Source organism: Anaerocolumna xylanovorans DSM 12503, from assembly GCF_900143645.1.
GTDB classification, from domain to species: Bacteria; Bacillota; Clostridia; order Lachnospirales; family Lachnospiraceae; genus Anaerocolumna; species Anaerocolumna xylanovorans.
Map to the genome: position 1 here is coordinate 250,656 of NZ_FRFD01000007.1, position 57,671 is coordinate 308,326.

Consider the following 57,671-nt stretch of genomic DNA (forward strand, 5'->3'; position numbering starts at 1 on the left):
CCTGGCTGCGGCGGTCTTGGCCCCGGTCCTGGTCCTGGCTGCGGTGGTCTTGGCCCCGGTCCCGGTCCTGGCTGCGGCGGTCTTGGCCCCGGCCCTGGTCCTGGCTGCGGTGGTCTTGGCCCCGGTCCCGGTCCTGGCTGTGGTGGTCTTGGCCCCGGTCCTGGTCCCGGCTGCGGTGGCCTTGGCCCCGGTCCTGGTCCTTGATTTGGGTTACGTCTGGGGTCATAGTTAGGTGGGAATACAATTTCTTCACCGGATACAACATTCTCAAACTCTACAGTTTTATCATCTTCAGAACCCTGTTTATGGAAGAAGTTATAATCATCCAATTTAGAGTCTCCTTGCACATTCTTTCTTACACTTATCATATGATAAAAATTATAAAATGTTAAAATATATATCGGTAAATACAGCTGTCCCGGAACTTAGTTCAATGAAACCGGATTTCTTAAGTATCTCTGTGCTTTCGTAATCCACCAGTAATCATCTGCCGGCGGCGAACCTACAGCATCTGTGCTGGCTCCTACTCCTGCACCGAACAGGATACAGGTAATACCTGCTGCCTTTGCCTCCTCAATATGAGAACCATAAGTAATGGTACCGTTGCTTACCTTAATCTTAGGATCATTGGATGCATTGGATGAAAAATAGTCCACCCTGGCCTGTGAACCCGGTTTAAAGGTATCTCCAAAGAAATAGTCAGGTGCTGAATCCTCATAATATCCAACTGCATTGGAAAGCTCTTTAAACAGCCCTCCGGTGTAAGGATTTGCTTCCTGGGATGTATTCAAATGTCCTACAGGGAGCTGCCACAGCGTAACCGGTAAGGCCGTTGTACTGTGTAATACTCCCGCATAGAAAATATAATTATTCCAAAGGTCTGCATTCCATAACCATCTGGAGCCTGCCGGATTAGTAACCGCACCAGATTCATATGCTCCATCCAATCCGTACTTGTCAATGGAAATAAAGTCTGCGCCATAGGATGTGATACCGGCTTCCATATAATACAGTGCGGTCTCTTTTGCTGCATTCTGAATAAAAGCTCTGCCGGCAGTATAGCCTAAGATTTCCGTTGCATGCATAAGTCCCTGTCCCGGTACATCCTTGGAATATCCCCATGTGTTAAACTGCCATCCAAATATAGCCTTAGGAGATGTCTTATTGATAATATAATTGATGGATTGTACCAATCCTGTTACGGTATTCGGGAAATCAGGATCAACACCCTTTTTCAAAATACCGGAAGTATAAGCTGCTTCCACTCCTGCTGCCGCAATGCTAGAAGGAGTCTTTCCTGACTGCTGCATCATATAACCAAGAAAATCCGGTTCCAGGACAATACCAAAGGTCTCATCATATTGGTTGCAAATATCAAGGAAGAATTTCAGATCCTCATAGTAAGCTTTCATATAAGCAGTATCATTTATGTGTTTAATATCAACATTATAATCTTCTGCGGAATCCGGGATATTGTAATATACAAAGTATGGAATCATTCCCAGCTTCAAGCTTTCGGTAATGTAAGTTTTAGCTCTGGCCCCATCTTCGGTGGTCCAGCTTCTCCATCCATTTACCGGTCCGCCATTGATATAGATATATCTGATATCACAGCGTTTATTTGTATCATCGGTATCCGTATCTTTCCAGAAGTTCAAATCATTGGCAGTGTCCTCGGAAACCTGCCCGATTGAAACATAATTTGGCAAACCAGGAAGGGATCCATCAGCATTTTTCACCCTGATTCCAATATAACGTTCTTCCTTCGTTGTTGTTTCTACTATTTTTAATCCGGTTCTGCCTGCTCCGACTGCTTCAATTTTCAACTTATTTCCATCTGTGATGGAAGCCTTTGCAACAGAAGTATTACTTGATATTACTGTATACCCGGGAGCCTGTGCATCAACATGCAGCAGGTTAAAGGTATATGTGCCCTGTGCTACTGTATACTGATTCTTGGCACCATCATCATCAATTGTGCCGATTACAATCTTACTGCTGTCAGCAGAACCCACTTTCAGGCTGATTGCGTCGCTGTTTGTACTTCCATAAGAATTAGCCAGCTCTATATAGTAATAGTATGTACCCGGAACGGTTCTTCCTGTAATCGGTATTACAAAAGTTTGTACGCTCGGAGAATTATCCGTTAATGCTCCGGCAGATACCTGCTTGTAAGAGCCTCCGGCACCTATTTTTTCATACAGTTTGTAACTGGTTCCGTTATTGCCATACCACATATTGACTGTGATATCATATGTACCATCCGTATCATTACCCCATTGGTTATGCTGCAATGTTGGTTTGCCCGGAACACCGGTCGCTTTTCCGCCAGGCACCGGTGTTGCTGTTGGTGTCGGTGTTATTGTTGCTGTCGGTGTTGGTGTCACTGTTGGTGTTACCGGTGGTGTTATTGTCGGTGTTACCGGTGGTGTTATTGTCGGTGTTACCGGCGGCGTTATTGTCGGTGTTACCGATGGCGTTATTGTTGGTGTTGTTGTAGGTGTTACTGTTGGTATCACAGTCGGTGTTACTGTTGTTGTCGGTACCGGCGTTATTGTCGGTGTAGCAGTCGATTGTGTCACCTGCAGGCTGATAATGGAGCTCTTGGATTTTCCGTAAGAATTAGCCAGCTCCGCGTAGTAATAGTAAGTCCCGATAGCCTTGTTCTTAAAGTTTACTACAAAGGACTGGGCATTCGGTGAATTATCGCTCATATTTCCCTGTGCCGCTACGCTAAAATTGCTCTGTGAATTATACCCCTCATACAATATAAAGCTTGTACCATTGTTACCATACCACATATTACCTGTGATATCATAGTCCCCATCCGGATCCCCAGGCCATTGATTGTGGGACAAGGTAACTTGTGCCGGTATTCCTGCCGCCTCTACCGTAGCAACGGTTGGTACGTTTGGAACTCCCAGCAAAATGAGTGCCGCAACTAGTATTGCAGTAATCATTTTTTGAAATTTTCCATTTCTTTTCATTAATACCTCCTTCTGCATTTAAAATGCCTACATAATTTACTAAAAATAGATTTTTATTCTATTTTTTACTATTTTACACTATATTACTAAGAATTTCTATACATTTTTTCTATTTTTATCTTACATATTACGAGTTTTTTTAGTAAATTTACTAAACTAAAGAAAGAAATTTTTTTCAAAAATAGATTTCAAAATAAAAAAGCCTGTAAAATAGTAACAACACTAAATTACAGACCTTTATGTACTAACGCTCAGCAAATATGTTCTTGAATTTGCCGGACAACCATTTCAAGTGCAGTGTCTGAAGGATTAGAACCATTAAGAATCAAATCCGCCTTCCATTTACTGGGTTCCACATACTCCTCATGACGATAACGCACTAAATCCAGATAAACTTTAGAAACTTCTTCAAAATTCAATCCCCAACTCATGTTTCGCCTCAACCTGCGAACAATTCTTTCATCTGCCTGACAATCAACAAACAGTTTTAAATTCAATAATTTATATAACTCTTTTTTCCAGAGAGTCAGCAAACCTTCTACCAAAACCACTTGATATTTCTCTTCTGTTATCGCCGCTTCCACATCTTCCTGCATTCTTAATAAATCCATAGTATCCGGATGATTATCATCAAGATATAAAATTCCTGTCACAGGTGCCTCACTAACCGGCCTGTTTTCCGGTTCTTTAAAATAGTCATCCATATGAAATACTCTAATCAGGCTTCCTTCTAACTTCTTTTCCAATTGACTGCAAAATGTAGATTTCCCGCTGGCACTGCCTCCTGCAATTCCTACCACATATGTTTTTTTCATATTAACCCCTTTTGTAAATATCAAATCTTTGTCATTTTCTCTGTCCATTATATGATATCATTAAACCACTGTAAAATCACCCTCCTTTTCTTTTTTAAATATCTATGTCCTTTTTACTTTTACCTTCTGAATCCCACAAATACTTTAGGTTTTTTTACACACCCGACTAAATTCTTAAGCAATAAAAAAGGATATGCCACCAAGCATATCCTCTCTGTTTAAATTCTATTATTTCTTACCAGAAACTAAAAATCGTGCAAACCTTGCTGCCACTCTTTGATTAGTTTCCCATTTATTTTTTATATGCAATTGCATCTATCTGAATATGAAGTCCATCCGGCCCGCCTATATGTGCAAAATCGGTCTGAATTGTTTTTCTTGCTGGATACTTTCCATTAAAACGTTGTTTGAATACTTCCTCCATAATCGGAATATTCCAAGCATCTCTTAGCAAAACATCAATCTTAACAACAGCATCTAAAGTTAAGTCTATTTGCTTCAGGCGATTTTCCATATCATCAATCGCCCCATTAACCTGTGCTTCAAAGAGTTGTCCCACATTACCTACACAGAAGTTTAAAAAAACAAAATCCCCTGCCTCTACCATTTCTGACCAAGCACAATCTTGATTAATATTGTATCTTTTAATTTCACTCATAACTTCCCTCCCTTATCTACTATTTGAATTAGTTGCTGAATTTTTGATGTGCCAATTCAATTTACTCTTTTACAAAATTGAGAACTATCTCTACTTTGCTTAATACATACTTTGTACTTCTTAAATCAATTTATTAATTTGCAGAAAGTTGATTATCAATATTCTCCTTGGTAAAATCATACCAAATTGCATCTTTTTTGTTCTCTTGATTTTCCATAAAAGCCTGATATTCACTCTCTGTAACAGCCTGGCCATCTATAAAATAGGAGTCCCCAGGCAAATTTGGTTCGCAATATGCTATATTGTCATATTCACAGTTATTTAATGTGAAACGCAATTTTGCGTATCCATTGTCATCCGCACCATTTGACCAATTAAAGGTGCCATCACTTTTTAGAGAATACAAACCTCTGTAACTAAAATTATAGCCATAAACTGTGCCGTCGCTATAATGTAATACTTCAACATAATCGGGATACGGATAGTCATTGGTTAAGCAATACTGTATAACTATTTCAGGTACTTCATCTCCATCCATATCCAAGACGGTAAAATTCAAAAATTTATAGGTTTCTAACCCACCCTTGAGAAGCTGATCCAAATATATTGTTTTTGTTCCACTTTCTGCGTAAGATGTGGTAATAAATTCAGTTTTATTTTGCAATACATCCTTGTAAGCTGAAAATGGATTTTGAGGGGATGGAGTACCATTTAATCTCTCGCGCACATAATTTAATTCTTCTTTTGCACTTTGCCCATGATATTTCTGATCAATCTCCGACATCAGTTCTCTTTGATAGTCAAAAGTATTGTTTCCCTGTGAAAGATAAACTCTTGAGGCTATAAAAGAACGTTCACTATTTGAATATTGAATTAAAATGACAACATCCTCTTTACCATCATTATTACAATCACCTGTAGCATAATCTACGATTTTATCAAAAGGTACCGTAACATGATTATCTTCAAAATCTGATTCCAGTTCGGTTTTTCCATTAGAATCAGTCCAATAAAATTTTATGTCTTGGGCTGCAAGAGTGGGCTTTTCCCAGCTTAATCCTGACCTGGTAATTGGATTTGCCATCAGTCCCGCACAGATACCGACAACCACAATCAAGGCAACAATAACTGCCCAAAACCCAGGCTTTTTATAGTTCAGAATATTTTTTATTCTACTTTTGGTATCCCCTTCACCAAAAGCAAGGGGTGTGCCACCAACAGTCCGCCTGCCGGTAGCAAGTGCGAGTAGCGATGATGAATACTCTTTTTTAACAGTGTTTCCAAGTTGCTTTATGACAGCTTCGTCACAGGTCATTTCCATATCTCTGCCACTTATAAAGAAAGCCACCCATACAAGCGGATTGAACCAGTACAGGCACAATACAAAAAAAGACAAAAGCTTTACCACATGGTCAAAATGCTTTATATGTGTTTGCTCATGCAAAAGAATATATTGATTTTCTTCCGCAGATAAAGTATTCGGCAGATAAATTCTCGGGCGAAATATCCCCATCACAAAAGGAGTGTCCAATTGCTTTACAATATAAATATTATTATCTTCACAGACTGCATTTCTGAGTCTTTTTTTCAATTTCAATAAAGATACAATGTTATAGGATAGTAAAATAACAATGCCGGCAAGCCAAACAATTTCACCGAGAAAAGCCCATACTTGCAAGGAATTTACACTTGCATGAGGTGCTGCAGCAGGCAGTGATTGGTTTATAGCATTATTGATTACTGTGACACCGGTATCTATCTTAGGTGTGGGCGCATAAACAATATCCTGCGAAATAGGGTTCGCTTTTGTGGGCAAAATGCTGAAGATGCTCTCAAAAGAAAATGGGCAAATAAGCCGAAATAGAACCACGCTCCATAAGGAATAGGAAAAGACTTTCGGCGCTTTTTTCAGTAATATTCGGACAAACAATACAAATAAAATAACCACACTTGCATTAAAGCTCATATTGAGAATCTGTAAAAACAGTCTATCCAGCATTACTTCACCTCCTTATGTTCATTGATGAGCTGCTGTATTTCATTTATTTCTTTTTCACTCAACTTATTCCTGTGCGTAAAGGCAGCGATGAACTTAGGTAGTGACCCCGCAAAGGTTTCGTTCAGAAACTGTTCCCCCTGACTCGCTTGAAATTCATCTTTAGACATTAAGGATGTCACCAAGCCACCCTTATTTTGAAAAAGCTTACGTTCGCATAAACGTTTAAGCATAGTGTATGTGGTGGTGCGTTTCCAATTAAATGCTTCAGCGCATAATTGAGTTAGAATTCGGGAGCTGACCGGCTCATGCTCCCAGATTAGATCTGCAAATCGCTGTTCCATTTCACCCAATTTATATTGTTCCATATCCGCCCCTCCTGTCGTATGTTGTTAGACCAAAGTCAGTCTAACACGTTTAGACTAAAACGTCAATATAGTGCTTACCCCAAATCTTAACTAATTTTTAGCTCAAGCAAAATTATGTCCGTACCTTTTGGGATATGTGATCCAGATAAGCAAAGAATTGCCTGTCATATCTCCCTCTGCATAGAATTCACTTTCTAATCGTTTCTCCTGGTCACCGGACACAGGCTCCAGGGTTTCACAATATGTAACAAGCTGGTTCGTTTATGGCTGATTAAATTTTCCTTTTGGAAATCATATAATAATTTTATGGTATAGCTCAATTTAATGGATTCACCATATGTCTATAAGTAAGATGCAAACTTCGCCCCGAAAACCTGCGGTATTTTACGATACCGCAAAACGTAAGAAAACCGCCGGAAACACTGGGTTTTCGGCGGTTTAGCACTATTTAAAAATATGAAATTAATTTCCCATCTGCTTTGCAAGCTTCTTACGAAGAAGTTGCTGCTACTCTTTGATTAATTTCCCATCTGCTTTGCAACTTCTTCGGCAAAGTTTTCGGATTTCTTCTCGATACCTTCACCGGTTTCAAAGCGAACAAAGCTCTTAATAGCAATGGGAGCACCGATTTCTTTTGCTACTGTGTCAAGATACTTCTGAACGGTTAAATCTCCGTCTTTTACATAAACCTGATCTACAAGGCAGATTTCTTTTAATTCTTTGTTTAAACGGCCTTCAATCATCTTCTCAATGATATTTTCAGGCTTTCCGGTATTTTCATTCATTGCCTGAGCCTTTAAGATATCTTTCTCATGAGCAATGTATTCTTCAGGAATTTCAGTTCTCTGAACGTACTTAGGAGAAATTGCTGCAATCTGCATAGCAATATTCTTAGCTGCTTCTTTTGCAACATCGTTGCAAACAGTTGTTTCAACTTCAACTAATACACCGATTCTTCCGCCGCCATGGATATAAGATTCAACAAAACCATTCTCAGCAACTACTTTCTGGAATCTTCTGATGTTCATGTTTTCACCGATTACTGCTATCTGGCTGGATAATTCTTCTTTTACTGTCTTGGAAGTATCAAGAGCCCAATTTTCAGCTAAAAATGCATCAATATCAGCGCTGTTTGTTGTCATAGCCTGATTTACAACTGCATTAACAAAGCTCCTGAAAGTTTCGTTCTTTGCTACGAAGTCTGTTTCGCTGTTAACTTCTACGATAGCAGCTACTTTACCGTCTTCGCTTACTGTAGTATCACAAATACCTTCTGCCGCAATTCTTCCTGATTTTTTCTCAGCAGCAGCAAGTCCTTTTTCTCTTAAGAACTCAACTGCCTTATCCATATCTCCATCGGTTGCCGCAAGTGCTTTCTTACAATCCATCATGCCGGCTCCGGTCATATCTCTTAAATCTTTAACCATTGCTGCTGTAATAGCCATGTTTGTATTCCTCCGTTTTTTGATTATATTAACTCCAATGTTTTTTGCTTCACACTAATCCCCATGCATATCGCAGGCGAACCTGCGATACTGCCTGAATAGAAATTTAAAAAATATCTTTTATTTTTCAAACTAATTCTTATAGCATAAATCATCTGCTTGCAGATGATTTACTACCGCCCGGGATTAGAACATGAAAATACATCGTATTTTTCACATTATGCTTCTACAAATTCCGTTGAGCTTTTTTCGGCTGCTTCTACTGCTTCTGCTGTCTCATTAGAAGCTTCTTCCGTACTGTCAGTCATCTGAACACCCTGGTTTGCTTCGATAACGGCATCTGCCATTTTAGCAACGATTAACTTAACCGCTCTGATAGCATCATCATTACCAGGAATTACATAATCAAGTTCTTCGGGATCACAGTTTGTATCTGCAATACCGATTAAAGGAATACCTAATGCATGAGCTTCCTGTACGCAAATTCTTTCCTTCTTAGGATCTACTATAAAGATAGCATCAGGAATAGTCTTCATATTCTTAATTCCACCGAGGTTCTTCTCTAATTTTTCCCATTCTTTCTTTAATTCGATAACTTCTTTCTTGGGAAGAACTTCGAAAGTACCGTCCTGGGACATTGTTTCAATCTGCTTCAATCTTGTAATTCTGCTCTGGATGGTCTTGAAGTTTGTTAACATACCGCCTAACCATCTCTCATTTACAAAGAACATACTGCAGCGTTCTGCTTCGGACTTAACGGAATCCTGTGCCTGCTTCTTAGTTCCTACAAAAAGAATCTTTCCGCCATCAGCAACAATATTCTTGATTGCATAATAAGCTTCATCTACCTTTCCTACAGACTTCTGCAGGTCAATGATATAGATTCCGTTTCTTTCTGTGTAGATGTACTCTGCCATCTTAGGGTTCCATCTTCTTGTCTGGTGTCCGAAATGTACACCTGCTTCTAATAACTGCTTCATTGATATAACGCTCATAATTTACCTCCATGTGGTTGTTTTCTTCCGTATATCTCACTTTCCTGGCAGACCATTAGGCACCCGGCCAGAAATCAACATACGTGCAATTTAGCATTAGAATTATAACACAGCTTCTTCCATATGGCAAGCATAATTTTATCTGCTTATTCATACAGTTTTCATAAAGATTCTTCCAATCTTCATAATAAAGCAAACTATAGGGTTCTAATCCTTTTGATTGTCTTCTTCTTTCTTCTCATTTGCTGTATTCACTTTCGAAGCAGGAAACTTCTTTTTGTCTTTTCTATAGAATTTTCTTACAAAGATCCATGCGGACAGACCAATTACAACTCCCCAGAATAGAATGTAGGGCAGATTTACAACAAACCAGACTGCAAGCTCCACAAAACCGTCTCTCATAGTAAGAAGTGAATTCATAAGGCCCGTCTTCATTCTGCTTCCGGTTCCTTTGCTTTCCACTTGTGTGATTCTTTCTACCTCGCTGACATACAAGGTTATTGTAGCGTAATCTATCAGATTATCATAAGTCCGAAGGGCCGATGCGTTCTGTTCCAGTTCATACCTTACATCACTTAGTCTGTCTTCTAAGGAGATAATAGCATCAATATTATCAGACTTTTCTAAAAGGGCCAAAAGTCTTTCCTGCTCTATTTGTAAAGTCTTAACCTTGCTCTCAGTATCGACATATTCCAATGTAACATCTTTACTGTTTTCTTCCTGATGAATAAGAGTCATGCTGTCTCCCATCATCTTAACAAAGCCATCGGTCTTGTCTATGGGTATACGAAGAGTATATTGTGCACTTCTGCTGCTATTATTTGTTGTACGGTTTCCATTTATTGATGAGCTTTCAACATAACCTCCGGCCTTTTGCATTTCTTCCGTAATGACCTTTAAAGCTCCGTCAAATTCCACCGTTTCCAGCTCCAGGCTGATTCTTCTGATTCTCTTTCTGCCGGAGTCCGCACTGTTTGCAGAGGTATTAGAAGATGTTTCTCCCCCTAATGTTCCTGAGTCCTTTAATTCCTCCGCAGCTGCCGGGCCCTCTGACGTTGTTTCCGCTGTATAGCCATAACTATCTCCGCTGCCTGTATCAGCCTTTTGTTCACTCCTGCTTTCAGATGTAAATTTCATCTCTTCCTTACCGGAACTGCAGGCTGTAAGTATTAGTACTACTGCCATTAAAAATGAATATAAAATCCGTCTTTTTTTCATAAATACCTCCTTTAATTATGCAGAAACTCTCATCACTGAAACTTTTACTTTCCCCATATATTCATTATAAATGAATTGTAACACTTTTACAACAAAGGAAGGGTGCATTAAGGAAATTGTAAGAAAACCAGGAAATACAAACTTATAACACACAAAAGAGAATCAACAGCAAAACTTGCTGCCGATTCTCCCTTCTCTTTTTTGACCCTCAAAAATATTTTTTGTTTCCCCACAAATTACTTTTCTTTAAATCCAGATATTCATTATAGGCACGCTCTAATATCTGCTTCTCGTTGGAGAATTTCAACATGTGGTACGCTTCATGAAATTTGTAATATCCGGAATCCATAAAATATTCTTCTCTTTGCGGTTTGCTGTAATAGCTATCAGACATCATTAAATACCAATGAACATCCTTTATTACTGTATTCTGTGGTGTACTGAATGTATACTGGCTTTTTCCAATATATTTGATTATAGAAGCATCCGTCCCTGTTTCTTCTTTTACCTCACGTATGGCTGTCTCCTTAAATTCTTCTCCTTCCTCCACAGTTCCTTTCGGTAGAACCCAACCTTCATATTTGTTTTTATAGTTCTTATACAGTAGTAAAATCTTTCCTCTGAAAATAACTACACCGCCACAGCTCGTTGCTTCAATCATCGCAATTCCTCCTGTATTATGGTGTGTCAAATAACTGTTTTCAGTATACATCATTTTACATAATTGTTCAACTGATATTTATGCAATACTAACAAATATCTGTACCAGAAAGACAAAATCCCCATGATTTTCTACCGTTATGGCAGATATTTTTCTATTTATTTCCAAAATAAGTCTTAAATATTTTATTTGCAATGGGAACTGCATAATCACTTCCTGTACCGACACTTTCTACAATAATACTTACTGCTATATCCGGGTTCTCAGCCGGTGCAAAACCCACAAACCAGGCATGAGCCGGTTTTCCCTCCATAAACTCCGCTGATCCGGTTTTTCCTGCTACGGTATAGCGGTCATTTTTAAGGGAACCCGCAGTTCCGTTTTCCACTGTCTCCGTCATAAAGGAGGTTAAGATTTCCGCTTCTTTTGGAGTCATTACAGTCCTATACATTGCCGGAAAGTATTTTTTGACCGCTTCCCCGCTCTGGCTTTCTATATGGTCTACAACATAAGGCTTCATCATAATGCCGCCGTTTGCAACAGCAGATATAATCAAAGCATTATGAAGAGGGGTAATCTGAGTCTGTCCCTGCCCGATTACCGTCTGTGGAATCTGGTCAATAGGCGATTTGCCATTTAATACAAAGCTGCTCTTATTATACAACATGTCAACAGGAATACTTTGATTGAACAGGAAGGTATCACAGAGTTTACGAAAAGCATTCATATTCAGGGTAGTTCCGATGTTGGCAAAAGAAGAGTTACAGGATTTTGCCAGGGATTCTTTTAAATCCACCTTTCCATGGGCTTTGTTATTGTAACAATTAATCGTAACGCTGTTAAATATGCCCTTACCTGTGCAGTTATATTCATATTTTTCATAATCCGGGTTTTCTCTGATATATTCAAGAGCCGTAAGAATCTTAAAGGTAGAACCCGGAGGATATAAGCCCTGTGCGGCACGGTTAACCAGAGGGGAGGTCTTTTCTTCCTCCTTCGAATCTTCCTTCGTAAGTTCATCCCATATCTCATTTATCTGATTGGGATCATAGTCAGGTTTTGATACCATGGCAAGTATTTTGCCGGAAGAAGGCTCCATCACAACGACTGCCCCTTTATGGCTTCCCAGTGCATCATAGGCTGCTTTTTGCAGTCTGGTATCCAGAGTGGTTACAACACTGTCTCCAATACTTTTTCCGCCTGAGAGCTCTTTTACAACCTTAGTGACCGCATTAATATGAGAAGTTAAAAGGTGGAAATTCTCTGAAGACTCCAATCCTGTCCTGCCTTTTGAAAATCTTCCTACTATATGGGCATAAATATTTCTAAAAGGATAATCCCTGGTCTCATTGCCATCCGAATCCACAAGGGTATGAGCAAGTACCTTGCCGTCGGCAGAGAGAATATCCCCCCTTATTATCTGTTCTGCCAATAAATCCTGCCTTTTGTTGTAAGGATTATTAATTACCTCCTCACTGTCTCTAAACATAAAATGCACATAAAAGCCTATCACCAGCAGAAAAAGTCCCGCAAACATATAGGCAATAAATATAACTTCCCTGTTGGTATTTCTTTTTGGCTTTTCTTTTGTATCTTTTTGTATTTGTTTTTCACGCCTCGCTATCAACGGGGATTTCTTTTTCCTTTTGCTTTTTTCTTCTCTTTCCATCTTCGTTCCTATCCTGACTCAGAACATAGAGCCCCTGAATCACACTAAACATAATAATGCTGCAAAGCACCGAACTTCCTCCATAGCTTACAAAGGGAAGGGTAACACCCGTTGAAGGAATCAGCTTGATAGCTCCTCCAAGGGAGAGAAACACCTGAAAGGCATACATAACGCCAAAGCCAAGCGCTATAAGCTTATAGAATTCCTTTTCAAAACGCATGGCAATATTAATCGTAAGTACAAAATAATTCAGACAAATTAATACCAGGCAGATGGCAAAAAAGCCGCCCAATTCTTCTGCTATGGCAGAAAATATAAAGTCACTGTCAGCCACCGGAATACTTGTAGGAAGACCTTTGGTAAGCCCCATACCAAACCAGCCGCCAGTCCCTATGGCAAAAAGTGACTGGGCTACCTGATAGCCTTCCTTGTCAATTAAAGTCCAGGGGTCCTTCCAGGCCTTTACTCTTACTCTTACATGAGAAAAGAACCGGTAAGCTAAAACAGAGGCCATAACGCTGGCAGCTACACCGGCAGCAAGATAAAGAGTCTTGGCCGTTGCTGTGTAGAGCATCATAAGATAGGTTATAAAGAAAATAAAGGCTCCGCCTAAATCCTTTTCTGCTACCAGTATCACTACATGAACTGCCGCAAGAGCCGATACGATTACGATATATTTAAAATCCTTCCTTCTGGAAAGAAGGGAAGCAAAGCAGAATACAAATAATATCTTGACGAATTCCGAAGGCTGAAAGGTGACACCTTTAATATTAACCCAGTTAGTAGCGCCGTAATTTTCAACTCCCCAGAAAAGCACTCCCAACAATATCAGAATTCCAAGTATTCCATATATCCAGCCCAAATGCCTTAAGTATTCAAGCTTTTCTATAATAATAGGAACCACCAGGCATAAAAGCAGGGCTGCCGTTGCAATGATTAACTGTTTAAAGGCTTTGTCATAATATGTTTTGGCAGACAGCCTGGCTATCATAATATATCCGGTAACCAGGAGAAATACCATATTATACAGAAATGGCTTTGAGAGATTGACATAAACCCACTGGTAGAATCCAAATATAATAAACAGCGAAACAATTTCCATCACATAAAGTATTATCAGCCAATTGCTTTTTAAATTGATAAACAAAATGGCATAGCTGATAAAATGAAAAACGAATATTAATAATTTCATATTGGTATATATTCCGCCCTGCCTTGCTTTATCCAAGATGCCAAGTACCCGGTAGGACAGGTATGTGTATATTGCTACCAGTATAATTATGACGTATTTTGACATTTCTGATAACAGGTTAACCACAAAAATCACCTTCTCTCTGCCTGTATTTATGCTTGAAATTATTCAATGCCTCTTTTAAAATGTCCTCTGGTAATGTCATTTTCCTTTTCCATAGCAGCTTCGCCAAACAAATAGGCATTCAAATATTTATCTAAGATATCTTTGGTTTCCCTTGCATCCTCTCCTGTAAAATCCAGCCTGACATATGCTGTATTTAAAGATTCCACCTCATTTACGCAGGACAAAAGGGAAAGAGGTTTGCTGTTGTAAATCACATTATAGCAATCCCTGCAATGCCTCATAACCGGAAAGGCATTTTGAAAACGGTCAAATAGAAAAGCATTTTCTGCTTCCTTAAGGCAGCAGGCTTCTTCGGATATTCCCGCAATGGGTTTCTTATCTCTTTTGCTGTCCGTCAGATATAGGCACTGGGCTGATATCATAACAGGCAGTCTTGTATAAACAGCCATATATTGATAAAGGCCCGAAACCTCCCTTAGTTCCTGATAATTTAACTCAAAAGGTGCCGTAATCCCGTCAAAACCCAATTCATTAAGATACTCTGCACCATGGCGGTTCATTGCGTAAAGGTAAGTATCCCCTATTAATCTCTTTTTGGTTTTTAATTTATTCGTAAGCAGTTCATACTCTTCCAGTGTTCTGATTAAATAGCCATTAATAGTATTATCTTCCAAGACAGATTTATTCTGTAAGAACAACTCATAGCCTTTTCTCCTAAGTACATGTGGAAGAGCCAAGACCGTCCGCTTTCCTCTTTTATTTATTTCTTCTGTATAATAAGTCAGTTTATTAAGGGCTGTCATATCACTTTCCAGAATAATTTCACTTACATGAGGGTTATCCCATACTGCCTCAAGCTGTTCTGTTCTCTGTACAAGAACAGATACTTCCAAATCCTTCTCTTCCTTCTTGCCGGAAAAGCCGGAAATCTTTTCTTGCATTCCTGCATTTCTGCGGTGCCCTTCGGTTATCGCCTGCACCAGAGCCTGTACACCTTCTCTTCTTAGCTCATTTAATTTTCCCACGGGAATAAAAAGCTCCCCCGTAAGCTCTATTGTCAATGCCTCAAAGTAAAGAGAAGTATCTCCCATCTTGTCTAACTGCTTATACAGATGCTCTTTGGTCAGGGGCTGGTTCTTTGCCATATCCGGGTTATCTCCAAATACCCTTACCTGCTTCTCATAACAGCTTAAAGTAAGGCATATTGGCTCATCCGGTTCAGCCTTAAAATGCCCCCTTACAGGTATTCTGCTCTTTTTCTCCAGATATTCTTCCCTTGTTTTGTCTAACAGCGAATTATTTCTGGTACGGTAAACCATACAGCCGGGCTTGATTTTTAACCCCCTTTTATAGTTGGCGGTTATTTTCTTCCCCTTATTTTCCCCTGTTTTTACCGTATATTCGTAAAGGGCTTCGTTCTCTTTCCTGACTTCCAAAACATCCTGGGCATTGATATCTTCTGTTAATTCTATTGTCATTTGGGAATCCGTACTCTTTATCACCTTTCCAACAAGTACGCCGCTGTGGTTCGGACGGTCTATAGACAGCATGGAAAAGCCATTCTGCACCTCATAATAGCCTCTTGAAAAGCCTCCTCTGTTATAGATATCGGAAAGATTCCTTAAATCTCCCTTTAATTCCTCTTCATGACTCTTTCTGTATTCCTCATAGCCTGCTTCTCCAAGCTCATAATATAAATCCGTATATTTTCGGTAAACAGAAGTTACTGCTGCGGTGTATTCCGGACTCTTCATCCTTCCTTCAATTTTAAAGGAATCTATCCCTGCCTGTATTAATTGGGGGAGTATTTCTAAGGTTTCCATATCCTTTGGACTTAAATAATAGCCTGTCCCTCTATTCTCTCCATCAATCTTAAGCTGATAAGGCATCCGGCAAGGCTGGGCACACCTGCCCCTGTTACCGCTTCTGCCTCCGATCATACTGCTTAGCAGGCATTTACCGGAATAGCAATAGCATAATGCTCCGTGGACAAAGGATTCAATCTCCAAGTCTGTTGATTTCCTGATTTCCTTAATTTCCGAAAGACTAAGTTCCCTTGCATTGACAATCCTTGTAACCCCCATATCCTTTAATACACCAGCACCTTCTCCCATGGTAATGGACATCTGGGTACTGGCATGAAGGGGAAGCTTGGGAAAATTCTCATGAAGGAAATGGAGTACCCCAAGGTCCTGGACAATGATTGCATCCACTCCCAGCTCATAATATCTCCTGCTATATTCAAACAGTTCCTTCTCAAGCTCTGTGTTCTTAAGCAGGGTATTTACCGTCATATATATTTTCTTTCCATGAAGATGAACGAAATCAATGGCCTCTTTCATGGTTTCCGGTGTAAAGTTATCCGCATATGCCCTTGCTCCGAATTTGACCCCGCCCACATAAACCGCATCACAGGATGCATTCACTGCTGCCTTTAAGCTTTGGGAAGAGCCTGCCGGAGCTAATATCTCAACTGCTTTCATGTAAACTCCCATCTGTCTTTTACTGTATTTATTCTCGAAATGAAAAAACAGGCTGGTGCAACTATGGGCTTAATCCCCTGATGATTGCAGCAGCCTTTTCATTAACCTTTTGTGTTCTTGTTACTTCCTAATTCTGTTTCAAGCCTTATAATCTTCTTCTGGTTCTCGTTAAGCTCTTCCTTTAAGGCAGCTATGGTCTTTTCTGCCTCGCTAAGCTTGGTGGTAAGGGATACCAGTTCATGCTTTAAATCAAATATTTCCTTGGCTTTTTCTTCATTTTCCTGTTCAATTTCACGAACCTGCTCCCGGACCTTAAAATAATCATCTGCTATATTAATCTCCATCAGAATACTTTTCATCTCGGAATCGAGCATTTTATAAAAATCCTGCTTCTTGAATTCACTATTTTTATTATTAATATAAGATGCCACTTTCTGAAGATACTCTTCGCTCTCATAGCCGCGCAGGGTATATTTTTTATTATTTATGATGACTTCAATGTTGTTCATCTTATTCATGGGTCTGCCTCATCCTATCTGAACCTGTCCGGTACAGCATACCTTCCTTGTATTTCCTGACTTTCCTTCTATTTGTTTTATTATAATATATCTGTGAATTTAAGGCAAGCCTTTCTTAGAGGTCAACCGGCTTTTCTGCCAGTCCGAAATGACGGTAGGCAATCCCTGATACCATACGGCCTCTGGGGGTACGAAGAATTAATCCGTTTTGCACAAGATAAGGCTCATAGACCTCTTCTATCGTGCCCGAATCTTCCCCTAATGTTGCTGCTACTGTTTCGATACCCACGGGACCTCCGTTAAACTTCTCAATCATGGAGAGGATAATCGCCCTGTCCATATTATCAAGACCAAGCTTGTCCACCTCCAGTAAATCCAGTGCAAAGTCTGCTACTTCCTTCGTAATATATCCGTCATATTTTACCTGGGCAAAATCCCTTACTCTCTTTAGAAGCCTATTAGCAAGTCTTGGCGTTCCCCTGGAACGTCTCGCTAACTCAAAGGCTCCTTCACTGTCAATATCCACCTTTAACACACCGGCAGAGCGGCATATGATTTCCTTTAACTCTTCGGTGGTGTAAAACTCCAGACGGTTAACAACGCCAAAGCGGTCTCTTAAGGGAGGTGTTAACATTCCTGCCCTGGTAGTAGCCCCCACCAAAGTGAATTTTGGCAGCTCCAGACGGATGGATTTGGCGGCAGCTCCCTTTCCGATAACAATGTCAATCGCAAAGTCCTCCATTGCCGGATATAAAAGCTCTTCCACCTGGCGGTTTAAGCGGTGGATTTCATCTACAAAGAGTACATCCCCTTCTTTTAAATTGCTAAGGATTGCCGCCATTTCTCCCGGCTTTTCGATAGCAGGGCCGGAGGTAACCTTCATATTTACCTCCATTTCATTGGCTATAATCCCCGCCAGCGTGGTTTTGCCGAGCCCCGGTGGGCCATAAAAGAGTACATGATCCAGGGATTCCCCTCTTTGCTTGGCAGCTTCAATATAGACCTTAAGATTTGCCTTTGCTTTTTCCTGTCCGATATAGCTGTCTAATAGCTGGGGTCTTAGTGAGTTCTCTATTCGTTTGTCTTCCTCAGTTAATTCCGTGGTTATAATACGTCTTTCCATTTACATCCATCCTTAAAAACTGATATTCTTTAAGGACAGCTTAAGCACATCCTCAACAGTCATATCTTCTTTTATTTCAACAGCACCTACGGTTTTTGCAGCTTCCGCCGCAGAATATCCAAGGGCCGTCAAAGCTTCAATAGCTTCTCTTCTCACTTCATACAGGATATTTCCTTCACCCCTCGGAGTAAGGCCTCCCTCTATATTCTTTGAAAGCCGCTCTTCAAAGGCATCACTTAATTTCAACTTATCCTTTAACTCTAATATCAGCTTGCCGGCTGTTTTTGTGCCAATTCCCGGCGCCTTGGCTATGGTCTTAACGTCCTCTGAAAGAACAGCAAACCGCAAGTCATCCGGCGTAATGGAAGAAAGAATTCCAAGTGCCCCCTTAGGCCCGATTCCATTAACGGTAATCAAAAGCTTGAAGATACTTAAGTCCTCTTTTGTCAAAAAGCCAAACAACCCGATATTATCTTCTCTTACATAAAGATAGGTGTAAACCGTTATAGTACTTCCGATTCGGGGAAGATTGCTTAAGCTGGAGAGAGGCATCTTGATGTCATAGCCCAGACCGCCCGTCTCCACTACAACTCCCTCTTCCGATACCAGAATAAGTTCCCCCTTAACATATGCTATCATTAACTACCCTTTCCCTTAAGCTCCTATATCATAGACAGAGCGGATTTTTATATTCTCCCTGGTGCCGGAAAGAATGTCCACACAGACCTCTTCCCCATTCACATCAAAGTAATTATCGGAGATCTTTAAATCTCCCGCTTCGTTTGAAATCTCCACGCTTCTTGCATAAGCTCTGGAATTAACAAAGATCTTATCACCTTCCACACGCAGGGAAAGTCCTGGCTCTTCGAATTCAAAATGCTTCGGAGCTGTAAACAGACAGCTTCCCTTTGATACCGCCTTGCCATCTGCAAGGAATTCATAGGCAAAATATATACCTAATTCATCATAACTGCTAAAGTCTAACTTATCCAGCCATACACTGGTAAGAGCAGGAACATTGACCTCCTCTTCCCCTTGCAAGAGAACTTCTGCCTTGGGATTACGCAGTGTCCAGTGTACTGTTCCAAAGATATCCTCCCTGGTCTCATTGGCAACATTAAGCCTTGCCGTTTTTACGATATCATGAGGTTCTTCGATGCAATGGGGCCTTTGTGTCATTTCCCCTTCTTCCTCGCAGGATATCATAACAGGGGCAAAAAAACGCTTCTCTGCATAGTGAAGTGCTTTCCATCGTCCATAATAATCAATGCTCGCCCATGAGGCAACCGGCCATATATCATTCAACTGCCATACGATGGCTCCCATGCATCTTCCTCTGTGCCTTCTCCAATGCTCCACACCATAGCGGATAGCATCTGCCTGAAGCAGCTGTGAGGTATATATCAAATGGTCAAAATCCTTTGGATAGAGATAATTATCTGAAATATAATTCAGTATCTTTCCATTGGCAGCCGCATTTCTCTGATGCATTTCCATTACTCTGGAGAAAATATTCCTGTCCTTCTTCTCTGTAAAACTCTCAATGGTCTTCAGACAGGGGAAGGATTGGAAACCAAACTCAGAGGCATAACGGAAGTGAAATTTCCGGTATTCCGAGAAAGGCTTATTGCCATGCCAAACATCCCAGTAATGGGTATCTCCTTTATCAGGATTCAAGGAATCCTCATAATTTCCGCCGGAAGAAGGAGAAGACGGCCAGTAAAAGGTTACAGGATCGTATTCCTTAAGGATATTTGGAATGATATATTCATATATCTTAATATAATCCATTACCTGCTTTGCCGTAGGCTTCCATACCTTATCCTGAACCTGTGCCTCCATTTCATTGTTTCCGCACCAGATTGCAAGGCATGCATGATGTCTGATACGGATAACATTCTCAATGGTTTCCTGCCTGATGTTAGCCTCAAATTCATCATTTAACTCATAGCTTGCACAGGCATACATAAAGTCAAGCCAAACCATAAGCCCCAGCTCATCACAGAGATCAAAGAAAAAGTCATCCGGATAATATCCGCCGCCCCATACTCTAATGGTATTAAAGTTGGCAGCAATACAATCCGTAAGCAGGACTTCTGTACGCTCTTTCGTAACCCTGCCAAGAATATTGTCCTCCGGGATATAGTCCGCTCCCATGGCAAAAACAGAAACACCGTTTACCACATGGCAGAAGCTTTCTCCCCACTCATCTTTTTCTCTCTTTATCGTAAGAGTGCGAAGCCCGATTCTTCTTTCCCAAACATCAAGCACTTCGCCTTTTTCATTTCTGACTTCGCCTTTTACGGTATATAATGGCTGTTCCCCATAACCGTTAGGCCACCAAAGCATCGGTTCTGTTATAAGAACCTTCCCTTCTTCTGTTTGTTCATATATCTTGCCTTTGGGATCTGTTACCTGAAATACCACTTCCGATAAGGTCTCTTCTCCAAATAATTCAAGGCTCCAGTCAATATCAAGAAGTACGCTGTCCTTTTCATGCTGCTGCCTTACATAGACCTCATCAAAACGGCATTCCTTAATCCCAAGCAGCTTTACATCCCTGAATATTCCGGCATCGGGAAGCCTTGGACCCCAGTCCCAGCCGAACATGCAATGAGCCTTTCGCAGATGGGGATAACCATCCATGCAGTCATAGCTTCCGCCGGTATAGCATTTTTCCTGTTCTTCCCTGATATATTTTGTAGGAGAGAACAGTACTACTCTTAATTCATTCTCTCCGGCTCTGGCAAGCTCTTTTATGTCAAACTCCCAAATCCGGTGCATATTGTATATTTTCCCAAGGAAAGTATCATTAAGATACACCTCTCCCAGAGTATCTACTCCGTCAAAATGAAGAAGAAGTCCGTCATTATCAAGCATATCCTGCTTCAGATGAAATACTGTCTGATAGGTAAAATCCTGCTCCATTAGCTTTAAGGCATCCAATTCATTATCCCTGTAATAGGGATCCGGCATTTTTCCAAGCTGAAGTAAAGTTTCATAAACAGAGCCCGGAACTTTGGCAGGCATAAATTCGCCTGTAATTCCATAAACATTTTCTCCATCTATTTTCATGGACCACATACCATTCAAACTGACTGTTTTCATACGTACCTCCCTTATTTACATCAAAGTAGAAAATAGGTTCAACACTCTTTGATAGACTTTTAAATACCATGGACGCTGTTTCCATTCCTCATAAGTGATTTCCTTGCTGATATCCATTGTACCAATAAGATCATTCTTGATTACATCTATGGTTTCCCTGTCGCACATCCATAAACCGCATTCATAATGCAGGAAAAAGCTCCTGTAATCCATATTAATAGTACCTACGATACCGCAGTCTTCATTAATAATGGTTTTGGCATGGATAAAGCCCGGTGTATACTCGTAAATTCTTACACCGCCGTCTAAGAGCTGTCCATAATTGTAATTAGTAAGCCTTTTCACATTCTTTTTATCCGGAATATTAGGCGTAATAATCCTTACATCAATACCGCTCTGGGCAGCTTCGATCAGAGCCAGCTTCATATCATCTTCAATTATCAGATACGGCGTTGTTATATACACATACTTTTTCGCATAATGAATTATTTGTTTATAAATACTTTCAATCGGATTATTTGGCCTGTTAGCCGGGCCGTCAGAAATTACATGGCAATATACCTCATTCTCTTCAAATACCTTTGTAGGACGGTAAGGGCTATAATCCATCCATTCCCCGCTCTTACAAATCTCCCACATCTGTAAAAAGGTCACTGTAAGTCCCCATACGGCATCTCCCTCTACCCGTACGGCATTATCCTTCCATTTGCCGAAGCGCTCAATCAGATTCACATATTCATCTGCAAGGTTCATACCCCCGGTATATCCGATATTGCCGTCGATTACAATGATTTTTTGATGACTGCGGTAATTCATATACAGCTTATCCGTATATTTGTGAATGGGATTAAATACGGCTGTCCTTATTCCTTCGGCTTCCAGATTCCTCCGGAAATTTTTAGAGGTACGAAGGGACGCGCCAAAGTCATCATACATAAACCGGATTTCCACTCCTTCACTTCTTTTCTGAAGAAGGAGCTTTCTCATCCTTTCCCACAAAACCCCTTCACCAACTATGAAGAAATTAATGAAGATAAAATGTTTTGCTTCCTCAATATCTTTAAAAATAGCTTCAAAAGTGTCTTCTCCCATAGGATAATAACTTATCCTGTTGTTTTTATATAAGGGGAATTTGTGTGACTCCATATACCTTGACATTCTGCTCTTTGTCGGATATCTTTTTGCATAGGACTTTGTTGTATCAGCATCGTAGCTTAAAAAAGTATCACCATGCTCAATGCACGCCAGTATCTTACGTTCAATTTTCTTGGTAGAACCGGATTTACCCCAAAGCGCATACATGATATGCCCAGTCACCGGCAGCAGGAGTATAATGCATATCCATGCAATTTTATAAGAAGAATTCCTGTTGTCATTTACCAATCCTACAATGATAAGAATACTTGCGATTTCTATAAGAAGATAGATATAAAAACCTGATCCGCTAAGCCAATATCCTAACACAAATATAATTGCCATCTGGATAAGCACCAGTATTCCAACCAAAGTAACCCTCAAAAAGCCGCTTAAGAAGCCTTTTGTGGTACCAATTATTTTCTCATTTGTACTCATATCTGCCCACCTGATATTTCTTACTTCCTTCCTGCCTGTATTCTCTGCAATCCGGACCTTCCTGTTAATCTCATAGGAATCCTTTTCTGCCCTTTTTATTTTTCTTACAATCTGCAAATCAGGAAACGCTTTTAATAAACGTTTCTGGACAATACTTGCAGTTCCTGCCATACTCTGGATTTTTGCAATATATTCCCTGATCTGATTCTCCACTTCCTGACGCAGGCCCTTAAAATCGAAATCCTTCTGGTAACGGTTGCGTTCCAAAAGTTTTTCTTTATTATCATCCATAAACTGTCTTATTCTATCCGGCATTTCAAAAATTTTATAACCCGACAGCTTTTTCTTAAATTCTTCCTTTGTCTCATAAATCCTTGTTTTTTCAATATAGTCGTTAAATTCATCCTTAAGGCGCAGCATTTCCGCAAAAATCTTATCCATCTTTAAAGTCTGGACAACCGTAATCCATGTATCTATTATAAACAGGATAAATATGATGGATACAGCACAGATGCCTGCAATTCTTGGAATGATATTAAAAAGTCTGACCACTCTTGGTTGAAGCAGCATTATTTCCAGCAAAGACATAACTCCCCAGACAGTAGCTGAGAGTAAGCAAATCCTCCCCTTTATATTAAAACGGTTGCTGCTGTAATCCCACCATCTGGCATGAAAAATCACTTCCATAATCCAGGAAGTAAAATATTCCAAAGCACTGGCAAGTATCATGCCTCCAAAAAAAATAAGCGGATAAACCCCTCTGACCTGCCAGAAGAATACATATATTATAGTAGCTCCTACACCATAAATTGGAATTATCGGGCCATTTAGAAATCCTCTATTCACCAGAGAGCCTTTTTTGACAGACACCAGAGTACTTTCATAAACCCATCCGACCATAGAATAAAGAAAAAAATTATATAAGATATGTAATAAATTAACTCCTAAAATATTAACATCAAACATGGCAATCCACCCTTGCATCAATATGTACTGCTACCATTCTAACATATCCAAATAAGAAAATATAGCCTTATTTTACTCTTCTTTCCTTCCAAGTCCCACTTGTAAACCGGCGCTCTTATGTTAAAATAATTATTATAATAAAGATTATGAGGGATTTTACAATATGAAAACAAAGCATTCTTTCTTTCAAATAGAATATACTTATCTGCTTCATGAACCCTATCAAAAAGAAGATATCCTTTTCTTCGATATCGAGACCACCGGTTTTTCTCCAAAGACTTCCTATGTCTATCTGATAGGCTGTATGTATTACAAAGAAGGTTCCTGGCAGGTAACCCAGTGGCTGAATACAGAACCACAAAAAGAATCCGAACTGATTCTTGCATTCTCTGAATTTTTAAAGAAATACCGCCGTATCATTCACTATAACGGCAGTGGTTTTGATATTCCTTTTTTACAGAAAAAAGCGGCAATGTATGGAATCCCCGACCCTTTTTCCCATATTGAAAGCCTTGATTTGTACAAGCTGATACTGCCGCTTAAGAAATTTCTCTCTCTGGAAAGCACACGCTTAAAAGCGATTGAAAGCTGCCTGGGCCTTGAAAGAAAAGATACTTACTCCGGCGAAGAGCTTATCTCCGTCTATTCCGGCTACTTAGGAAGGCTTGCTTATGAAAAGCTGGTTGATAAATCCGTGTCCGTTAATGTAAACAGTAATCCAAGCGCCGGTGACCTGGAAGATATCCTTCTGCTTCATAATTTTGAAGACGTTAAAAGCCTTCTTCCCATATCCGGTATGCTTTATTACAGGGATATATTAGGAGATGTCTATTTAACAGGCAATCTTTCCACGGTATCCTGTGAATTTTCAGAGGAAGAAAGCTTGGTATTACTTACCTGTCAATTACCCTTCTCATTTCCTGCCGGCTTTACAGTATACTGCCCTCTAAAAGAAAGAATATCCCTTAAGGGCGGTAATGAGACAATAAAAGACATGCAGGTAACGGCTGTTTTTGATGACAATACCTTATTATTTAAGCTCCCTGTCTATAAGGGTACCCTTAAATATTATCTTACTCCACCATCCGATTATTACTATCTTCCCCTGGAGGACATGGCAGTACATAAAAGTGTGGCTCAATATGTAGATAAGGAATACCGGAAAAAAGCCACCCCTTCAACCTGCTACATAAAAAAAGACAGCCTTTTTATTCCCCGGGGAGAATCTTCTTTCGAACCATGTTTCAGAAAAAATTATGCGGACAGGATTACCTATATTGAAACTGACAAACTAAAAGGAATGCAGCCGAATGAACTGGCAGCCTTTGGTGATGGCCTGCTCTTATTTTTTAAAAATTTTTACCACCTATAGTCCATACATAAAACCCGAAACAGCGGTTATACTAACTTTGTTCGTTAATAAACAGAACCGTTCTCCTAAAAGAACGTAAAAAAGTCTCAGAAGGAGTTTATGTATGGCAAACACTAAAAATTGTAATTCAAAAAACAGTACAAAAAATAAGACAACTGGTAGGATGCAAGATGTGGCTGTCAACACAACAAACGCCAGCACGGAATCCTCTATGAAGGACCTACACACAGTGTCGCAGACATCCGATGTATCTCCGGATGATTCCGAGCGCAGAGACGGTCCGGGAGGAAACTAGAATTTCCAACCCGGAAACAGTTTGTTCAATATGGCAAACAAAAATAAGACCTTTAGGGAAACCTGAAGGTCTTATTAAAATCAGCTCTGTTTACAGTACAGCTCTCTACTTCTTATTATTTTGATAATTATCTCCCTGAAGCCCAAACACCGCACGGGCACTTTCGGCCTGGGGATCATGCTTAATGTGCTTAGAATGAAAAGTTCCATCTTCCTTTTTATTATTTTTTGTGCTTTTCATTTTATTATCTGCCATTTTGCGACCTCCTAATAAACTATAATGATTGTACACTCATTAGTATAGCTAAGTCATCTAAAACTCATTCATAGATGAACCTTATTATTGTTTTTACAAATAGAATCGAGCTATAAATCTTTATGCAAAAAATAAGGCCCCCGGGAAATCCCAAGGGCCTTGATTTTCAACTATTTCTCTGTAGAAATGATTTCTTTCTTGTTATAAGAACCACAAGCTTTGCATACTCTGTGAGGCATCATTAATTCACCGCACTTGCTGCACTTTACTAAATTAGGTGCAGACATTTTCCAGTTTGCCCTATGGCTGTCTCTTCTCGCTTTGGAATGTTTATTCTTCGGACAGATAGCTCCCATGATTACACCTCCTTAAAATTATTGAATATATCTCGGATTACTGACATTCTGGGGTCCGGGACCTGTTTTTCACAAGAACAATCACCTTTGTTTAAATCAGCACCGCATGTCTTGCAAAATCCTTTACAATTCTCGTCACACAGAACCTTCATGGGAAAGTTTACTAATATTTCATCATAGACAAGTAACTCTACATCCAGATTATATCCACTAATATAATTTGTTTCATCCAATTCCTTAATACGGTCCTCTGAATCTTTCATAAGGTCCAATTCCTTGGAAAACTCAAGATTAAAAGAGGTTTTTACGTCTTTAAGGCATCTGCTGCACGGAATTAACAGAGAGACTTTTGTGTTGCCTTCCAGCTTTATCCTCCGGTCACCTAAATGGGTTAACTCTAAGTTTACCGGCTCCTTCTCTGCAAAAGGATAACATAAGCCTTCTATGCAAAATTCCTCTGCTTCGACGGGAGCTTGTATGGAAACGATATTGCCTTTGACAGACATAATCTCAGACAAGTTAATAAGCATAACAATCTCCTATCTTCAAAAATTCGCACTGTCACCATTATAATCAGTAGATTATATTTTGTCAACGTATATTTTGACTTTTCTGCATATATTTATACTATATGTGTGAACTTATTTCTATATTTTACGCCAAAAGTGCAACAGTCTCTCTTGCAATAGCAAGCTCCTCGTTGGTCGGAATGATATATACCTTAACCTTGGAATCAGGAGTGGAGAGCTCTACCTCTTTACCTCTGGTGTTATTGTTCTCTTCATTAATCTCTACACCCAGATAGCCTAAATAGCTCATGGTGCCCTTTCTTACTGCCTTATCGTTTTCACCAAGACCTGCTGTAAATACAATGGCATCCACACCGTTCATGGCGGCAACATAAGAACCGATGGTTTTTGCTACATGATAGTTAAATACATCAACTGCCATGATTGCTTTCTCATTGCCTTCTGCTGTAGCATCTTCTAAGTCTCTAAAGTCACTGGAGATACCGGAAAGGCCGAGAACACCGGATTTCTTATTCAATACGTCCATTACCTGGTCAATGTCCATGCCTTCTTTTTTCATAAGATACTCAATAATAGCGGGATCTATACTTCCGCTTCTTGTACCCATGATAAGCCCTTCAAGAGGTGTAAGTCCCATGCTGGTATCTATAGATTTACCGTTTAAAACCGCTGAAACACTGGATCCATTTCCAAGATGGCAAACAATTACCTTGGAATTATTAGAATCAATACCTAATAACTGAACTGCTCGCTTTGCTACAAAACTATGGCTGGTTCCGTGGAAGCCATATCTTCTGATTTTATAATTTTCATAATACTCATAAGGAAGACCATATAGGTATGCTTTCTGAGGCATTGTCTGATGAAATGCAGTATCAAATACAGCTACCATAGGTACTCCGGGCATTAAATGCTGGCAGGCGCGGATTCCGATTAAGTTAGCAGGGTTGTGAAGAGGTGCCAAGTCACTACATTCTTCGATTCCTGCAATCACTTCTTCTGTAATAATTGTGGAGGAAGCAAATTTCTCACCGCCATGAACAACACGATGTCCTACTGCTCCGATTTCATCAAGATGTTTAATTACGCCGTATTCACTGCTTGTCAAAGCATCCAGTACGTATTTGATAGCAGCTTTATGATCCTTCATATCTGCTTCCATGCGGATCTTTTCACCGCCTGCAGGAGTATGAACCAATCTTCCGTCAATTCCTATTCTTTCACAAATACCAACAGCAAGTGCCTTTTCTGTCTCTGCGTCAATTAACTGATATTTTAAAGATGAACTTCCACAATTAACTACTAATATTTTCATATTTGTTCTCCTTCTTTCCTGGTTTATGCCTTAGTTTGCAGCAGCCTGAACTGCAGTAATGGCAATAACACCTACAATGTCATCTGCTGTACAGCCTCTTGATAAATCATTAACCGGTTTTGCAATACCCTGGGTAATAGGGCCGTAAGCTTCTGCTTTTGCAAGTCTTTGTGTAAGTTTATAACCAATGTTACCTGCATCCAAATCAGGGAAAATTAAAACGTTTGCTTTTCCGGCAATATCACTTCCTGGTGCCTTTTGTGCACCTACACTGGGAACAATCGCAGCATCCAACTGATATTCGCCATCTATTTTAACATCCGGATATGCTTCTTTTGCAAGCCTTGTTGCTTCAAGCACCTTGTCCACATCTGCATGCTTTGCACTTCCCTTTGTAGAATGTGAAAGCATAGCAACAACGGGCTCCTCACCAACTAAAAGCTGAAAACTCTTTGCGGAGCTTCCGGCAATTGCAGCCAGCTCTTCTGCATTCGGATTCTGATTTAATCCGGCATCGGAGAAAATGAAGGTACCATTTGCACCATATTCGCAATCAGGTACGACCATAACGAAGAAAGCAGAAACTAACTTCGTTCCGGGTGCTGTTTTTAAAATTTGAAGAGAAGGTCTTAATACATTGGCTGTTGCATTAATAGCACCGGCTACCATACCATCAGCATCTCCGGCTTTAACCATGGTAACACCAAAGGTCAGATAATCCTTTGTAAGTGCTTCCTTTGCCGCTTCCGGTGTCATACCCTTGCTTTTTCTTAATTCCACCAACAGATCAATATAACTGCCAAGCTTATCCGTAGTAAAAGGATCAACGATGGCAGCTTTTGATATATCAAGTCCCTGCGCACCTTTTTCTATATCTTCCTTCTTGCCTACAAGTATAATGTCAGCAATCTCTTCTTTTAATATTTTAGCAGCAGCTTCCAGTGTTCTCCTGTCGCTTGTTTCAGGCAGAACAATGGTCTTTTTATTCTGTTTTGCCCGTTCTTTAATAGTGTCAATGAATCCCATTACAAAAATCTCCTTTCGTAATACAAAAATATATTCTTGCATACTCCTGCCCAATCTGATATACACCTGCCAGGTATATTATTCCATGGGAAATGAGCATAATAACTCATCATACATTATAGACTAAAACTTTTTTTGTTACAAGTAAGAAATTTAATCATTTTTGGTGTATATTTTACCGGAAATTTGTACTATTTATCGTATACTTTCAATTTTTCCCCATTTCAAATCAGATTATAATCAGTTTGTGGTATTAATAAAATCTATGCTTATGGTATCATAGTACCCCTCAGTATAGCAAGTATCCTTTCTGCATTTTTCTACAAAAAAAGATACTGTTAAGCCAAAAGACTTAACAGTATCTCTGTTGCTAGAAATTGTAGGAGTGAATTTTTAGCAAATTAGAATTTTTTCAGTTCTTTCACTGAATCTGGAAGTTTAGCCTGGTAGCCGAAAAATACGCAAGCAGAATTAGCTGATTTTTTGGCATTACCCATAGCAATCTTTGATACTGCATTTAACACTTTTTTTTCAAGCTGGTTTTTCATGACAAACCTCCTAATTAATTTGTTTGTGATTTAACTATCACAATCGTTATTATATTAAATATCATCTGCCATATCAATATACCTTGTCTATTCTACATATTTTTTGTCTATTCTACAAGATTTTGGTATCAATTATTACCATCTGGTTTTTCTGCAATCATCATCAATTTACCGGCAATTGCAGCAATCAACTCATAAAAAAGACCTAATGCAAGTATGAGGCTATAAGACATCTGCTTCATCATAGACAGGAAAAGAGAAAGCACCAGCAAAAGGACTATAATAAAGCCGGCTTTGCTTTTATAATATATCTTCTCCGAATCATCCAGAGGTTTGTTTTTCGTTTCTACCGGTATCAGCAGAAAAAGCAAAGCCCCCGAAAACATTGCCAGATAAATACTGATGCCATACAAATCCCTCGGAAATAACCTAAGTATAACCAGCATAGAAAGAACCGTCATACAGGATACAATATAGCACCTTAGCTTCGTAGAAGCGTGATATCCCCCCGAATATTCCCGCAACGGAATAAAAACTGCAAGAAATATAATGAGTTCCATTATTCTTCCAAGCAATAACCCCAAAATGAAATACGACAATAAATGCAATCCTTTTAAAAATGCTGTCTCTATTCCAAACTGGTAAAGTTCATATTCCTCTTCCTTAATGACCCTTTTTTTAATCAGCTTATTTACCAGTCTGTCCGTAGCCTTATCAAGCACCAGAATCCCCCCCTGCCATGTAAATATACAGCTTCATTATAAAGTGGTATTCCGCAAAATCAAGGGCCTATGCTTAATCGACAGATTTTTTGTCTATTCTACATTTCTCTAAGCCCTTTCCCCTTCTTAGATAAAACAATACTTACTGTGAATATTCCGCCTTCTTTTTGAATATTTAAGTCCCCGTTATATTTTTCAATCACAGTGATGACATTTGGGATACCAATACCTTCATTTTGGGCTTTCCGGTTATGTTCAATTACGCTGACATAAGCCGGATTATCCTTTGTATCCTCCATTGTGTTTTTTATAGTAATGGCTATAAGATTGTTAAATGCCCCCACCTTAAAATCAATGTTCCTGCTGCCTGTTACATTGGCACAGGCTTCAATTGCATTGTCTAAAAGGTTGACAAATATCGTCGTAAGATCCATGTTGTCAATAAAGCTTAGATCGATTTCATCAACTTTACATTGAAATTCAATTTTATGACTTTCTGCAAGCCTGATTTTATCATTCAAAATAATATTCAGCATACGGTTAGAAGTGTATTCATTCAACCGGAACGAATCCAGCCTGTTATGGATGGTTATTGCATATTCCTTTGCTGCTTCCGTCTCCTGATGCTTATACAACTCTTCAATAGAACGGATATGCCTCTTTACATCGTGAATGATGCTTAGGGACTCCCTGTACTGAAGCTCCAGGCTGTCATAATACCGGTACTGCATTCTGGATTGCTGTGCAAACAAACGGTTTTCATACATCAGCCGGTTATTTTCCGACTCATATTCCAGAATATTAAGGAAATACGTATTTATGATAACAATTCCCACACAGGTTATCACTACACAGACAAATGCAATCTGATTTGTCAAATCCCTCATTTGGATAGAAAGACAATATATATTCAATATACTAAAAACTGCATATATAAATGTAAACAGATATTGTCTTGTGTTAAGATTACTGATGTCCTTTTTCTTGGCAAACCGGATAATAACCATATGACTGATAAAAATAACAAAAATCTGGCTGATGGTCATATCATAGAAGCTGCTTAGCCTGGCAGATTCCACACTGACAGCCGATACGTGGTAAAAACTATGTATCAGCAAGATGCCAATGGACTCACAGGCACTCATACCTATTATGAGGATTACTACAAAGAGCAGATTATGAATAAATTTACCCTTGTACATTCGGACAGCTAAAAATCCTGCCGCCGCAAATACTGTAATAAGGTTAAGCCACTCATTGCCTATTGCATTAACTCCTGCAAGAATAAGCACAAATAAAGTTTCATAAATCACATACGCGAAACGTTTCTCATTCTTTTCAAAACAGGTTCCCATAAAATCCATTATTATATGTACCGATACGAAACTTGAAAGCAATAATCCTACCACATATATTATTTCATTCATTTATACATTCCCATACCGCAGAACTGCCTGTGGTATTGCCATATCAAAGGGATAAAACCGCAATATGGCATCTATCCTTCCTTTAAATTTTCTTAATCTGGTATAATATGTATTTTTTATAAATTCTTTTCCATCTGTTTTTGTAAAAAATCCCTCATAACCCTTTTAAACTCCGACGACCTTTTCTGGGCAACCGGTACCTTATCGTTGTTTGTCATCAGAATTTCATCTTTATAATAATCCTGCATATGATTTATATTTACCACAAAACTTTGATGCGGCATTACAAAATCATAGTCTTTGAGTTTTTGTTCCAGGGAGGATATGGTTTCCATTACAATGTAATTTCCTCTTTTGGTAACAGCTTTTATTTTACGGTCACTTCTCTCAAAATAGTAAATATCATCTACCGCAAAGCGGATTGTAGTTTTACCGGTATTTATTTCAACGGTCTCTTTTCTTTTGGCGTAAACTTGTTTATTCTGGGAAATCTTCTCCAAGACTTCATCCAATTGTAAATAAATAGTATCCTTATTGACGGGTTTCTCAAGGTACTCAAAAGCATGAACTGATAAAGCTTCTTTTGTCAATCCGATATGGCTGGTGGTAAAAATAATTTCCACCTGCTTATCCTTCTTCCGAATGTTTTTGGCTGCTTCCATTCCATCCATTCCGCCCATTTTGATATCCAGAAAAACAATGTCGAAGTTTTCCCAGTCCTTCGTGAGCTCTTCCCCATTCCGAAAAGAAGATATCCTGAACGAGAGATTTCTTTCTCCCTCATATTGCTTTATGACGCTTTCCAACAAATGAAGCTCGTCCAGTTCATCATCACATAATGCAATCCTTATCATATACCCCTCTTTCTTGAATATCAAATTTTTGATTTGATACCCGTTACTGCTTAATTGAAAAAATTATTTTTTCAATACTATTATACCAATTACTTCCTGAAAGTGCATCCCTTTTTGTGATTTATGTAATCAAAATTATCATGCGCTTATCCTGCTTTTCAGATATAAGTACCTTTACATATTTTCTTTTTTCCTCTATAGTAGATACTATAGTTACTATACTAATTTATAATTTTCGTAAAAGAGGTCTGTATGAAAGTTGTAGGATTAATAACGGAATATAATCCCTTCCATAATGGTCATCATCATCATATAAAAGAAGCCAGAAAATTATCAGGTGCTGATTACTGCGTTGTTGTTATGAGCGGTAATTATGTACAACGGGGAGCACCTGCTTTCCTTGATAAATATACCAGAACAAGAATGGCACTTGCCTGCGGTGCTGATTTGGTACTGGAGCTTCCTGTCTGCTTTGCCGGTGCAAGTGCCGAATATTTTTCAATGGGAGCCGTTTCTGTCTTAAATGGCATTGGTGTAATAGATTCCCTGTGCTTTGGAAGTGAATGCGGCAGCATTGAGGTATTAAAAGAAGCCTCTGATATTTTATTAACAGAGCCCCCTTTATTTAAAAAAGTCTTAAACGACTCCCTAAAAACCGGAAAAACCTTTCCCCAGGCCCGAATGGATGCCCTGCAGGTATATATGCCGCAGACGGATATTTCTCTCTTTTCTTCGCCTAACAATATTCTGGGGATGGAATATATCAAAGCACTTACAACACTAAACAGCAACATTATGCCCCTTACCATCCCCCGGATTTCTTCAGCTTACCATAAGGAGTCCTTAAATGAAGGGGAGGATTCTGTTATAAGCAGTGCCACTGCCATCAGAAGAGCAATCAGAAACGGAAAGCAGCTTACGGACCTTGTAAGCCATATTCCAAAGGAAGTATTCCCGCTGCTTGATAGTACTTATAAGAAAACATGGCCCATCTTTGAAGAGGATTTCTCACTTCTCCTTCAGTATAAGCTTATGACAGAAACAAGCACCTCACTATCCAGATATCTGGATGTTACTCCCGACCTGGCTAACAGGATCAAGAGCCTGATGGAACCGGGCCTGACATTTAGCGAGGCTGCCAAGGTTATGAAATCAAAGCAATGGACCCTCACCCGCCTTAACCGCTCACTTCTTCACATTCTCCTTAATATAACGGAAGATTCCATGAAGCAGTATAAAGCAGCCGGTTATGCCCAATACGCAAGAATTCTCGGAATAAGGAAAACCGCCTCACCCCTTTTACGCTCTATGGCAAAGAAAAGCAAGCTTCCCCTGATAACAAAAACAGGAGGCACTGCGGTTAAGCTTCCAAAGACTGCACAGGCCATGTTTCAGGAAGATCTTTTTTCTACTGCTCTATACAATGAAATAGTCTATAATAAATTCGGTATAATGCCTAAAAATGAATACAAACAGGGAATCATCCTGCAGGACTGACTTCTGCAGGATGATTCCCTGTTTTAAACGCCAAACTGTATATGGGCTTATTCCATCAAGGCTTCCATCTCGTTAAGAAGCTCTTCAAAAAGCTCAAGTGCCTGCCTTATAGGCTCTTTGCTGCTCATATCCACCCCTGCTTTTTTTAACAGCTCAATAGGATAATCGGAATTTCCTCCCTGAAGGAATTTACCGATATAATCTTCTACCGCACTTTCACCTTCCTTTAATATCTTTCTGGAAAGAGCAATTGCAGCAGAATATCCGGTAGCATATTGATAAACATAAAAAGGAGTATAAAAATGCGGTATCCGGGACCACTCAAAAGCAATCTCCTCATCTGCAACAACATCCTTGCCATAGTACTGTTCCACCAGTTCTTTATACTGGGTACTTAAGGCTTCTGCTGTCAGAGCTTCTCCCTTTTGTACCTTCTCATGGGTTAACATCTCAAATTCCGCAAACATAGTCTGACGGTAAAGAGTTGTTCGGAACTGCTCCAGAAAATGATTAATCAAATATGCCTTCTGTTTCTTATCCTCTGTACAGGATAGCATATATTCCATCAGTAGCGCTTCATTACAGGTAGAAGCTACCTCTGCTACAAAAATCTTATAATCCGAATAGGTTATAGGCTGGGTTTTGTTGGAGTAATAGCTGTGCAGCGCATGGCCCATCTCGTGGGCTAAGGTAAATACACTATCCAGGCTGCCGTTATAATTCAGCAGTACATAGGGATGGGTTCCATATGCACCCCAGGAATAAGCACCGCTTCTCTTTCCCTGATTCTCATAGATATCAATCCATCTGTCTCTAAAGCCTTCTAAAAGTACCTCTTTATACTTTTCGCCAAGGGGAGAAAGTCCTTTTACAACAAGCTCTTTTGCCTCCTCAAAGGTATATTTGATATCCACATTCTTTACGATGGGAGTATACAAATCATAGATATGAAGCTCATCAAGCTCCATAAGTTTCTTCCTTAAGGCCACATAACGGTGCATAAGAGACATTTTTTCATGTACCGTTTCGATAAGATTTTTATACACCTCAACGGGTATATTGCTGTTATACAATTTCATTGCCATAGTGGATGGGAATTTCCTGGCCTTTGCATAAAAGGCTTCCTGCTTCACATTCGCACTGTATACGGCAGCCAGGGTGTTTTTGTATTTTATATAGGAAGCATACAGCCCCTGAAAAGCTTCTCTTCGTACTCTTTTGTCCCCGCTTTCCAAAAATCCTATAAACCTGCCGTGGGTTATTTCCACCAATTCTCCCTTTTCATCCTGAATGGCCGGGAACTTGATATCAGCGTTATTGAACATAGAGAATATCGTCTGGGGCGAAGAAGCCATATCACCTGCCAGGGCTAAAAGTTCCTCCATCTCTCCGCTTAGCGTATAAGGCTTATTGCGGAGAATCTCGTTTAAAGCGAATTCATATTGTGAAAGTCCCTGGGTATTCTTTATAAAATTATGAAGTACCTCTTCCGGCATGGACAATATTTCTGCATTGGCAAAAGATACCGCAGAGTTATAAGCCACTGCCAGATTTCCTGCCTGCTCGGAAAATCCCTGGTATACATTATTACCGGTATCCTCATGATATTTCTCATTGGCATAGACATATACTCTTTGCAAATGAAAGGTTATTTCATCCTGCAGCCTTAAAAATTCATACAGCTGTTTGCCTGACTGGGACAACTTCCCCCTGTAATTCTTTACCTTTTCTATCTCTTCTTTTGTTTCGATATATTCCTGCTTCCATAATCCATCATTTGCAAATAAATCTTCTATGGACCATTTAAAATTCGAGTCCACTTCACTTCGTTTTTTTAGCTTAACCTGTTCCATATCACTTTGTCCTTTCTTACGGCAGTAATTAAAACACCCTTATTATACCATATCTCTGCCGATAAATTATACCTTTATCCGAAATAATAAATGATTTGTATTTAAGGTATATGCAAGCTCTCTTTCAAATAGATTATAGTAATACAAGAAGGAGGTAGATTCACATCTGACTTTACACTATGCTGCCTATAAATACCTTAAAAAAGAATCTTCCCAGAGCAGGCGTTCTTATCTTTCTTGCTCTGATACTTATCTTTCCGACCTCCTCCTATCAGGGAGCCAGAAAAGGGCTGCTGTTATGGTTTAATACCTTGCTCCCGACTTTGCTGCCCTTTATGATTTTATCCAACTTAATCGTCCAAATGCGGATTACCGCCCCTTTAAGCAGAATATTATATCCGGTATTCCGCCGTCTCTTTGGTGTATCAAGAAATGGATGCTATCCGGTGCTGATCGGATTTCTTTCCGGAATCCCGGTAGGTGCCAAAACAACGGCAGATATGCTCACAAGGGGAGAGCTTACGGAATCGGAAGGACAATACCTCTTAGGCTTATGCAATAATGCAAGCCCCATGTTTATCATGAGCTATATTTCCCTCACCCAGTTAAACAGGCCGGATATGCGCTTTATCCTGCTCTTGATACTTTATTCTTCCGCTTTCATTTCTGCACGGATATGGAATGCTTTCAGAACAAGCCGGAACAAAATGTCTGCCTTAAGCCTGCAGGCAGCTGATATCTCTGTAAAGAAAGATATCAACAGCCGGTTCGACTTTAGAAAGTTGGACAAAAGCATTATGGATGCTTTTGATATTATAACCCGTGTAGGCGGTTATGTTATCCTTTTTTCCATTGCCGCGCAGATATTTTCGGATACGGGTTCACATAACAGCCCATTAAAGCTTCTCATTCTGGGATTCTTAGAGATTACGACCGGAATAAACAAAATCAGTACCGCTGCCCTTTCCATGGACGCAAAAATAGCCCTGATCACAATGATTACAGCATTCGGCGGTTTGTCCGGTCTGGCTCAAACCAATAGTGTAATCAGCAATACAGGGCTGTCTATCCGTACTTATGTCTTTCAAAAACTGCTTCACATGACCATTGCCCTTTTTATGGCGGTCATTTATGTATACATTACCTAATCAATTCCATTCAAGAAAGTGTTCTCATCAAAACCGAATTCTTCGAATTCCTCCTGTGTTACACCTTCCCTGGCCTGTGCCGCTTCCTGCATGGCTCTTTGCCCATAAGCATTTTCCTGTGAATTATCACTGGCCAGTTCTCTTTTATTACTTGCAATAATCTCTAAATTTCCTTTTAAAGTATTTAAAAGGTTGTCATATTTGGATTTACTGCTTTGATAAGCATTTTCAATTACCTGTTCCGCATCTGTCAGCATATCGGCCGTATAAGAAAGAGCTCCCTGGCGAATCTGCATTGCATCCAGATTGGCCTCACCAACAATACGCTCTGACTCTTCCTCGGCTTTTTTAACCAAATCATCTGCCTGATAATATGCCTGCTGCATAATTTCGCTTTCATCAAGAAGAGCATTGGCTCTTTCTCCCGCTTCCGCAAGGATTGCTGCTGCCTTTTCCTCTGCGTCGGCAAGGATAGCATCCCTGTTTGCAATTATTTTCTGATATCTTTTAATCTCATCCGGTGTCCGCAGCCGCAATTCATCCAACAAATCATACAATTCGTCTTTTGGTACTATTACCTTTGTAGATGATAATGGCTGCATCCTGCAACTCTCTACAAATTCATAGATATCTTCAATTAACTGTTCTATCCTACTAGCACCCATCCTATACTCTCCTTAATTCTTGATATTTATCGAAAATAGACTGAACAATAGGAGCCGGAACAAATCTCTCAATACTGCCTCCATAGCTGGCTATTTCCTTCACCGTACTGGAGCTTAAATAAGCATATTCCACGCTGGTTGTAAGGAATACCGTATCCACATTCGGATTCAGTATATGGTTCGTCTGTGCCAGCTGCAGTTCATACTCAAAATCTGTTACTGCCCTTAAACCTCTGAATATAACATTTGCCTGTTTTTCTCCGGCGTAATTTACCAGAAGTCCCTGGTACTCTTCAATTTGTATATTATCCAAATCTCCCGTTGCAATTCTTAGAAAGTCCATCCGTTCTTTCGTAGTAAACAAGGGAGCTTTACTGCTGTTTTTTAAAACGCCTATAATTAGGGTATCCACTAATTTGGAAGCACGTTTGATAATATCTATATGTCCAAAAGTAACCGGATCAAAACTTCCCGGATATATTCCAACTCTCATACTAACCTCTTTCGTGTATATCAAATCTTTGATTTGATATTCCTGAATATGTAGTTGAAAAATTTATTTTTCAACCTAACCTCTTTCGTGTATATCGCAGGCCTGCCTGCGATACTGCCTAAATTAAAAGTGAAAATTGCTTTTTAATTTTCACATTACCTCTTTCGTGTATATCGCAGAACCTTAAGCTGACTGTATAGGTTCTATAAAAACATGTTTATTGGTCTTATATATTTTTTCTTTTATAATATGAAAAGGCGATTCCTCTAAATAGTCGAAGTCCGTCTCCTTGGATGCCTCTATTATTATAAGTGTATCACAGTAAACAATCCCTGAATTCCTAAGTGCATTCAACACCTGCTGCTCATAAAGGTGATTGTAGGGCGGATCCATAAAAATAATATCAAACACTCTTCCCTGCACCTCAAGAGCGCGGATAGCTGAAACAGCATCCATTAAAAGAATCTTTCCCCTATCTGCAAGTCTGGTAACATTCAGATTATGTTTTATGCATTCCATGGCATTCTTATTATTTTCAACAAAAACAGCGGAACCTGCGCCTCTGCTTAAAGCTTCAATCCCTATGGCTCCGCTTCCGCTGAACAAATCCAAAAAATCGCAGTCAAGCAACCTGTTGTTCACCATATTAAACAGAGTTTCTTTGATCCTGTCGGTGGTCGGTCTTGTCTCCAGACCTTCAATAGTCCTTAGCTGTATTCTCTTGGCTTTTCCTGCAATTACTCTCATATAAACTCCCGTGTGACAAAAGGCACTTAGAAAATGCTACAATTCACAAAAATATCTATTAATATTGTATATTATTCTCTTGTTTTGTCAACCCAATTTTGCCTCCTAGTACAAGTTTCCTAGGACATTCCCTGCTTCTTACTATTCTACTCCATATTCTGAAAATATTCAATAAATCAGGGCAAAATCCAAATATTGTTATTATCACACAGATTGACAAATTTTGTTTTTCATGCATAGGAAATTTTTCGAATTTTCTATGCATGAAAAAAAGAAGGATTTTAAGCTTTAAAGCCTAAAATCCTTCTTTTTCTATATTACTGCTGACCGGACATTTTCTTTTCCTGTTCGGCTATCATTTTCTTAACCATCATTCCGCCGACACTTCCGTTTTGATAGGAAGTTAAATCTCCGTTGTAACCCTGTTTTAAAGGTACACCGATTTCGTTAGCTACTTCATACTTAAATTTGTTTAAAGCTTCTTTTGCCTGAGGTACTTCAGCTCTGTTTCTACTTGGCATAATAAACTCCTCCATTTTCTTATCTGCGCCGCTCTTATCTTTGCAGCTCCAAATAATCTGTGTTGTTGTTTGTTACACTATTATTATGTTCTGTAAATTCTGAAATAATCAGGTAATTTATTCAAATTTTTATTTTTACTCTGAAACCTTAATCAGAAAAGATTCATAGTTTTTATCGGCTCTTTCTGCGTAATCCAGCACAATGGTCCCAAGGCTCTTTATAAAATCCTTATTCAGTTCAGGGAATTTATCCTGCTCCAGCTTGCCTACGTAAATATATTTGATATGATACTCTTTAATAATTGCTTTTGCTTCCTGCAAATCGGCAGTAGTATACAATGTCTTTACATCCTCTATTCTCTGATTCAGAACAGCGACATTTCCATGCCAGAGCCATTCATGAACATACCAGCCAAGAACCGTCGGAAGTCCTGTTGCCATGGATATCCTTTCATTATCGGTATAGCTGTCTCCATTTGCCTCTAACACAACCGGCGTGCCGGTGATATTTTGATTAAGCCACTTAACAGTCTCATAATCATCGGGCATGCTATTTCCCATAAAAGCAATCGCATCAAGGCCTTTATAATTTTTCGTCTCAAAAATGTTCCCGTACCATGCCTTGACAGAAACCTCACTGTACCAAATGGTACACAGGAACAGCACCAGGGTAATGACCGTAAATTTTTTCTGCCATACAAAGGAGGGCTTATGGATAAATTTTGCAAAAATAAAACCGATACTTGTACCAAACAGAATGTATGCCTGATAGGTCAGCTTAAACATGGTATTGGCTCTTTTATAGTCCCCTGTATAAATATCTTTTACATAGATAACTTCAGGAATTAATACAAGTCCGATGGCACAAAGTCCAAGCGTTATGATAAACAATTCCGACGCCGTAAGATTTTGAAAAAATCCTTTTATACCAGTATAGCAGCGTTTTCCGGTGCTTTCAAAAGATACCTGTTCTTTCTCCCTGTCCCTTCTTCTCTGGAGCATTATAAGCTCTGTTAACAGCCCCAGTACAATGATTGCAGGCAGTCCCCAGAGAACTATCAGCTGGTATAGGGGTGTATGAGTCTGTGTCAGATTGACTTCCGTGGATATCTGGTCAAAGGTTAAGGTAAAGGGCATTGCGGTAATTTCAGAAATTGCTAAAACTGCCGCACCCTGAATGGCTGTCACTCCATAGGCCTCTATCTTAAAATCATAAAAAACCATATTAGAAAATAAAATGATAGCCCCCGAAACCACAAAATAAATAGGATAATCCCAGAAATTCGTGGTATGGAATACGCCAATCAGGAAACCAATAAGCAAAATATGCGGATTTAGAATCTCTGTCAGAAGTTTGGGCTTCTTATCCGCCCCATAGCCTTCTTCCATTAACTTCTTCCGCTTTAACAACCATGCAAAGAGAATGGCTGTTACAGTAAGCACCAGCATAATATTTAATACATGCGCATGCAAATCTCCCAGTATAAAGGAGTAGCTTGGAAACTCATGAATTGTTTTGTCATGGGTATCCGGATTGTAACCGATATATCTTGTGGAATTGGGAAACCAGTAATTCTTAAAGTCTCCCGTAATCCCAAGAAACGAACGGATTCCAGGAACTACCCAGTAAAAAAGCACAAAATGTATATTTCCGGCAAGCGATACGCCGGCACCGGATAACATTCCTGCAAAAGGAGCCTTCCATCTGCCAGAGGAGCCTTTATCCTTCAAATACTGCAAGGTTACATTATAAGCAATGGCATAGGGAAGTACAAAACCAAGGGCAGCCAGCGTCATCATCATGAGATTATAGCCTTCATTGGCTCTGACAAAGGACAACTTGGTTAAAAAGGTTGCCAGAAACTGGCCGACATAATAATAATTAATGGTACTTCCGGCAAACCACATATCCTTAGGAGGCATGTAATCCGCCCTCATCATAGCCGCCATAAAGCCATAATCCATGAACTTCTCCGTACCATGTGCTTCCGGCTTAAAGCCTCTGATATAGGTCCATAGGAGGAAAAATACCAGGAATAAAAGCTCCTCTATGAGTATTGACTTTATATTCTCTCTGTTAAGAGATAGCTTTTTTTTCTTCCATCTGGTAAGCACAAATCCATTGGCAATTATCAAAAGAACCATTATCAAAACACAGGAAAATGAGGAGAACTTCAGTAACCTGATAGCCGATAACAGCCACATAAGATACCCTGCTGCGGCTATCCCTATGGTTTTGGAGAATAAAAATCCTTTGTCATGAAAATTCTCAAATACGATCCCTGCAATGGGGATAAATGTTGCTCCTAACAAAAGCAATACACCCCACCATTTAAAAAATGAGGTGAAATCCTTCCCCAGTAAGAACCGTCCTGCCACAAGTACGGCTATTATCAATACGGATGTAAAAATAATTTTATGTTTGGAATTCATTTACACGCCTGTCCTTCCCATAAGAAATTTCTATCAGCCTATATACTTACTGATGGCTGAAAAGTCCTTTAATGCCTGTTTTCCGATACGGAATATTTTCTTCATATTGATAGAATTTACTCCTCCCTGTCTGGGCCGGAAGGTAATGGGAATATATTTGACCTTTTTATGCTTTTTTGCATATATCACAGATATTATAACATTGGACAGGTTATAATTTTCCGGTATGAGCTTTATGTTTTCTTTCAAAACCTGACTTTCCATCAGACGGAAAGGAGTATTGGCATCCTTTACAGAAACATGGAATACAAGGCGTAATACAAACTTTAAAGTCTTTGTTACAAATACTCTTGAAAATCCGTCCTGCCGCCCTTTCCGGTGTCCGATTATCATGTCGTAATCTTTTCTGTTCTTCCAGAATTCCCAGAATTCCGTTGAAAGGGTCTGCCCGTCTGAATCTGTCTGAAAGATATAATCAGCACCATCTTTTATGGCATAGTGATAACCGTAAAGGATGGTCGCGCCATGCCCGCCATTTGGCTTGGTAAGCGGAATAAAAGCTTCCCTGCCCACGGCAGCCTCTTGCATTATCTGAAAAGTTTTATCCTTGCTGCCGTCATCAATAATGACAAGCCTGCTGCCGTTTCCTGCCTCTTCTACTACCTTGTACCATTCATTAATGACACCTACGATATTCTCCTCTTCGTTATAAGCGGGTATTATGATATACAGCTTATCCACGGAAACCTCCTTTAAAGGCATTTAATACACGCCTTACTACACCATCCATATTATAGTAACGGTACTCTGCAAGCCTTCCAAGGAAAACAACCTTCTCTTCTTTTTCCATGTCTGCCTGATAGAGCTTAAACTGCTGCTGGTACTCCTTTGTAGGGAAAGGATAATAGGGTTCTCCCTCTCCGGTGGGGAATTCCTTTAAAATCGTTGTTTTTTTATGTTCCTGTCCTGTAAGCTTCTTAAATTCCGTAATTCTTGTAAAGTCATAGTCATTAGGATAATTAACCACCGGAGCTTCCTGGTATTCCTCCCTGGAATAGGTCTCAAACTGGAATTCCAGACTCCGGTAAGCCATCTTTCCGTGTTTATAATCATAGAAATAATCCGTCGGACCGGTATAGATTAATTTGTCATATTCCAAGTCCCCTATTACCTCTTTATAATCGGTATTCAGTAAAATCTTTATTTTTTTATTGCGAATCATGTTTTCACACATTTTTGTATAGCCGTATTTGGGCATGCCCTGGTATTTATCGCTGAAATATCTGGTATCCCTGTTTGCCCTGATGGGAATTCTTGAGATAACGGCGGTATCCAGTTCAGCCGGATCAACTCCCCACTGCTTTCTTGTGTAATTCTCAAATATTTTCTTATAGATGTCTTCCCCGACCTTACTTAGTGCCACATCCTTGCTGGTCCGAATCTCTCCCATAGGCACTGCCTGCTTTTCTAAAAATTCTTCAACCTCAAAGCAGCTTAAATTTAAGTTATACATCTTATTTACCGTTTCAACAGTTATGGGCATGGGGATAAGATTGCCGTCCACATAGGTTAAAACTCTGTGCCAGAAATGGTACCAGGGGGTAAACTGGCTTAAATACTCATAAACTTCCTTATCATTCGTATGGAAAATATGGGGTCCGTAATTATGGATTAATATGCCTTCTTCATTATAGGAATCATAAACATTTCCTCCTATATGATTTCTTTTCTCAATTACCAAAACCTCTTCATCAAGTACCTCTGCTATTCGTTCTGCTGCTGCCAGTCCAGCCAATCCGGCTCCTACTACAACATATTTGTACTTCATACGCTTCTCCTTTATTTTCTTATTTAGATATCCCTGACATCCGTAAGATGAATTACGGATACCTGCTCCTTTGTTGGTTTATCGCAGGCAGCCAGGCGGTTTGCCTGGTTTATCAGTATTTTTTCAAAAATATTGCGTATTCCTCTGGCATTGCCAAATTCCTTTGCCTTCTCTGTACCCATCCTGGATAAGTATTTTGTTATATGCATTTTAGCTTCCTCCTCTACGGTAAGGCCAGCCCTGTCTGCCATACTTAAAAGAATATCCGTTAATTCTTTTTCCGTATAATCCGGGAATTCTATAAACCGGTTAAATCTTGATATAAGCCCTGTATTTGACTTTAAGAAAGCCTTCATTTCCTCCTTATACCCTGCAACGATGACTACCAGATTGTCCCTGTTATCCTCCATCAGTTTCACCAGGGCATCGATGGCTTCCTTCCCGAAATCCCCGGGCAGGTTGTCTCCCGCCAGTGAATAGGCCTCATCAATAAACAATACCCCTCCCAAGGCTTCTTCTACTACTTCCTTCACCTTAAGGGCAGTTTGTCCCACATATCCTGCTACCAGTCCGCTTCTGTCAGTCTCCACCAGGTTTCCCTTGCTTAAAATGCCAAGTTCTTTATAGATGGCGGCTACAAGTCTTGCTACCGTGGTCTTTCCGGTACCCGGATTACCGGTATAAACCATATGATAGGATACATTCATGGCAGGCATACCGTATTCTTCTCTGATTTTCTTTACTTTGATCAGATTAATGAGAGAATTGATTTCCTCCTTTACCCGATTAAGTCCTATCAAAGCATTAAGTTCAGACAGCAATTCCTCCAAACCATCTTTTTCTGTCTCAAAGTCTGCTTCCGGTACGGCACTTTCTTCCTGCTCCGCGGTCTTTCCCTCTTGCTTTCTCTTACCCTTATGGCTTTCTTTTCCGTGAGTGCTTTCATTCAGAGTTCCTTCTTCTCCTGCCATTCTATGGGAGGTCCTAAGGAATAATGGAGCTGTACCAAATTCTTCGCTGTTAATCTTTCGGAATACTTCCCTCTCTCCCATGCGGTATATAAAAGAATCACCACTGTTGTAAAAAACATTCACTTTCTTATAGTATGCCATAAGATACGAAGCGGTATCTCTGTTTCTGGCCTGGCAAAGGTCCGTAAGTGCCAAAAGAATATTAAAGAGCGCATCTAAAAAGCTGGCGGCTATACAATCCTTCTTCTCCAGATCATACAGATTACATAGCTGAAGAAGGATAGGCGGTGAATTCACAATCCTGTCGGCCGCTTCTTTCATACTTTCTGTCAGCATGTCACCATCTTCAATACCAAGCATGTCCCTCTTAACGATATCCAGTATAAACCGGATATCTTCTTCATGATACAGCCTGCAGGATAAGCTAAGAGATACACATACTGCCTGAACATATAGGGCCAGCACTTCTTCAATACTTTTATGGATAACACTTTGAGGAGTTTCCCAATAGCCCCCCTCTAATAGCAGGAAGGATAGGCGGCTTAGCTTATTGTAATTTTCATGGCCTATTTTGTATAGTGTTTCTTTTGAGTAGCTGCTCTGCATATGCCCTCCTTCCTGTTTTCCAATTCTGTCCAGGTAAATGCTAGAAATATTATACAATATACGAATTAAAATAAAAAGAGTAAAGTAAATTAGTATAATAAATTAATTATAAGGTCCCACCCTTAAACTCTGCAATTTTTTCCTTAAGCTCCGGTGATTTCGAAAAAATAGCCTCAAGTTCTTCTTTCGAGAGCTTTCCTGCTGCCTCATTGGCTTCCATTAATACCTTTGCATCCTGATAAATATCTCCCAGCTTAAATTCCATATCACCGCTTTGCCTTATGCCAAACATATCTCCCGGTCCTCTAAGCTTTAGGTCTTCTCCTGCGATATAAAAGCCGTCATTGGACTGGTTCATTATTTCAAGCCGTTTTCTGATATCCTTTCCCTCTCTGCCGCACACCAATATACAATAGGACTGGTGCCCTCCTCTGCCGACCCTTCCCCTTAACTGGTGAAGCTGCGCCAGACCGAAGCGCTCTGCATTTTCAATCATCATAACTGTGGCATTGGGCACATTCACTCCAACCTCAACAACTGTGGTTGAGACAAGCACCTGTATTTCTCCTTTTGAAAACCGCTCCATGATTTCATTCTTTTCCTGCGGCTTCATCTTGCCGTGGAGGTATTCCACAATTGCAAAAGGCAGCGCTTCCTTAAGCTTTTCTGTGTATTCGATTACATTTTCCGCCTCGATTACTTCACTTTCTTCTACCATCGGGCAGATAACATAGGCCTGCCGCCCCTCCTCAATCTGCTTTCCGATAAAGTGATAGGCAGTATTCCTGTATCCTGTGTCGACCACGCAGTTTTTAATCGGAAGCCTTCCTGCGGGAAGCTCATCCACCAGGGAAATATCAAGGTCCCCATAGAGAATTATAGCCAAGGTTCTTGGAATGGGAGTAGCGCTCATAACAAGGACATGGGGGTGCTCTCCTTTATCGGAAAGCATCTCTCTTTGCCTTACCCCAAAACGGTGCTGTTCATCCGTGACAACAAGGGCAAGCTTAAGATATTCCACCTTTTCCTGAATAAGAGCATGGGTTCCTATAATAATCTGAACTTCTCCTTCCTTCACCTTTTTATACACTTCTCTTTTAGAAGCTGCTGTCATGGAGCCGGTAAGCAATGCTGTCTTAATCCCGTAAGCAAGAAAGGCATCATTGATTGTCTCAAAATGCTGCTTTGCAAGAACCTCTGTCGGTACCATCAGGCATCCCTGATAGCCGTTTAGGGCCGTTAACAGTAAGGATAGAGCCGCCAGGACGGTTTTACCGGAACCTACATCTCCCTGTATTAACCGGTTCATGGTATGCCCTGACTGCATATCTTTCCCTATTTCCTCCCATGCCCTTTTCTGGGCTCCGGTCAATTTATAAGGGAGACTGTCCTCATATTCCTTGCACCCCTCATTATCCTCTATTGAGAAATTGTTCTTCCATCCCTTTTTACTTTCCTTCAAATAAGAAAGTGCCAGAGTAAATTGAAAGAATTCATCAAAGATAAGCCTTCTTCTCGCCTTGTCAAGCAGTTCCTTGTCTTTGGGAAAATGCAGCTCTAAAAGAGCATCTTTTCCTCTCATCAGCTTATATTCTTTTTGGATGGACTTTGGAAGATAGTCCTCTATTATCCCTACTTCCTCCAGAGCTGTTTTTATTGCTTTTGTAAGAAGATTATTTGTAATTCCGTCTGTAAGAGGATAGACAGGCTGCAGAATATTCATTTTTCTTTGATATTCCTCTCTGGTATAAATCTCCGGCTGCTCTATTACCAGTACACCGTTTTTACGTATGGCTTTTCCTCTGAATATATAATGATACCCTGACATCAGTCTGCTCTTTAAAAAGGGCATGTTAAACCAGCTAAGGTTTAAGCTTCCGCTTATATCCTTAACCCTGATCGTGATAATTTTTAAGTTTCGTACCTGTTTAACAAGAGGAGAGGTAATGATGGATGCCTCTATTGCTGCCTTTTCCCCCTCCTTTACGGAGGTTATCGGCACCGGCGGCTCATAGGCGTCATACCCTCTTGGATAATGCCTGATTAAATCCGATACCGTAAAAACGGATAATTTATTCAGTGCTTTTTCTGTTTTCTCACCAATCCCCTTAACCTCTGTCACAGAATCTGTAAGCTTTAATTCCTTCATCATTCCACCTTTTGTGAATATCAAATCTTCGATTTGATATTCCTGAATACGTAGTTGAAAAATGTCTTTTATTTTTCAACCTACCACCTTTTTGAATATTGATATTAGAAAAGGTTCTTTTAGCTAATTAGAGAGCCTGTATCGCCCTTCTCATTCAGCTTCAAGAACCTTATTTTTATCTATTATGAATCATAGGAGTAAAGCCGCTGTCTTTTTATATCATTCTATTCTACTGACAGAACATAATAATAAATCGGCTGTCCGCCAAAATGGACTTCCACTTCTGCTTCGGGGAACTTTTCTCTGATGCGTTCCGCTAAGGCTTCGGCAGCATCCTCTGCTATCTCTTCGCCGTAATACAAGCTGATTAATTCAGAGTCCTCATCTGTAAGGCCGCAGACTAATCCAAAGGTTGTTTCACCGATATCAGAGCCTACGGAAAGTATGGTTTTCTCATCCAGACCCATGATATCACCCTGTTTGATTTCCTTACCGTCCATATTGGTATCTCTGACTGCATAGGTAACCTGGCCGCTCTTTACTTTCTTCATTTCAGCAGTCATTCTTTCTGCATTTTCCTCTGCGGTCTTGTCATGTACATAATTGATGATGGCAGTAATCCCCTGTGGAACTGTCTTTGTAGGGATTACAATGATATTTTTATCCTGTGTAAGCTCTTTGGCCTGGTTTGCTGCCAGAATGATATTACTGTTATTGGGAAGGATGAAAATAGTCTCTGCATTCACTTCTTCAATGGCATTTAACAGATCTTCCGTACTTGGATTCATGGTCTGCCCGCCGGCAATGATATAATCCACTCCAAGTCCCTTAAAGATTTCATTAATGCCTTTTCCGATGGAAACGGAAATAAATCCCACTTCCTTCTTTGCCTTTTCCTTTACCTTCTCCGGTTCCTTGGACTTCTTTTCCTCGGCCTGCTTTCTGGCAAGGTTTTCGGCATCTTTAATCAGCCTCTCATGATGCTCTTCCCTCATGTTATCAATCTTCATCCTGGAAAGAGAACCATAGGTCAAAGCTTTTTGAATGGCAAGTCCAGGATCATTTGTATGTACATGAACCTTGACAATGTCATCATCTGATACTACCACAAGAGAATCGCCTATTGATTCCAAATAGGATTTAAATTCGTAATCTGTATTTTCGTTATATTTCTTCTCCAGCATGATAATGAATTCCGTACAATAACCGAATTTAATATTAGCTGTATCAATATTTTCCCTGTTTACAACGTTTTCGGATACATGGCCTCCCTGCAAAGCCTTATTTGACTGCACAACCTGGTCAAAGTCTACTTCCTTGCCAAGGAGTGCATCATAAGCTCCCTTTACAATCTCAAGAAGTCCCTGTCCGCCGGAATCTACAACACCGGCTTCCTTTAATACCGGAAGAAGCTCCGGAGTATATGCTAATACTTCCTCCATATGTTTAATAATCTCACCACAGAAATAAACAAGATCCTTCGTCTCTGATGCAAGGCTTGCTGCCTTTTCTGCTCCGCCTCTTGCAACGGTAAGGATTGTTCCTTCCTTGGGTTTCATAACAGCTTTATAAGCAGTCTCCACCGCCTTCTGGAAGGCTGCTGATAAGGCCAGCGTATCCAGTTTCTGGTATTCTTTAATTTCTTTGCAAAAACCTCTTAAAAGCTGTGAGAGAATTACACCTGAATTTCCTCTGGCTCCCCTTAAGGAACCGCCTGATATTGCTTTTGAGAGCCCCTCCATAGTCGGGTTCTCCATCTGGCTTACTTCACGGGCTGCTGACATAATAGTAAGCGTCATATTAGTACCTGTATCACCATCGGGTACAGGAAATACATTCAATTCATTGATATATTCTTTTTGGGATTCAATGCTTTTTGCCCCCGCTAAAAACATCTTTCGGAGCATCACAGCATCTATTGTATTTATAACCACAAATCTATTCCTCCTTAACAGTAATTCTTCTGCTAGTCAATGACTCTTACGCCTTCGACGAAAATATTGATTTTAACCACTTCCATACCGGTAAATTCTTCTACCTTATATTTGACATTACTGATTAAGTTCTCAGCTACCGCAGAGATACTTACTCCGTAAGATACAATGATATGCAAATCAATAATTATTTTATTATCTTCCAGCAAAATGTTCACACCATGCTTCAGACTTTCCCGTTTAAGAAGCTTTACAAGACCATCTTTCATATTGACCGATGCCATACCTATAACGCCAAAGCACTCAACCGCTGATGAGCCTGCGTATTTGGCCAGCACATCATTATCTATTGATACTTCACCAATTTTTGTATTCACGTGTCCCTTCATAGGAATCCTCCATTCTATTAATATTAACTATGACGAATCTACCCGAAAAGTATATGCTGACGGTATTGTTAACGTCCCTAGGTTTCCATTCCTTTCTATTATAACCTTTTTTTATATAAAATGGAATACTAATTTTGTTCTTACGGCATTATGTATGCTTTTTATATTATTCCATATTTTTTTCTATTTATAATATAAAGAAAAAATATTCTGCATATATTGTTTAGTAAGAAACCACATATCCGTTTTTACCAGCCCAGTTCCTTACCTTCCCTGTAAAAGAGGTTTGCCTATGAAGAGATTAATCGGTTTTATCCTTTTCTGGATAGCTGTCGGTATGACAATTATGCTGTTTATCACAAACGGCATCCTTGCCGTTTGCATTATTATCCTTCTCTTAGTTCTTGGATATAATCTATTTGCCTGCTGACAGTATTAACAGCTATTATAATAGACAAAAATAAGTCTGCCACAATCAGGCAGACTTATTTTGCTTTGCCATCCATAATTCCGTACAAAAAACCAGAACCACCGGCTCACCGATGGTCCTGATCATAAATGATTATGCACGTTCCACTTTACCTGATCTAAGACATGAAGTACATACATAAGTTTTCTTTGCTGCACCGTTAACCAGAATCTTAACAGACTTCACATTTGCCTTCCACATCTTGTTTGATCTTCTATGAGAATGACTCACAGCATTTCCAAAGTGAGCACTTTTTTCACAAATTGCACATTTAGCCATTAAAAGCACCTCCCTAGGTATATTCTAAGTCTTTCGACCTGCAAACAAAACTATTGTAACAGATGAAGGGGTATATTGCAAGAAAAACTTTTAAATCTTTGACTGTCTTTTTAACGCTTCATCCACCTTATCCGATACATCTTCCGGTTTCTCGGGCTTATCCTTCTTGAATTTATTCAGTACATCCGGCACCATATCCAGTATCTTCGTTACATTGTCCTGATTCTTCACATTCACAAGGCGTGTAGAGCCATTTTGAATTACCAGCACTGCACTTGGAGTTATCTTACCACCCATACCGCCGCCTGCGTTATTCTTGCCTGTATCTTTTGAAAATGCCCCCGCGCCAACGCCAAAGCTTACATCTACCAAAGGCAGAATAATCGTACCATCCTCGAATTTTACAGCATCACCAACTACAGTTTTTGTAGTAATAAAATTATCCATTCCTTTAAACAATGACTCCACGGTGTTATTAAAGCTATTGTCTGCCATTAGAATTCCTCCTTTAATGTTTGAAAGTTATTAATCAGAGCCCTTATATTCCGGTTACGTATTACCTTAATCCCAATAATGAGCAGAAATACTGACCTAATTCTTCCCCTGCAATAAAAATTTCCCTTTAAGACCTTTTCATCAAAATCAGGAATTACCTGCACGGAATTTTTATACATCCCCATAAAAGCCGCTGCCACACCAAGAAGCTGGCCGGTAGAGCAGGGATCTCCAGTCCCAAACTCTATATATGCCTTGATTTTCCTCGGCCTTATATGTCTTAATATACCCTTTAGGCTGTCAAATCCATATCTCAATCCCAGCTTATTATTTTCATTCTGAAAAAATAAGCGAATCCGGTTATATTTTTCATGAATTTCCGAAAAACCTAAGCGGATACTTTTTAACTTTTCCTTTATACCGGCAAAGAAAGCTTTGAACTTATCCCATAGCCGCTTTATACCGCTGCTGATATTTTCAAGGAAATGGACTATGCCTTTTTTCGGTTCATCCGGATTTTTCTCCTCTACGGGCGTACTTTCTGTCGGTTTCTTAAGCTCCTTTACCTTCACTTCAGCCTTCGCTCCGTCTTCCACGCCGCTTACTGCTTCAGACGCCGCTTTTGTAATCCTTACAATTTCTGTCCGTGCAGTTGTCTCTGCTTTTTCCCCTGTACGCACCTCTTGGCTATGTTTTATATCCGGCTGTATTATATCTGCTGCCTTCTCTTTTTTCTTTATCCCGGGCTTTGTTTTTTCCTTCTTCCCTCTGAATAAAGACAGCCTGACTTCTTTTTTTTCTTCCTTCTTCTTAGAACTGTCAAATATTATTCTTCCAAAAATCCGTAATCTCATTCGGAAATTCAAATCCCGGTCATTTTCTTCTTTCGATATTTCCGAGATCTCAATATTTCCCTTACCGTATTCGGCTGTAAGAGTTACTATCCTTAAAAGCCATGTTATTCTTGCATCTGCCTTAAAATCCTCTTCATACTCTGCCTTTAGCTTATAACGTACGGGAACAAACAATACGATCAAAACAAGTGCAATTAGTAATCCCAAGACAGAAGCAAGAATTATCCCTATTATTTTTAAAATCAGTAAAACAATTTGGATCATATATTCTCGGATCCTCCTGTGAAAACTCATTTGGCACTTAATAAGCTAAAAATATTCCTTTACCGAAAAGCCGCCGGTTTCCCTGTATATTTCTTCTATCATGACCCGAACCAGTTCTCTTGCTTCGCTTTTAGAACCGGCAAGTCCGATAATATGGATTTCTTTCTTTTGGTAATAAGGAAAACTAAGCTCATTGGCACTTATTATATCCAGCAGATTATCCGGATTAGAAGCATAGGTTATGCAAAAAATTGCATAGGTTAATTTACCGCTCTCTACGGATTTCATAACCTTCTCTTTCCTGCCTTCAATGCTTTCTCCCAAATAGAGCTTGTCCGCCCACCTTATCATAACATCCTCTTTCCTGCATACCGCATGCCTGCGATACTATTCTCCTCTATTGGTTTATATTGGAATAATCCGCTAACGTGTACATTATACCACAGATGGAATGGAAAAATACAGACTAATTATCAAAAAATGACTCTATTATACGAATGCAGGCCGTCTTTTCTGCCTTATCCTGGCACTGCTCCAGGCTATTTGCAATATATTCTTTAATTTCTGCCTGGTCTTGAAAGAAGACCGGCAGCTTACTTAAGGTATTTGCCATAACAGCTCTTGTTACAGCTCTTTCATTTTCAGAGAACAGGCGGGATAATTCACTTAGTACCTCATCCTGGGTTTTTACGATATCTTCCTCATCAACCTTTTCTTTATTATCTATTTTATCAAGATCGATAAACAAACTGCTGGAAAGAAGTTTCTCCGATAACAATACGCTGTTAAATACCGGCCCAAGCATCAGACTCTCAATGAAGCCCTGGTAACGTCCCTTAATTTCGGGAAGATAGGCTTCAATCTTACTTACTTCTTCAATTAATATCTCCTGCTTTCCCTCCGTGTAGGATAACTTCTTTTCTACCTCTTCACCAAGAGGCAGAAATTCCCCTGTCAGGAATTGTTTATTTATATCACTGATAATTTCCCTGAGCTTATCCATTTCCTGGGGAAGGATCAGGTATTTCATTTCTTCCTTCAGATTCTCAAGTTTATATCCGCCTTCCATATAAACATAGGGAGAAGATAAGAGCATTACATACAGATTATTAATGCACTCCTGCAAACCAAAGTAAAAATCTACCCTTGTATTAACATAAGAAGCCGATATTTCAAGAAGCTTTGTAAGCTCCTCATAACGTTCCTTTGTAATTTCCTTATAATTCTCATTGGTAAAATCTTTTCTAAGGTTTATAAGATAAGGATAATCCTTCATTTCGTCCGCATCATAGAGCATGGAGCAGGTCTTAATCATATATAGGAAGCTTTCCAAAGAGCTCATATCCCCATCCTTATAAAGGGAGATACTGCTTTTTATAAGCTCAAAATATTTCTGCTTGGTCATCCTTATGGGAAGCTGTCCCAAAACCTCTTTAATCTTACCATTAACCACGACATTATCTTTGGTATCAAAGATATAAGCAAGGGCCTTTTTAACAAACTCCTCCCTAGAAGGCTCCTCCCCTGCATCCTTAAAACGGTATTCAATACGATTTAAGACATACTCATACACCTGGAAGATATCTGTATAGGCAGTAAGAACCTGCATTTTTTTAATGCAGCTGTTACGAAGCGCATTTAATTTAACGATTCCTTCCTCTGTCTTGCTTCCAGCCTCACCATCCAGAAAATATTCCTTTAAGAGTTCATTGAATTCTTTTAAAGATTCCTCTTCCTCAAAGCCACTCGGGAAGGTTTCTGCAAAATATTCATAAAAAGTATAATAATGTATGGTAAACTTAACCTCCGCATACTGACTGTAAAGGTTAACCAGGTGGTTGATAAATACGGGCAGGTTTCTGTCAAGCTCTTGTTCCTTCTCAATTTCCGTACAAACTGCCCTTAAGTGCTTATTCATAAAAAAGTTCCTCCTAAATTCCGTTATTCCTGTTTTTCACAATCCATTCCAATACACTTTGAATCTTTTCATCCCAGTATTTCCACTGGTGGTCTCCCGGCGATTCCTCATAGGTTAAATCATATGAAAGCTTTGTAAGATGCTCTTTCATACGTACATTATGGTCATAGAGAAAATCCTCCGTACCGCACCACATATAGATCTTGGGAAGAGGCTTTCCGGATTCTTTCAGTCTTTTTGCCTCTGCAAACAAATCATTTGTACTGCCTTCTACCCTTTCTAACGGTCCAAAGATTCCCTGCCAGTAATGCTTTTCTTCTTCCTCCGTGATATTCTTGCAAATGGATGCCACGTCCAGTCCGCCGGAAAGAGAGGCAGCCATTCCAAAGGTTTCAGAAGCCGAAAGCCCAAGCTTTAATGCACCGTAGCCTCCCATAGACAGGCCTGCCACAAAGGTATCTTCTCTTCTATCGGATAGATTGGCAAAGAAAGAACGGCAGATTTCGGGCAGTTCCTTTGAGATAAAGGCAAAGTAACGGTTTCCCCATGCCATATCCGTATACCAGGCAAGATGGGTTGTGGGCATAACAACGGCTATTCCCAAATCACTTACATAACGCTCAATAGAAGTCCTTCTTTGCCAGATTGTATGGTCATCACTCATTCCATGAAGCAGATACAGGGTCGGGATTTTTCCCGGCACGCCTTTTCCTTCCATACCAATCTGCCCATTGGTCTGCTGGGGTAAAATCACATCCATTTGCATACACATACCTAATACGTCTGAAAAAAAATCAACATGTAATAACGCCATAATTTCCTCCTAAGAAAACAGACAGATATCTGAGTTTATGCCTCATACCTGCCTGTCTTGTTTTTATTTAAAATTTAATGATTACTATTCTCCGGCTTTTTAACATGCTCATGTGTAAATAAGTGATCCATGCAATACTCATAGTTGCCGTCACACTTGGAACAGAACCTGAATTCCAGATTCTCATCATCTAACTCTGTTCTTCCGCAGATTGCACATTTATGACGCGTAATTTGCCTTCTTCCGTTGAAATCCACTACATTATTGCCTTTTTCACCGCTTCTTACCTGACTCTTAAAGTTCCGCTTTCTCTTAACCTCATTCGGTGAAAACCTCTTATACTTTCTGCTGGAAAAGAAGTATAGCAAAAAATTGCCAAGGGCTATAACAATAGCAAATGCTATAAAATAATTTCCCGAAGCAATGGCTTTATATAGCTGCATTCCGAGAAACAGCACATCCAGATAAGCCAAATATTTTATTTTTATAGGTATAATGAAGAAAAGCAGTATCTGAGTATTCGGATACAAAGTGGCAAAAGCTAAGAACATGGCATAATTGATATAATCCATGCCAAGAGGTATGCTGACATTCGCAACCATATAATATACTACCACAGCCAGGACATTTAACAGCAAGCCGCTAAAATAGTAAAGGTTAAAACGAAAAGCTCCCCATGCATTCTCTAACGCCGAGCCAATCATATAATAAAAGTAAATTCCAATGGCAGCAAATAACATGTTATCAAACTGAGGCTGTATTAAAAAGGTGACTATTCTCCATACCTGTCCCTGCAGCAGCTTATCAATATCAAGCATTAAATACTGCTGATAGAACAGTGGATTTATCTGATTGATAATAAAACCTGTAGCATAGAGAATCGATACATATAGCATCAGGTTATGGATTGCATATCTGCCGAACTTGCGTTCCAGCTTATTTAAAAAATTCATTCATTCACATCCTTTAATTATTCCTAAAACAGGTCTTTCTTGCGGAATACCATGGCAATACAAAAAGTCACAATCAAAGTAATAGCGATTATTATGCCAAATCCATAGTGTGCATGTTCAAAGGGTATCCCTTCTACGTTCATACCGAAAAAACTGGCAATCATTGTAGGTATGGACATAACAATGGTGACGGTTGCAAGAAACTTCATAACGATATTCAGATTATTTGATATGACAGAAGCAAAAGCATCCATGGTTCCGCTTAAGATTCCGCTGTATATATTAGCCATCTCGATGGCCTGTTTATTCTCTATGATGACATCCTCAAGCAGCTCTGTATCCTCAGGATATTGCTTTATACTGTCTATCTTTAACATCTTCTCTAATACCACTTCATTTGCCCGCAAAGAGGTGGTAAAGTACACCAGGCTTTTTTCCAGTTCCAAAAGGTCAATCAATTCACTGTTCTTTGTTGAGATATGCAATTTATGTTCGATCTGTTCGCTTCTTCTGTCAATAATCCTTAGGTACTGTAAGAATACACTGGCATTCTTATAAAGAATCTGGAGAATAAACCTCGTTTTCTTATAAGTATAAAAGTCTCTTACCCTGCCGTCCATAAAGCCTTTTAATACCTTGGTTTCTTCCAGGCATACCGTAATAATAAAATCCTTGGCCACAATAATAGCAAGAGGTATTGTAACATACCTGTCTTTGTCGTTTCTTTCTTCCATTGTAGGGATGTCCACCAAAATCAGGGTATAGTCATCCTCTACTTCAATTCTTGAGCGCTCCTCTTCATCCAGAGGTGCTCTTAAGTGGTCAATATCAATGTGGCAGTTTTCGGATATTTCAAGTAATTCCGTGGCTGATGGGTCCGTCATAACTACCCAGCATCCTGCCTCAATCGTATCAAGATAATGTATTCCGTCCTCAAATGTCTTTAAAATCTCAATCATGATTCACTCCTTCTACTGCACGGCAAAGCAGAAGAAGTTTCAGACCTAAACTGCCCCGTACAGTGCGTTATTTTGTTTTAATCGTCGATACTCACAACTGGGTCCCGCTTCCATACGGTGCTTACGTCCTTTCTCTAAAATTGATGCCATTGGCATCCTTTGATTATCGTGATTTGGTGTCCACTACATTATATGTTTTCTAACATTTAAAGTCAAATAAAAATCTTGAAAAGAAAAATGAAAATTTTATATCCAAAACCAGCATCAAGAGAGCTGCTGCAAGATTGTTTTGTGTACGGATTTTTCTAAATTGCAGCAGCTCCCATATTCTGTATCCCCTTAAACTCCTTATTCCGGTTCACTTGGAATATTTAACCTGGTACCCGGTAAAAGCATCATCTGACTTAAACTGTTATTTTTTAGCAAGTCTTCCGGAGTGATTTCAAACCTATCCAGTACTGATTGTACAGAATCTCCTTCTTCCACTACATACTCGAATACCTCATTCTGACTTGCCCCTACAATAACCGGAATACAGATCTCGTCTCCTACCTGAAGGTTATATATGTCTACAAAGGGATTAAGTCTCAAAATTAAAGGCAAGGGGACATTATTCTCTCTGCTGATGCTATATAGGGTGTCCCCCTGCTCAATCACATAATTCATGCAACGGTATTCACTAAAGTTCATGTTCCATCCTTCCACGCCCGTAACCTGATTGTCTGAATATTCACCGCAGGTCACAATAGGCTGCGTTTTGTTTCCTTATATTATATTAATGAGGACGGTTATTTGTTCCAGATATTGCTGTTATGTCCTTGGTATATCTCTA

General features: G+C 39.6%; 52 protein-coding genes. 5 read left to right on the top strand and 47 right to left on the bottom strand.

From position 1 onward, the window contains the following. Nucleotides 1-204: hypothetical protein (locus BUF11_RS24380; RefSeq protein ID WP_175562062.1), on the top strand; the 204-nt coding region annotated here is incomplete at its 5' end. A gap of 221 nt (nucleotides 205-425) precedes the next feature. On the opposite strand, the gene BUF11_RS24385 is transcribed toward BUF11_RS24380, so the two are convergent. The 17 genes from BUF11_RS24385 to cls all read right to left on the bottom strand — a co-directional run bounded on the left by BUF11_RS24385 (nucleotide 426) and on the right by cls (nucleotide 23,900). After that, a complete protein-coding gene (locus BUF11_RS24385; protein ID WP_073589344.1) occupies nucleotides 426-2,987 on the bottom strand; it encodes a hypothetical protein in 2,562 nt (853 codons plus the stop codon). A gap of 251 nt (nucleotides 2,988-3,238) precedes the next feature. Continuing rightward, nucleotides 3,239-3,802: a uridine kinase family protein gene (locus BUF11_RS13325; protein ID WP_175562063.1), complete on the bottom strand. Its 564-nt coding sequence runs from the start codon at nucleotides 3,800-3,802 to the stop codon at nucleotides 3,239-3,241. Between the two features lie 292 nt (nucleotides 3,803-4,094). Beyond that, complete coding sequence (locus tag BUF11_RS13330; RefSeq protein WP_073589346.1) at nucleotides 4,095-4,460, bottom strand: RidA family protein; 366 nt, start codon at nucleotides 4,458-4,460, stop codon at nucleotides 4,095-4,097. Nucleotides 4,461-4,593: 133 nt separating this feature from the next. Beyond that, nucleotides 4,594-6,459 (bottom strand): M56 family metallopeptidase, encoded by a 1,866-nt coding sequence (locus tag BUF11_RS13335; protein WP_073589347.1) that lies wholly within the window; start codon nucleotides 6,457-6,459, stop codon nucleotides 4,594-4,596. Next, entirely contained in the window at nucleotides 6,459-6,824 is a 366-nt protein-coding gene (locus BUF11_RS13340; protein WP_073589348.1) for a BlaI/MecI/CopY family transcriptional regulator, read from the bottom strand. Before BUF11_RS13340 ends, BUF11_RS13335 begins: the two co-directional genes overlap by 1 nt. Before the next feature lie 518 nt (nucleotides 6,825-7,342). Then, nucleotides 7,343-8,269: a translation elongation factor Ts gene (tsf, locus tag BUF11_RS13345; RefSeq protein ID WP_073589349.1), complete on the bottom strand. Its 927-nt coding sequence runs from the start codon at nucleotides 8,267-8,269 to the stop codon at nucleotides 7,343-7,345. Nucleotides 8,270-8,487: 218 nt separating this feature from the next. Beyond that, complete coding sequence (gene rpsB / locus BUF11_RS13350) at nucleotides 8,488-9,264, bottom strand: 30S ribosomal protein S2 (protein WP_073589350.1); 777 nt, start codon at nucleotides 9,262-9,264, stop codon at nucleotides 8,488-8,490. 207 nt (nucleotides 9,265-9,471) lie between these two features. After that, on the bottom strand, nucleotides 9,472-10,482 hold the full coding sequence (locus tag BUF11_RS13355) for a DUF4349 domain-containing protein (protein ID WP_073589351.1): 1,011 nt from the start codon (nucleotides 10,480-10,482) through the stop codon (nucleotides 9,472-9,474). Nucleotides 10,483-10,690: 208 nt separating this feature from the next. Further along, nucleotides 10,691-11,143, bottom strand: a complete 453-nt coding sequence (locus BUF11_RS13360; RefSeq protein WP_073274341.1) for an NUDIX hydrolase — start codon at nucleotides 11,141-11,143, stop codon at nucleotides 10,691-10,693. Nucleotides 11,144-11,297: 154 nt separating this feature from the next. After that, the gene (locus BUF11_RS13365; protein ID WP_073589352.1) at nucleotides 11,298-12,812 is read right to left on the bottom strand and encodes a peptidoglycan D,D-transpeptidase FtsI family protein; all 1,515 of its coding nucleotides are present in this window, start codon (nucleotides 12,810-12,812) and stop codon (nucleotides 11,298-11,300) included. After that, nucleotides 12,754-14,130 carry an FtsW/RodA/SpoVE family cell cycle protein gene (locus tag BUF11_RS13370; protein WP_073589353.1) on the bottom strand — a complete coding sequence of 459 codons (1,377 nt, stop codon included), beginning with the start codon at nucleotides 14,128-14,130 and terminating at the stop codon, nucleotides 12,754-12,756. The genes BUF11_RS13365 and BUF11_RS13370 overlap by 59 nt, the downstream gene beginning before the upstream one ends. Nucleotides 14,131-14,168: 38 nt before the next feature. Continuing rightward, nucleotides 14,169-16,613, bottom strand: a complete 2,445-nt coding sequence (locus BUF11_RS13375) for a peptidase U32 family protein (protein WP_073589354.1) — start codon at nucleotides 16,611-16,613, stop codon at nucleotides 14,169-14,171. 101 nt (nucleotides 16,614-16,714) lie between these two features. Further along, complete coding sequence (gene zapA / locus BUF11_RS13380; RefSeq protein ID WP_073589355.1) at nucleotides 16,715-17,131, bottom strand: cell division protein ZapA; 417 nt, start codon at nucleotides 17,129-17,131, stop codon at nucleotides 16,715-16,717. A 115-nt stretch (nucleotides 17,132-17,246) separates the two neighbouring features. Then, entirely contained in the window at nucleotides 17,247-18,254 is a 1,008-nt protein-coding gene (gene ruvB, locus BUF11_RS13385) for a Holliday junction branch migration DNA helicase RuvB (RefSeq protein ID WP_073589356.1), read from the bottom strand. Nucleotides 18,255-18,266: 12 nt separating this feature from the next. After that, a complete protein-coding gene (gene ruvA, locus BUF11_RS13390; protein WP_073589357.1) occupies nucleotides 18,267-18,893 on the bottom strand; it encodes a Holliday junction branch migration protein RuvA in 627 nt (208 codons plus the stop codon). Between the two features lie 15 nt (nucleotides 18,894-18,908). Next, complete coding sequence (locus BUF11_RS13395) at nucleotides 18,909-21,362, bottom strand: beta-mannosidase (RefSeq protein WP_073589358.1); 2,454 nt, start codon at nucleotides 21,360-21,362, stop codon at nucleotides 18,909-18,911. A gap of 15 nt (nucleotides 21,363-21,377) precedes the next feature. After that, entirely contained in the window at nucleotides 21,378-23,900 is a 2,523-nt protein-coding gene (gene cls / locus BUF11_RS23795) for a cardiolipin synthase (RefSeq protein WP_175562064.1), read from the bottom strand. Nucleotides 23,901-24,063: 163 nt separating this feature from the next. Here cls and BUF11_RS13410 point away from each other — a divergent pair, with 163 nt between their 5' ends. Further along, complete coding sequence (locus tag BUF11_RS13410; RefSeq protein WP_073589359.1) at nucleotides 24,064-25,272, top strand: ribonuclease H-like domain-containing protein; 1,209 nt, start codon at nucleotides 24,064-24,066, stop codon at nucleotides 25,270-25,272. A 400-nt stretch (nucleotides 25,273-25,672) separates the two neighbouring features. Here the strand turns inward: BUF11_RS13410 and BUF11_RS24390 are convergent, their stop codons facing one another. The 9 genes from BUF11_RS24390 to BUF11_RS13455 all read right to left on the bottom strand — a co-directional run bounded on the left by BUF11_RS24390 (nucleotide 25,673) and on the right by BUF11_RS13455 (nucleotide 32,600). Further along, complete coding sequence (locus BUF11_RS24390) at nucleotides 25,673-25,822, bottom strand: CPC_1213 family protein (protein ID WP_175562065.1); 150 nt, start codon at nucleotides 25,820-25,822, stop codon at nucleotides 25,673-25,675. Nucleotides 25,823-25,992: 170 nt separating this feature from the next. Continuing rightward, nucleotides 25,993-26,178 carry a 50S ribosomal protein L32 gene (gene rpmF / locus BUF11_RS13420; protein WP_073589361.1) on the bottom strand — a complete coding sequence of 62 codons (186 nt, stop codon included), beginning with the start codon at nucleotides 26,176-26,178 and terminating at the stop codon, nucleotides 25,993-25,995. A gap of 2 nt (nucleotides 26,179-26,180) precedes the next feature. Then, nucleotides 26,181-26,708, bottom strand: coding sequence for a YceD family protein (locus BUF11_RS13425; RefSeq protein WP_073589362.1), 528 nt, complete (start codon nucleotides 26,706-26,708; stop codon nucleotides 26,181-26,183). Between the two features lie 124 nt (nucleotides 26,709-26,832). Next, nucleotides 26,833-28,023 (bottom strand): acetate/propionate family kinase, encoded by a 1,191-nt coding sequence (locus BUF11_RS13430; RefSeq protein WP_073589363.1) that lies wholly within the window; start codon nucleotides 28,021-28,023, stop codon nucleotides 26,833-26,835. Between the two features lie 30 nt (nucleotides 28,024-28,053). Beyond that, the gene (pta, locus tag BUF11_RS13435) at nucleotides 28,054-29,049 is read right to left on the bottom strand and encodes a phosphate acetyltransferase (protein ID WP_073589364.1); all 996 of its coding nucleotides are present in this window, start codon (nucleotides 29,047-29,049) and stop codon (nucleotides 28,054-28,056) included. Nucleotides 29,050-29,450: 401 nt separating this feature from the next. Beyond that, the gene (locus BUF11_RS13440) at nucleotides 29,451-29,597 is read right to left on the bottom strand and encodes a cyclic lactone autoinducer peptide (protein WP_084558648.1); all 147 of its coding nucleotides are present in this window, start codon (nucleotides 29,595-29,597) and stop codon (nucleotides 29,451-29,453) included. A gap of 128 nt (nucleotides 29,598-29,725) precedes the next feature. Further along, the gene (locus BUF11_RS13445) at nucleotides 29,726-30,319 is read right to left on the bottom strand and encodes an accessory gene regulator ArgB-like protein (protein ID WP_073589365.1); all 594 of its coding nucleotides are present in this window, start codon (nucleotides 30,317-30,319) and stop codon (nucleotides 29,726-29,728) included. Nucleotides 30,320-30,417: 98 nt separating this feature from the next. Next, nucleotides 30,418-31,746, bottom strand: a complete 1,329-nt coding sequence (locus BUF11_RS13450; protein WP_073589366.1) for a sensor histidine kinase — start codon at nucleotides 31,744-31,746, stop codon at nucleotides 30,418-30,420. A gap of 116 nt (nucleotides 31,747-31,862) precedes the next feature. Beyond that, nucleotides 31,863-32,600 carry a LytR/AlgR family response regulator transcription factor gene (locus BUF11_RS13455; RefSeq protein ID WP_073589367.1) on the bottom strand — a complete coding sequence of 246 codons (738 nt, stop codon included), beginning with the start codon at nucleotides 32,598-32,600 and terminating at the stop codon, nucleotides 31,863-31,865. Between the two features lie 252 nt (nucleotides 32,601-32,852). Between BUF11_RS13455 and BUF11_RS13460 the strand changes: the two genes are divergently transcribed. Further along, nucleotides 32,853-34,097 (top strand): nucleotidyltransferase, encoded by a 1,245-nt coding sequence (locus BUF11_RS13460; protein ID WP_073589368.1) that lies wholly within the window; start codon nucleotides 32,853-32,855, stop codon nucleotides 34,095-34,097. 47 nt (nucleotides 34,098-34,144) lie between these two features. Here the strand turns inward: BUF11_RS13460 and pepF are convergent, their stop codons facing one another. Beyond that, complete coding sequence (gene pepF / locus BUF11_RS13465) at nucleotides 34,145-35,950, bottom strand: oligoendopeptidase F (protein ID WP_073589369.1); 1,806 nt, start codon at nucleotides 35,948-35,950, stop codon at nucleotides 34,145-34,147. A 179-nt stretch (nucleotides 35,951-36,129) separates the two neighbouring features. Between pepF and BUF11_RS13470 the strand changes: the two genes are divergently transcribed. Then, a complete protein-coding gene (locus tag BUF11_RS13470; RefSeq protein ID WP_073589370.1) occupies nucleotides 36,130-37,098 on the top strand; it encodes a hypothetical protein in 969 nt (322 codons plus the stop codon). On the opposite strand, the gene BUF11_RS13475 is transcribed toward BUF11_RS13470, so the two are convergent. From BUF11_RS13475 to BUF11_RS13525, 11 genes are all read right to left on the bottom strand, one after another. Beyond that, a complete protein-coding gene (locus BUF11_RS13475) occupies nucleotides 37,095-37,763 on the bottom strand; it encodes a FliH/SctL family protein (RefSeq protein WP_073589371.1) in 669 nt (222 codons plus the stop codon). The two genes, BUF11_RS13470 and BUF11_RS13475, sit on opposite strands and share 4 nt — an antisense overlap. A gap of 1 nt (nucleotide 37,764) precedes the next feature. Next, nucleotides 37,765-38,256: a pantetheine-phosphate adenylyltransferase gene (gene coaD / locus BUF11_RS13480; RefSeq protein ID WP_073589372.1), complete on the bottom strand. Its 492-nt coding sequence runs from the start codon at nucleotides 38,254-38,256 to the stop codon at nucleotides 37,765-37,767. Between the two features lie 183 nt (nucleotides 38,257-38,439). Further along, nucleotides 38,440-39,003 carry a 16S rRNA (guanine(966)-N(2))-methyltransferase RsmD gene (gene rsmD, locus BUF11_RS13485; RefSeq protein WP_073589373.1) on the bottom strand — a complete coding sequence of 188 codons (564 nt, stop codon included), beginning with the start codon at nucleotides 39,001-39,003 and terminating at the stop codon, nucleotides 38,440-38,442. Nucleotides 39,004-39,320: 317 nt separating this feature from the next. Next, nucleotides 39,321-39,524 (bottom strand): alpha/beta-type small acid-soluble spore protein, encoded by a 204-nt coding sequence (locus tag BUF11_RS13490; protein ID WP_084558650.1) that lies wholly within the window; start codon nucleotides 39,522-39,524, stop codon nucleotides 39,321-39,323. A gap of 135 nt (nucleotides 39,525-39,659) precedes the next feature. Further along, a complete protein-coding gene (locus BUF11_RS13495; protein ID WP_073589375.1) occupies nucleotides 39,660-41,957 on the bottom strand; it encodes a DUF2298 domain-containing protein in 2,298 nt (765 codons plus the stop codon). Nucleotides 41,958-41,990: 33 nt separating this feature from the next. Further along, complete coding sequence (locus tag BUF11_RS13500) at nucleotides 41,991-42,698, bottom strand: glycosyltransferase family 2 protein (RefSeq protein WP_242952374.1); 708 nt, start codon at nucleotides 42,696-42,698, stop codon at nucleotides 41,991-41,993. After that, nucleotides 42,691-43,785: a UDP-galactopyranose mutase gene (gene glf / locus BUF11_RS13505; RefSeq protein ID WP_073589377.1), complete on the bottom strand. Its 1,095-nt coding sequence runs from the start codon at nucleotides 43,783-43,785 to the stop codon at nucleotides 42,691-42,693. The genes BUF11_RS13500 and glf overlap by 8 nt, the downstream gene beginning before the upstream one ends. A 23-nt stretch (nucleotides 43,786-43,808) precedes the next feature. Beyond that, nucleotides 43,809-45,362 (bottom strand): AAA family ATPase, encoded by a 1,554-nt coding sequence (locus tag BUF11_RS24060; RefSeq protein ID WP_073589378.1) that lies wholly within the window; start codon nucleotides 45,360-45,362, stop codon nucleotides 43,809-43,811. 106 nt (nucleotides 45,363-45,468) lie between these two features. Beyond that, nucleotides 45,469-47,511 carry an ATP-dependent DNA helicase RecG gene (recG, locus tag BUF11_RS13515; RefSeq protein ID WP_073589379.1) on the bottom strand — a complete coding sequence of 681 codons (2,043 nt, stop codon included), beginning with the start codon at nucleotides 47,509-47,511 and terminating at the stop codon, nucleotides 45,469-45,471. A gap of 224 nt (nucleotides 47,512-47,735) precedes the next feature. Then, the gene (locus BUF11_RS13520; RefSeq protein ID WP_073589380.1) at nucleotides 47,736-49,445 is read right to left on the bottom strand and encodes a DAK2 domain-containing protein; all 1,710 of its coding nucleotides are present in this window, start codon (nucleotides 49,443-49,445) and stop codon (nucleotides 47,736-47,738) included. A gap of 32 nt (nucleotides 49,446-49,477) precedes the next feature. Beyond that, nucleotides 49,478-49,834, bottom strand: a complete 357-nt coding sequence (locus BUF11_RS13525; RefSeq protein WP_073589381.1) for an Asp23/Gls24 family envelope stress response protein — start codon at nucleotides 49,832-49,834, stop codon at nucleotides 49,478-49,480. A 292-nt stretch (nucleotides 49,835-50,126) separates the two neighbouring features. On the opposite strand from BUF11_RS13525, the gene BUF11_RS24395 reads away from it, so the two are divergent. Next, the gene (locus BUF11_RS24395; RefSeq protein WP_175562066.1) at nucleotides 50,127-50,264 is read left to right on the top strand and encodes a hypothetical protein; all 138 of its coding nucleotides are present in this window, start codon (nucleotides 50,127-50,129) and stop codon (nucleotides 50,262-50,264) included. Between the two features lie 132 nt (nucleotides 50,265-50,396). On the opposite strand, the gene rpmB is transcribed toward BUF11_RS24395, so the two are convergent. The 9 genes from rpmB to BUF11_RS13570 form a co-directional block, all read right to left on the bottom strand. Continuing rightward, nucleotides 50,397-50,582 carry a 50S ribosomal protein L28 gene (rpmB, locus tag BUF11_RS13530; protein ID WP_033166847.1) on the bottom strand — a complete coding sequence of 62 codons (186 nt, stop codon included), beginning with the start codon at nucleotides 50,580-50,582 and terminating at the stop codon, nucleotides 50,397-50,399. Between the two features lie 90 nt (nucleotides 50,583-50,672). Further along, nucleotides 50,673-51,077 (bottom strand): GerW family sporulation protein, encoded by a 405-nt coding sequence (locus BUF11_RS13535; protein ID WP_073589382.1) that lies wholly within the window; start codon nucleotides 51,075-51,077, stop codon nucleotides 50,673-50,675. Next, nucleotides 51,077-52,195, bottom strand: coding sequence for a DUF2953 domain-containing protein (locus tag BUF11_RS13540; protein ID WP_073589383.1), 1,119 nt, complete (start codon nucleotides 52,193-52,195; stop codon nucleotides 51,077-51,079). The genes BUF11_RS13535 and BUF11_RS13540 overlap by 1 nt, the downstream gene beginning before the upstream one ends. A gap of 45 nt (nucleotides 52,196-52,240) precedes the next feature. Beyond that, on the bottom strand, nucleotides 52,241-52,546 hold the full coding sequence (locus BUF11_RS13545) for a hypothetical protein (RefSeq protein ID WP_073589384.1): 306 nt from the start codon (nucleotides 52,544-52,546) through the stop codon (nucleotides 52,241-52,243). Between the two features lie 115 nt (nucleotides 52,547-52,661). Next, entirely contained in the window at nucleotides 52,662-54,113 is a 1,452-nt protein-coding gene (locus BUF11_RS13550) for a hypothetical protein (RefSeq protein ID WP_073589385.1), read from the bottom strand. A 13-nt stretch (nucleotides 54,114-54,126) separates the two neighbouring features. Continuing rightward, nucleotides 54,127-54,927, bottom strand: a complete 801-nt coding sequence (locus tag BUF11_RS13555) for an alpha/beta hydrolase (protein ID WP_073589386.1) — start codon at nucleotides 54,925-54,927, stop codon at nucleotides 54,127-54,129. 74 nt (nucleotides 54,928-55,001) lie between these two features. Next, a complete protein-coding gene (locus BUF11_RS13560; protein WP_073589387.1) occupies nucleotides 55,002-55,880 on the bottom strand; it encodes a flotillin family protein in 879 nt (292 codons plus the stop codon). Between the two features lie 23 nt (nucleotides 55,881-55,903). Continuing rightward, complete coding sequence (locus tag BUF11_RS13565; RefSeq protein ID WP_073589388.1) at nucleotides 55,904-56,839, bottom strand: magnesium transporter CorA family protein; 936 nt, start codon at nucleotides 56,837-56,839, stop codon at nucleotides 55,904-55,906. Nucleotides 56,840-57,187: 348 nt separating this feature from the next. Next, nucleotides 57,188-57,529 (bottom strand): LysM peptidoglycan-binding domain-containing protein, encoded by a 342-nt coding sequence (locus BUF11_RS13570; protein ID WP_073589423.1) that lies wholly within the window; start codon nucleotides 57,527-57,529, stop codon nucleotides 57,188-57,190. Between the last annotated feature and the right edge of the window lie 142 nt (nucleotides 57,530-57,671).

Excerpts from the sequence above, each read along its gene's own strand:
- BUF11_RS24385 (WP_073589344.1), bottom strand. The coding sequence starts at position 2,987 with ATGAAAAGAAATGGAAAATTTCAAAAAATGATTACTGCAATACTAGTT.
- BUF11_RS13325 (WP_175562063.1), bottom strand. The coding sequence starts at position 3,802 with ATGAAAAAAACATATGTGGTAGGAATTGCAGGAGGCAGTGCCAGCGGG.
- BUF11_RS13330 (WP_073589346.1), bottom strand. The coding sequence starts at position 4,460 with ATGAGTGAAATTAAAAGATACAATATTAATCAAGATTGTGCTTGGTCA.
- BUF11_RS13335 (WP_073589347.1), bottom strand. The coding sequence starts at position 6,459 with ATGCTGGATAGACTGTTTTTACAGATTCTCAATATGAGCTTTAATGCA.
- BUF11_RS13340 (WP_073589348.1), bottom strand. The coding sequence starts at position 6,824 with ATGGAACAATATAAATTGGGTGAAATGGAACAGCGATTTGCAGATCTA.
- tsf (WP_073589349.1), bottom strand. The coding sequence starts at position 8,269 with ATGGCTATTACAGCAGCAATGGTTAAAGATTTAAGAGATATGACCGGA.
- rpsB (WP_073589350.1), bottom strand. The coding sequence starts at position 9,264 with ATGAGCGTTATATCAATGAAGCAGTTATTAGAAGCAGGTGTACATTTC.
- BUF11_RS13355 (WP_073589351.1), bottom strand. The coding sequence starts at position 10,482 with ATGAAAAAAAGACGGATTTTATATTCATTTTTAATGGCAGTAGTACTA.
- BUF11_RS13360 (WP_073274341.1), bottom strand. The coding sequence starts at position 11,143 with ATGATTGAAGCAACGAGCTGTGGCGGTGTAGTTATTTTCAGAGGAAAG.
- BUF11_RS13365 (WP_073589352.1), bottom strand. The coding sequence starts at position 12,812 with ATGGAAAGAGAAGAAAAAAGCAAAAGGAAAAAGAAATCCCCGTTGATA.
- BUF11_RS13375 (WP_073589354.1), bottom strand. The coding sequence starts at position 16,613 with ATGAAAGCAGTTGAGATATTAGCTCCGGCAGGCTCTTCCCAAAGCTTA.
- zapA (WP_073589355.1), bottom strand. The coding sequence starts at position 17,131 with ATGAATAAGATGAACAACATTGAAGTCATCATAAATAATAAAAAATAT.
- ruvB (WP_073589356.1), bottom strand. The coding sequence starts at position 18,254 with ATGGAAAGACGTATTATAACCACGGAATTAACTGAGGAAGACAAACGA.
- ruvA (WP_073589357.1), bottom strand. The coding sequence starts at position 18,893 with ATGATAGCATATGTTAAGGGGGAACTTATTCTGGTATCGGAAGAGGGA.
- BUF11_RS13395 (WP_073589358.1), bottom strand. The coding sequence starts at position 21,362 with ATGAAAACAGTCAGTTTGAATGGTATGTGGTCCATGAAAATAGATGGA.
- cls (WP_175562064.1), bottom strand. The coding sequence starts at position 23,900 with ATGTTTGATGTTAATATTTTAGGAGTTAATTTATTACATATCTTATAT.
- BUF11_RS13410 (WP_073589359.1), top strand. The coding sequence starts at position 24,064 with ATGAAAACAAAGCATTCTTTCTTTCAAATAGAATATACTTATCTGCTT.
- BUF11_RS24390 (WP_175562065.1), bottom strand. The coding sequence starts at position 25,822 with ATGGCAGATAATAAAATGAAAAGCACAAAAAATAATAAAAAGGAAGAT.
- rpmF (WP_073589361.1), bottom strand. The coding sequence starts at position 26,178 with ATGGGAGCTATCTGTCCGAAGAATAAACATTCCAAAGCGAGAAGAGAC.
- BUF11_RS13425 (WP_073589362.1), bottom strand. The coding sequence starts at position 26,708 with ATGCTTATTAACTTGTCTGAGATTATGTCTGTCAAAGGCAATATCGTT.
- BUF11_RS13430 (WP_073589363.1), bottom strand. The coding sequence starts at position 28,023 with ATGAAAATATTAGTAGTTAATTGTGGAAGTTCATCTTTAAAATATCAG.
- pta (WP_073589364.1), bottom strand. The coding sequence starts at position 29,049 with ATGGGATTCATTGACACTATTAAAGAACGGGCAAAACAGAATAAAAAG.
- BUF11_RS13440 (WP_084558648.1), bottom strand. The coding sequence starts at position 29,597 with ATGAAAAACCAGCTTGAAAAAAAAGTGTTAAATGCAGTATCAAAGATT.
- BUF11_RS13450 (WP_073589366.1), bottom strand. The coding sequence starts at position 31,746 with ATGAATGAAATAATATATGTGGTAGGATTATTGCTTTCAAGTTTCGTA.
- BUF11_RS13455 (WP_073589367.1), bottom strand. The coding sequence starts at position 32,600 with ATGATAAGGATTGCATTATGTGATGATGAACTGGACGAGCTTCATTTG.
- BUF11_RS13460 (WP_073589368.1), top strand. The coding sequence starts at position 32,853 with ATGAAAGTTGTAGGATTAATAACGGAATATAATCCCTTCCATAATGGT.
- pepF (WP_073589369.1), bottom strand. The coding sequence starts at position 35,950 with ATGGAACAGGTTAAGCTAAAAAAACGAAGTGAAGTGGACTCGAATTTT.
- BUF11_RS13470 (WP_073589370.1), top strand. The coding sequence starts at position 36,130 with ATGCTGCCTATAAATACCTTAAAAAAGAATCTTCCCAGAGCAGGCGTT.
- BUF11_RS13475 (WP_073589371.1), bottom strand. The coding sequence starts at position 37,763 with ATGGGTGCTAGTAGGATAGAACAGTTAATTGAAGATATCTATGAATTT.
- coaD (WP_073589372.1), bottom strand. The coding sequence starts at position 38,256 with ATGAGAGTTGGAATATATCCGGGAAGTTTTGATCCGGTTACTTTTGGA.
- rsmD (WP_073589373.1), bottom strand. The coding sequence starts at position 39,003 with ATGAGAGTAATTGCAGGAAAAGCCAAGAGAATACAGCTAAGGACTATT.
- BUF11_RS13490 (WP_084558650.1), bottom strand. The coding sequence starts at position 39,524 with ATGCCAAGTAGAAACAGAGCTGAAGTACCTCAGGCAAAAGAAGCTTTA.
- BUF11_RS13495 (WP_073589375.1), bottom strand. The coding sequence starts at position 41,957 with ATGAATTCCAAACATAAAATTATTTTTACATCCGTATTGATAATAGCC.
- glf (WP_073589377.1), bottom strand. The coding sequence starts at position 43,785 with ATGAAGTACAAATATGTTGTAGTAGGAGCCGGATTGGCTGGACTGGCA.
- BUF11_RS24060 (WP_073589378.1), bottom strand. The coding sequence starts at position 45,362 with ATGCAGAGCAGCTACTCAAAAGAAACACTATACAAAATAGGCCATGAA.
- recG (WP_073589379.1), bottom strand. The coding sequence starts at position 47,511 with ATGAAGGAATTAAAGCTTACAGATTCTGTGACAGAGGTTAAGGGGATT.
- BUF11_RS13525 (WP_073589381.1), bottom strand. The coding sequence starts at position 49,834 with ATGAAGGGACACGTGAATACAAAAATTGGTGAAGTATCAATAGATAAT.
- BUF11_RS24395 (WP_175562066.1), top strand. The coding sequence starts at position 50,127 with ATGAAGAGATTAATCGGTTTTATCCTTTTCTGGATAGCTGTCGGTATG.
- rpmB (WP_033166847.1), bottom strand. The coding sequence starts at position 50,582 with ATGGCTAAATGTGCAATTTGTGAAAAAAGTGCTCACTTTGGAAATGCT.
- BUF11_RS13535 (WP_073589382.1), bottom strand. The coding sequence starts at position 51,077 with ATGGCAGACAATAGCTTTAATAACACCGTGGAGTCATTGTTTAAAGGA.
- BUF11_RS13540 (WP_073589383.1), bottom strand. The coding sequence starts at position 52,195 with ATGATCCAAATTGTTTTACTGATTTTAAAAATAATAGGGATAATTCTT.
- BUF11_RS13545 (WP_073589384.1), bottom strand. The coding sequence starts at position 52,546 with ATGATAAGGTGGGCGGACAAGCTCTATTTGGGAGAAAGCATTGAAGGC.
- BUF11_RS13550 (WP_073589385.1), bottom strand. The coding sequence starts at position 54,113 with ATGAATAAGCACTTAAGGGCAGTTTGTACGGAAATTGAGAAGGAACAA.
- BUF11_RS13555 (WP_073589386.1), bottom strand. The coding sequence starts at position 54,927 with ATGGCGTTATTACATGTTGATTTTTTTTCAGACGTATTAGGTATGTGT.
- BUF11_RS13560 (WP_073589387.1), bottom strand. The coding sequence starts at position 55,880 with ATGAATTTTTTAAATAAGCTGGAACGCAAGTTCGGCAGATATGCAATC.
- BUF11_RS13565 (WP_073589388.1), bottom strand. The coding sequence starts at position 56,839 with ATGATTGAGATTTTAAAGACATTTGAGGACGGAATACATTATCTTGAT.
- BUF11_RS13570 (WP_073589423.1), bottom strand. The coding sequence starts at position 57,529 with ATGAACTTTAGTGAATACCGTTGCATGAATTATGTGATTGAGCAGGGG.